This window comes from Paenibacillus monticola (assembly GCF_009664975.1).
Taxonomy (GTDB): Bacteria; Bacillota; Bacilli; order Paenibacillales; family Paenibacillaceae; genus Paenibacillus_AQ; species Paenibacillus_AQ monticola.
Genome location: NZ_WJXB01000013.1, coordinates 115,344 through 173,014 on the forward strand (window position 1 = coordinate 115,344; position 57,671 = coordinate 173,014).

At 44.6% G+C, this 57,671-nt stretch carries 39 protein-coding genes and 1 pseudogene (2 of these 40 cut by a window edge); 13 read left to right on the forward strand and 27 right to left on the reverse strand.

Features of this window, described 5'->3' with window-relative positions:
• Positions 1 to 452, forward strand: partial view of a DUF4003 family protein gene (locus GJB61_RS25395; RefSeq protein ID WP_154121825.1) — the 3' portion only. Its footprint begins 535 nt before the window's first position; only the last 452 of its 987 coding nucleotides appear in the window; its start codon lies beyond the left edge, outside the window; it ends in the stop codon at positions 450 to 452.
• 316 nt (positions 453 to 768) lie between these two features.
• Here GJB61_RS25395 and GJB61_RS25400 read toward each other — a convergent pair whose 3' ends face one another.
• From GJB61_RS25400 to GJB61_RS25410, 3 genes are all read right to left on the reverse strand, one after another.
• Positions 769 to 1,110 carry a cupin domain-containing protein gene (locus GJB61_RS25400; protein WP_154121826.1) on the reverse strand — a complete coding sequence of 114 codons (342 nt, stop codon included), beginning with the start codon at positions 1,108 to 1,110 and terminating at the stop codon, positions 769 to 771.
• A 147-nt stretch (positions 1,111 to 1,257) separates the two neighbouring features.
• Positions 1,258 to 2,496 carry a PTS ascorbate transporter subunit IIC gene (locus GJB61_RS25405; protein WP_229522446.1) on the reverse strand — a complete coding sequence of 413 codons (1,239 nt, stop codon included), beginning with the start codon at positions 2,494 to 2,496 and terminating at the stop codon, positions 1,258 to 1,260.
• A gap of 515 nt (positions 2,497 to 3,011) precedes the next feature.
• The gene (locus GJB61_RS25410; protein WP_154121828.1) at positions 3,012 to 4,034 is read right to left on the reverse strand and encodes a LacI family DNA-binding transcriptional regulator; all 1,023 of its coding nucleotides are present in this window, start codon (positions 4,032 to 4,034) and stop codon (positions 3,012 to 3,014) included.
• A 294-nt stretch (positions 4,035 to 4,328) separates the two neighbouring features.
• Here GJB61_RS25410 and sstT point away from each other — a divergent pair, with 294 nt between their 5' ends.
• The 7 genes and pseudogenes from sstT to GJB61_RS32450 form a co-directional block, all read left to right on the forward strand.
• Positions 4,329 to 5,558 (forward strand): serine/threonine transporter SstT, encoded by a 1,230-nt coding sequence (sstT, locus tag GJB61_RS25415; RefSeq protein ID WP_154121829.1) that lies wholly within the window; start codon positions 4,329 to 4,331, stop codon positions 5,556 to 5,558.
• 184 nt (positions 5,559 to 5,742) lie between these two features.
• A complete protein-coding gene (locus GJB61_RS25420; RefSeq protein ID WP_338116119.1) occupies positions 5,743 to 6,306 on the forward strand; it encodes a TetR/AcrR family transcriptional regulator in 564 nt (187 codons plus the stop codon).
• Between the two features lie 16 nt (positions 6,307 to 6,322).
• A complete protein-coding gene (locus tag GJB61_RS25425; protein WP_154121830.1) occupies positions 6,323 to 6,826 on the forward strand; it encodes a flavodoxin family protein in 504 nt (167 codons plus the stop codon).
• Positions 6,823 to 7,461: an NADPH-dependent FMN reductase family protein gene (locus GJB61_RS25430; protein ID WP_154121831.1), complete on the forward strand. Its 639-nt coding sequence runs from the start codon at positions 6,823 to 6,825 to the stop codon at positions 7,459 to 7,461. The genes GJB61_RS25425 and GJB61_RS25430 overlap by 4 nt, the downstream gene beginning before the upstream one ends.
• 214 nt (positions 7,462 to 7,675) lie before the next feature.
• Positions 7,676 to 9,451 carry an ABC transporter ATP-binding protein gene (locus GJB61_RS25435; protein ID WP_154121832.1) on the forward strand — a complete coding sequence of 592 codons (1,776 nt, stop codon included), beginning with the start codon at positions 7,676 to 7,678 and terminating at the stop codon, positions 9,449 to 9,451.
• The gene (locus GJB61_RS25440; protein WP_154121833.1) at positions 9,438 to 11,213 is read left to right on the forward strand and encodes an ABC transporter ATP-binding protein; all 1,776 of its coding nucleotides are present in this window, start codon (positions 9,438 to 9,440) and stop codon (positions 11,211 to 11,213) included. Before GJB61_RS25435 ends, GJB61_RS25440 begins: the two co-directional genes overlap by 14 nt.
• Positions 11,214 to 11,314: 101 nt before the next feature.
• Positions 11,315 to 11,433, forward strand: a pseudogene (locus GJB61_RS32450) (nitroreductase family protein); the annotation flags it as partial.
• 36 nt (positions 11,434 to 11,469) lie between these two features.
• Here the strand turns inward: GJB61_RS32450 and GJB61_RS25445 are convergent.
• The 15 genes from GJB61_RS25445 to GJB61_RS25515 form a co-directional block, all read right to left on the reverse strand.
• On the reverse strand, positions 11,470 to 14,835 hold the full coding sequence (locus tag GJB61_RS25445; RefSeq protein WP_154121834.1) for a HEAT repeat domain-containing protein: 3,366 nt from the start codon (positions 14,833 to 14,835) through the stop codon (positions 11,470 to 11,472).
• A 46-nt stretch (positions 14,836 to 14,881) separates the two neighbouring features.
• Positions 14,882 to 15,640, reverse strand: coding sequence for a peroxide stress protein YaaA (yaaA, locus tag GJB61_RS25450; protein ID WP_154121835.1), 759 nt, complete (start codon positions 15,638 to 15,640; stop codon positions 14,882 to 14,884).
• A 486-nt stretch (positions 15,641 to 16,126) separates the two neighbouring features.
• Positions 16,127 to 21,022, reverse strand: coding sequence for an S-layer homology domain-containing protein (locus GJB61_RS25455; RefSeq protein WP_195724476.1), 4,896 nt, complete (start codon positions 21,020 to 21,022; stop codon positions 16,127 to 16,129).
• Positions 21,023 to 21,305: 283 nt separating this feature from the next.
• Entirely contained in the window at positions 21,306 to 22,472 is a 1,167-nt protein-coding gene (locus tag GJB61_RS25460) for a DUF4317 domain-containing protein (protein ID WP_154121837.1), read from the reverse strand.
• Positions 22,473 to 22,684: 212 nt separating this feature from the next.
• Positions 22,685 to 23,599 (reverse strand): carbohydrate ABC transporter permease, encoded by a 915-nt coding sequence (locus tag GJB61_RS25465; RefSeq protein ID WP_154121838.1) that lies wholly within the window; start codon positions 23,597 to 23,599, stop codon positions 22,685 to 22,687.
• Positions 23,600 to 23,616: 17 nt separating this feature from the next.
• Complete coding sequence (locus tag GJB61_RS25470) at positions 23,617 to 24,555, reverse strand: ABC transporter permease (RefSeq protein WP_154121901.1); 939 nt, start codon at positions 24,553 to 24,555, stop codon at positions 23,617 to 23,619.
• A 137-nt stretch (positions 24,556 to 24,692) separates the two neighbouring features.
• Entirely contained in the window at positions 24,693 to 26,375 is a 1,683-nt protein-coding gene (locus GJB61_RS25475) for an ABC transporter substrate-binding protein (protein ID WP_154121839.1), read from the reverse strand.
• A gap of 114 nt (positions 26,376 to 26,489) precedes the next feature.
• On the reverse strand, positions 26,490 to 28,238 hold the full coding sequence (locus GJB61_RS25480; RefSeq protein ID WP_338116120.1) for a sensor histidine kinase: 1,749 nt from the start codon (positions 28,236 to 28,238) through the stop codon (positions 26,490 to 26,492).
• A 14-nt stretch (positions 28,239 to 28,252) separates the two neighbouring features.
• Positions 28,253 to 29,809 carry a response regulator transcription factor gene (locus tag GJB61_RS25485; protein ID WP_338116125.1) on the reverse strand — a complete coding sequence of 519 codons (1,557 nt, stop codon included), beginning with the start codon at positions 29,807 to 29,809 and terminating at the stop codon, positions 28,253 to 28,255.
• Positions 29,810 to 30,471: 662 nt separating this feature from the next.
• Positions 30,472 to 31,203 carry a Fic family protein gene (locus tag GJB61_RS25490; protein WP_229522447.1) on the reverse strand — a complete coding sequence of 244 codons (732 nt, stop codon included), beginning with the start codon at positions 31,201 to 31,203 and terminating at the stop codon, positions 30,472 to 30,474.
• Positions 31,204 to 31,445: 242 nt separating this feature from the next.
• Complete coding sequence (locus GJB61_RS25495; RefSeq protein ID WP_154121841.1) at positions 31,446 to 36,449, reverse strand: AAA domain-containing protein; 5,004 nt, start codon at positions 36,447 to 36,449, stop codon at positions 31,446 to 31,448.
• A gap of 330 nt (positions 36,450 to 36,779) precedes the next feature.
• The gene (locus tag GJB61_RS25500; protein WP_154121842.1) at positions 36,780 to 37,031 is read right to left on the reverse strand and encodes a hypothetical protein; all 252 of its coding nucleotides are present in this window, start codon (positions 37,029 to 37,031) and stop codon (positions 36,780 to 36,782) included.
• Positions 37,032 to 37,064: 33 nt separating this feature from the next.
• Positions 37,065 to 37,667, reverse strand: coding sequence for a class I SAM-dependent methyltransferase (locus GJB61_RS25505; protein ID WP_154121843.1), 603 nt, complete (start codon positions 37,665 to 37,667; stop codon positions 37,065 to 37,067).
• A gap of 39 nt (positions 37,668 to 37,706) precedes the next feature.
• Positions 37,707 to 38,276, reverse strand: coding sequence for an SF0329 family protein (locus GJB61_RS25510; protein ID WP_154121844.1), 570 nt, complete (start codon positions 38,274 to 38,276; stop codon positions 37,707 to 37,709).
• Between the two features lie 57 nt (positions 38,277 to 38,333).
• Positions 38,334 to 38,768, reverse strand: coding sequence for an SRPBCC family protein (locus GJB61_RS25515; protein ID WP_154121845.1), 435 nt, complete (start codon positions 38,766 to 38,768; stop codon positions 38,334 to 38,336).
• 326 nt (positions 38,769 to 39,094) lie between these two features.
• Here GJB61_RS25515 and GJB61_RS25520 point away from each other — a divergent pair, with 326 nt between their 5' ends.
• The 3 genes from GJB61_RS25520 to GJB61_RS25530 all read left to right on the forward strand — a co-directional run bounded on the left by GJB61_RS25520 (position 39,095) and on the right by GJB61_RS25530 (position 40,630).
• Positions 39,095 to 39,280, forward strand: coding sequence for a hypothetical protein (locus tag GJB61_RS25520; RefSeq protein WP_154121846.1), 186 nt, complete (start codon positions 39,095 to 39,097; stop codon positions 39,278 to 39,280).
• A gap of 269 nt (positions 39,281 to 39,549) precedes the next feature.
• On the forward strand, positions 39,550 to 39,930 hold the full coding sequence (locus GJB61_RS25525; RefSeq protein ID WP_154121847.1) for an RrF2 family transcriptional regulator: 381 nt from the start codon (positions 39,550 to 39,552) through the stop codon (positions 39,928 to 39,930).
• A gap of 97 nt (positions 39,931 to 40,027) precedes the next feature.
• The gene (locus GJB61_RS25530; protein WP_154121848.1) at positions 40,028 to 40,630 is read left to right on the forward strand and encodes a class I SAM-dependent methyltransferase; all 603 of its coding nucleotides are present in this window, start codon (positions 40,028 to 40,030) and stop codon (positions 40,628 to 40,630) included.
• 21 nt (positions 40,631 to 40,651) lie between these two features.
• On the opposite strand, the gene GJB61_RS25535 is transcribed toward GJB61_RS25530, so the two are convergent.
• The 9 genes from GJB61_RS25535 to GJB61_RS25580 form a co-directional block, all read right to left on the reverse strand.
• On the reverse strand, positions 40,652 to 41,236 hold the full coding sequence (locus tag GJB61_RS25535) for a TetR/AcrR family transcriptional regulator (protein ID WP_154121849.1): 585 nt from the start codon (positions 41,234 to 41,236) through the stop codon (positions 40,652 to 40,654).
• Positions 41,237 to 41,260: 24 nt separating this feature from the next.
• Positions 41,261 to 42,196 carry an SDR family NAD(P)-dependent oxidoreductase gene (locus tag GJB61_RS25540; RefSeq protein ID WP_154121850.1) on the reverse strand — a complete coding sequence of 312 codons (936 nt, stop codon included), beginning with the start codon at positions 42,194 to 42,196 and terminating at the stop codon, positions 41,261 to 41,263.
• 472 nt (positions 42,197 to 42,668) lie between these two features.
• Positions 42,669 to 45,242 carry an ABC transporter permease gene (locus GJB61_RS25545; protein WP_154121851.1) on the reverse strand — a complete coding sequence of 858 codons (2,574 nt, stop codon included), beginning with the start codon at positions 45,240 to 45,242 and terminating at the stop codon, positions 42,669 to 42,671.
• On the reverse strand, positions 45,239 to 45,925 hold the full coding sequence (locus tag GJB61_RS25550) for an ABC transporter ATP-binding protein (protein ID WP_154121852.1): 687 nt from the start codon (positions 45,923 to 45,925) through the stop codon (positions 45,239 to 45,241). The genes GJB61_RS25545 and GJB61_RS25550 overlap by 4 nt, the downstream gene beginning before the upstream one ends.
• 82 nt (positions 45,926 to 46,007) lie before the next feature.
• Positions 46,008 to 46,997: a sensor histidine kinase gene (locus GJB61_RS25555; RefSeq protein ID WP_154121853.1), complete on the reverse strand. Its 990-nt coding sequence runs from the start codon at positions 46,995 to 46,997 to the stop codon at positions 46,008 to 46,010.
• The gene (locus tag GJB61_RS25560; RefSeq protein WP_154121854.1) at positions 46,984 to 47,670 is read right to left on the reverse strand and encodes a response regulator transcription factor; all 687 of its coding nucleotides are present in this window, start codon (positions 47,668 to 47,670) and stop codon (positions 46,984 to 46,986) included. Before GJB61_RS25560 ends, GJB61_RS25555 begins: the two co-directional genes overlap by 14 nt.
• A gap of 351 nt (positions 47,671 to 48,021) precedes the next feature.
• A complete protein-coding gene (locus GJB61_RS25570) occupies positions 48,022 to 50,073 on the reverse strand; it encodes a serine hydrolase domain-containing protein (protein ID WP_154121856.1) in 2,052 nt (683 codons plus the stop codon).
• Between the two features lie 111 nt (positions 50,074 to 50,184).
• The gene (locus GJB61_RS25575) at positions 50,185 to 51,483 is read right to left on the reverse strand and encodes an ATP-binding protein (protein ID WP_154121857.1); all 1,299 of its coding nucleotides are present in this window, start codon (positions 51,481 to 51,483) and stop codon (positions 50,185 to 50,187) included.
• 1 nt (position 51,484) lies between these two features.
• Positions 51,485 to 52,225: a LytR/AlgR family response regulator transcription factor gene (locus GJB61_RS25580; protein ID WP_154121858.1), complete on the reverse strand. Its 741-nt coding sequence runs from the start codon at positions 52,223 to 52,225 to the stop codon at positions 51,485 to 51,487.
• Between the two features lie 706 nt (positions 52,226 to 52,931).
• Here GJB61_RS25580 and GJB61_RS25585 point away from each other — a divergent pair.
• Positions 52,932 to 53,636, forward strand: a complete 705-nt coding sequence (locus tag GJB61_RS25585; RefSeq protein WP_154121859.1) for an ABC transporter ATP-binding protein — start codon at positions 52,932 to 52,934, stop codon at positions 53,634 to 53,636.
• Positions 53,630 to 57,671, forward strand: the 5' portion of a protein-coding gene (locus GJB61_RS25590) for an FtsX-like permease family protein (RefSeq protein ID WP_154121860.1). It continues 50 nt past the right edge of the window; only the first 4,042 of its 4,092 coding nucleotides appear in the window; it begins with the start codon at positions 53,630 to 53,632; its stop codon lies beyond the right edge, outside the window. The genes GJB61_RS25585 and GJB61_RS25590 overlap by 7 nt, the downstream gene beginning before the upstream one ends.

Below are 57,671 nucleotides of genomic sequence, written 5' to 3' on the forward strand. Positions count from 1 at the left end.
CTCTGAAGCCCGAATTCCTATCCGGGAACAGCGTGCAAGCCCTGACACAGGTGCTGGTTCTTGGAAATGAAGCGTCACACGCGGCAGCCCGCGTACTTGAATTACGCGATGCCTTCCGTTCAGGGGGAATTCGGCTGGACAAAGAATATACCCTTCCTTCGCTTGGCGTACTATCATTACTCCCCTGTGACAGGGGAACTCTGGTTAGCGATGTCTCAGATACTTATGATTTTTTGCGTACCCAAAAAGGCCTCGGGAATTGGTCCATTACCACACAGGAATTACTGCTGCTGTCAGCTGCGCTGGTAGCCTTCAAATCTGTAGATGATATCAAAAGCGGCATTCTTACCGCAACGCTCTCCACCAGTATTACCAATATTGTCATTGCGCAGCAGACCGCAATTGCCGCAGCAGCCGCTGCATCGGCTGCCGCAGCTTCCACTTCGAATTAACACTTAAGCGAATATAATTTCTCTTTCTACAATTACTTCCTGACTACTAAGAACACACAGCATTCCACATGCCTTGAGTGTACAAAAAAGATGCCGCTAATAAGTTCGATCAGATCATCCCATTTAAAATCAGAACGAAACATAAAAACCCGAACCATTAAAATCTCAATGGTTCGGGTTCTGTGCTTAAAGACGGACTATAACAGTTGTATTTTCTACATACCTTTAAACCAATTTCATTTCAGCATCACTACCGCTTCCACATGCACCGTATACCTAAACGAAAGATGTCACTGCTACAACAGCAAGTGAAGGGCTACAGGAAATCTGCACGTGCTGGTGTAAAGGCATCCAGCAGGATAGCATTATCCTCCAGTGGGATGCAGCCATGGAGAACATTGGATGGAAAATGAATACTGTCGCCTTCTTTGACGATTTGTACATCTTTTGTTTCACCATCATCGATCATAAACTGAAAACTTCCCTGCATTACATAAGTAACCTGTTCATGAACATGCTTGTGCAGCGGGATTTCCCCTTCTCCAGCTTTCGCAAACATCACTTTAGCATACATAATCTGATCGCTGTGGGCCAGCACTTTACGAGTTGTATTGCTGTCGACTGTATCGAGTTGAATATCTTGGTCTTTAAAGAACATGAATAATTCCTCCTGAAAGTTTTGTCAGCATCACTTCACTGCGTTACTTCGTACAAAACTAGCTTCGTAAGCATATGCTTAATTTTAATGGAGCTTAGCTTCTTATGATCCTTAGAACATTAGTATAAGTATACTAAATCGATTTAGTTAAAACCAACGAAAAATTCCCCATAGTATAATTGAAAGCGAAGTGAAGTCCGGATCGGCGAATGTCACCCCTTCTACACCTAGGAAAGAAAAGAGTGGCAAGGTAAGGGCTGGCAACAGACAGAGCAAGAATCCATTGAAACCGCTGGAAATGATAGCACCTCTGAAGCCACCGCTGGAATTGCCGAATATAGCAGCTGCGCCCCCAGCCAAGAAGCACGCCATAATCCCTGGGACGATGACAGGCAATCCAACTAGCGGGAAGAGAAATACGCAGGCCACGCCAGTGAAGAAGCTGGTCAAGAACCCTACTAACGCGGAATTAGGAGATTTGTCGAAAAGGACCAATACATCCACCCCAGGGATTGCTCCAGGAGCGAACACTTGGGAAAACCCTTTGAAAGCGGGGACGATTTCTGTTGTGAACAGCTTTACTCCTGCTTTGGCGATATACAAACCGGCTGCAAAGATAGCTGCCTGTTCAAGGATGAAGACGATATATTGTTTACCTTCAGCCAATTCATTGACATAAGTTGGACCAGCAACCAGTCCGGATATTAGTAAAAGTACAAGCATGGTCAAGGTAGTGGCAACATTGGAATCCCGCAAAAAACTGATGCGGTCATTTATCTTAATATTTTCGGTATCATTATTGCGGTTGCCAAATACCTTTCCTAAGTATGTCCCGATAATGTAGGAAATCATCGAAGCATGGGCAATCGTATATTCATCGGACTTGATGATATTTCTACTGGCATTCCGGAGAAAATAAGGGAAAATCGCCATATAGCTTCCGATTGCCAAAGAACTGACGATGATCGTAATCCATGAACTGAACCCGAGGCCTTTCATAACGGCTGTTGCAGCAAAGCTCATGAACAGAACCAAGTGAAGGGAAAGGTATATGTATTTGAACTTAGTCACTCGGGCAAGCACAATGTTGAGGATCATCGAGAAGAGTAGAATGATCGCAGCATCCGCACCGATCTGATCAATGGTCAATGACATGATAGCTTCATTACTCGGTACAACACCTTTGAGGTTGAAAGCGTAAGAGAAAATTTGACTGAATTTGGTGAGGACGCCTCCCAAGATTCCTCCACCAACTTTGATCATGGTGAAGCCCATAAAAGAAAGGGTGGTCCCGGTAATAATTTCGGATACCTTCTTCCGCTGAAAAATGAGGCCGAGAAGCGTCACGATAGCAATAATGATGGATGGTTCCCTGATAATACTCATAAACATATCCATAATAAATTTCATCTTCTTTCTAATTTTTATTTTTTACCATATTACTAAATCGATTTAGTAAAGCTTCAAAAAAAATTTCCTTTATTGTAGAGTTAAAAAAGAAAGCACAAACTACTTTTGTGAACTAAATCACATATAAGCCTATATATTAATTATTTGAAGTCAATTCCTTCCTCCTCTCTTTATAGAGCGCTATCATTTCCAAAAAAAAGGTACACGAAGAAGTTGCAAGCGTTATCATGAATCGAATAATAGCACCATTATTTTCTTTTGGCAATAGCAATTATTTCATCTTACTTCAAGAAAAAGAAAGTAAGTTGAGTTATTTATGGCTAAGAACCACAATTAGCGGTTGACGAATTCGAGCGAACGAACAACGAGGCAAACCTACATAGCCAGACTAGTTAAAGTTATTACTTGGCGGACTGTAGCGCCGCTACTTCACTTTTGAAGGGGGTTTGGGAACAGGAAGCGAACCAGTCCAGTTCCCTATTTCTAATGATTCAGTTCAAAATCCGGACAGATTCTCTGAGGTTGATCGTAGGATTTAATCGGATGATTTCTGAGGGTGCCTCATCTTCCTGTCCTTTCCGATTGATTTTGTCCAGCAGCAGCCGGGCACTTCTTTTCCCCATTTCAAAGCTTGGTTGGGAAACCGTAGTGATAGGCGGGTTATAGAACGCCGCAAAGGATACATCATCGACTCCGATCAGGGAAAAGTCATTTGGTATGGTCAGACGGTTGTTTTTGGCATAAATCAGTACCTGCTCCAAAATCATGTCATTGGTGGCGATAATTGCGGTTGGCGGATTGTCCATATGGAATAGTTCGCCAATGAGATCTGGCATTTCATCCAGCCTACCACTTTTGATATAGTCTTCATTAACCGGCAGACCATGGTTCTCCAACGTCTTTCTATAACCGGACAGCCGCTCAATCCGTGTGGTGATCGTTTTTTTGCCTAAGGGAAAGGTGATGATCCCAATATTTTCATGGTTATGCTGGGCAAATGTCTCGACCGCCAATTCACTGGCTTTTTCATTGTTCAGCAGCACCGTATCTACGCTGATTTCATCGATTTTTCTGTCGACAAATACAAACGGATAGCCATTCTTAACAAGAGAAACATACAGTTTCTTATTCTCTTCAGTGGGGAAAATGATAAGTCCGTCCACTTGCCGCGCAATCATCGACTGAACGTAATTTTTTTCCTTGAGGGAATCATCATCGGTATTGCAGACAATGACCTGAACACCTTCCAACTGGCATTCATCTTCTATTGCACGTACGACTTCTGTTGTGAATTTCGATAAGATGGTTGAAGAAATCACCCCAACAATGAATGTCTTCTTATGTTTGAGACTGCGGGCCACCTCATTGGGAATATAATTGAGTTCCTCAATGGCTTGCTCGACTTTCCTCTTGGTGTCTAGACTCATATAGTTGTATCTTTTACTCAGAAACTGCGAAACCGTACTTTTAGACACTCCTGCACGTTCTGCAACTTCTCGCATCGTTATGACCATGGTTAGCCTCCTAAAACACCATCCGTTATGTAACAATCTCTCGCCGAAGCTCCGTCACAATACTCGAGTGAGTTCTACTGTATTATATACTTTCTTGTATAGAGAGGAAAATACAGACTGGCACGATTCATAGTTTAACATAAATTATTAAAAGTGAATAATCATGCACAAATTTCCATACAGGCATACAATCGACATTTTTCGTGATAAACTAACGCTAAATGTAAACTTGCCTCCATAAAATGTAGTGGCTAGGCTTAGTTATATTTCCATATTGAAAGCGGAGGGAAATAATTGAAAACATTAATACTCAACTGGAATCAAGTGAGCCTGGTAAAACGAATATTTGCGGGGATTATAGTGGGTATAATTCTGGCTTTATCGATTCCTAATGCAACAGGGGTCACCATTTTTGGTTCCTTGTTTGTATTATCATTAAAAGCGGTCGCGCCTGTACTGGTCTTGCTCTTAGTGATGTCAGCCATCTCCAAACATAAAAAAGGCCAGCAAACGAATATGAAGACGATTATTGGTCTGTATGGCTTAAGCACATTTTTGGCGGGGCTCATAGCCGTTATTGTAAGTTTTATATTTCCGGTAACCTTGTCACTTGTAACGGGTGTCACCGACCTGACTCCACCTGATGGGATTGTAGAAGTACTTAAGACTTTGCTATTTAAGGTTGTCGACAACCCCGTAAATGCCCTAATGAATGCTAACTATATCGGGATACTGACTTGGGCTATCTTACTTGGTGTTGCTTTAAGAAATGCCAAGGATAGTACAAAAGACTCGCTTGTTAATTTTTCAGATGCCGTTTCACAAATCGTCAAATGGGTAATCAACTTGGCACCAATAGGCATCATGGGACTTGTATTTGATTCCATTACAGCAAACGGACTTTCCTCCTTGCTCGATTACGGGAAACTACTTCTTGTTCTTATTGGATGTATGCTATTTATGGCACTGGTTGTTAATCCATTGATTGTATATCTGAATATTCGCAGAAATCCTTACCCACTTGTTTTTCTTTGCCTGAAGGAAAGTGGGATTACCGCATTCTTTACTCGTAGCTCAGCTGCAAACATTCCCATCAACATGAGATTATGTGAAAAATTGGAGCTCGACAAGGATACGTATTCAGTGTCCATTCCATTAGGAGCTACGATTAATATGGCGGGTGCAGCTATTACGATTTCTGTCTTGACGCTCGCTGCTGTTCATACGGTTGGCATTGAAGTGGACTTTGGAACGGCGCTTATTCTTAGCGTCCTATCTGCTGTATCTGCTGCGGGTGCCTCAGGCGTAGCCGGCGGGTCGCTTTTACTGATTCCTCTAGCGTGCAGTATCTTCGGCATTCCGAACGATGTTGCAATTCAGGTCGTTGGTGTAGGGTTCATAATCGGTGTTTTGCAGGACTCCTTTGAAACAGCACTGAATTCATCCTCCGACTTACTGTTCACAGCAACCGCTGAATATGCAAAAGACCGTAAAGAAGCCAAGGAATTTGTGATTAATACCTAACAAAAAAGGAAACAAAAAAAGCAGGAGCCTTTGGCTCTGCTTTTTTTTGTTTCCTTTTTTGTTCCGTTTGCCTTTGTTTCAGCTATAAATAACAAAGAAATCTTTGCTCTTCAATCTTAACACTGTAAAGATTTTATGCTACAATCTTTACAGTGTTAAGATACTGAAAGGAAGTAGGTATGAAGTGAAAGAAAAACCCTATCACCATGGAGATTTACGAAATCAGCTTATAGAAGCTGGCATTCAACTTATTAACAAAGATGGCATCAAAAGCTTTTCCTTGCGCAAGGTAGCCGCAGAATGCAGCGTCAGCCACACCGCCCCCTACAGCCATTTTAAAAATATAGATGAGTTGATTGCTGCAATGGGAGAACATGTAACAGAGCAATTTATGGATACACTGCGCTCATCCGTTCAAGGAAAGGAAGGAAGCCATGAAGCGATTTCCCTGCTTGGGCAGGCCTACATCGACTTTTTCATTGCGCATCCACAGTATTTTCAATTTCTTTTCTACCACTCCGGCATAACCATTGATCTAGACAACTATAATTCTGATAATTATCCGCCTTTTGCTTTGTTCAGGACTACAGCCTATCAAATGTTTCGCAGCATCGGTCTGCCGGATGAAGAGTACTCTCATAAATTGATAGCCCTATGGTCGATGGTACACGGTATTGCCTCACTACTTACCAATAATGGTGTCCGGTATTCGGGGAATTGGCGTGATATTTTTGCGATCAAATTATAATGAAGGAGAACGAATAATGAAAATAATTGTACATGATTTGCAGCAGCAAGAGTTTGCGGGATGGGTTGATGACCCAAATGCGGAACTAACTGTCCTATCGGACAATGACACCATCCGTCAGTGTATGGGCTGCTTCGGCTGCTGGACCAAAACGCCTGGAGTGTGCGTCATAAAGGACGGCTATCAGAATATAGGGGAGCTTCTCTCGAAGTGTGATGAACTGATTATCATCAGCAAATGTATGTATGGGAGCTACAGTCCCTTTATACTCAATGTGTTAAATAGGAGCATATCCTATATGCTTCCTTATTTCGTCACCAAAAACGGCGAAACTCATCATCGCAACCGTTATGATCATCAGTTCGCGCTATCCGTGCATTTCTATGGCCACGACATCACTGAAGCAGAAATGGGAACTGCAAGAACACTGGTCGCGGCAAATAGTATGAATTTGTATTCTATAGGGAACAAGGTGTATTTCCATAACAGCCTGCAAAACGTCAAGGAGGCCGTACTATGAAAATCGCAATGATCAACGGCAGTCCCAAGCCGGTAAAAAGCAACTCGGCCCTCATGCTCAAAACACTCGATCCGCTTATCAGCACCGGGAATGAACTAACATACTATAATATTAACAAAAGACCGCTTACCATTGAGCAATACTGCGAGTTGTGCCGCATGGATACACTGATTATTGCCTTCCCGCTATATGTTGATGGAATACCGTCACATTTGTTCAGGATGCTTGTTGCCCTTGAGGAATTCATGAGAGTGGAGCGCGAACAGGAGATTTACGTGTATACCATAATCAACAATGGTTTTTTTGAAGGCCGGCAAAATCATATTGCTCTGGAAATCATGAGAAACTGGTGCACACGATGCGGTCTTCATTTCGGGCAAGGACTCGGTCAAGGCGCCGGTGAAATGATGGGCTTTCTGGAGAAGGTCCCCCTCGGCCAAGGCCCGCTTAAGAATTTAGGCAAGGCCATGGAAAGCCTGGCCCATAATATACATTCGCGAAGCATGGATGAATCCATGCTGTTCAGCCCAAACTTCCCACGCTTTGCCTGGAGATTTTCAGCGACACACTCTTTCTGGAATGCCACCGCCAAAAAGAACGGTTTGAAGAAAAAAGATATGTTGAAGAGGCTATAAGTAACCCATAAAAAGCGGCTGACATGTTCCTTTAAACGAACCGTCAACCGCTTTTTTTTTGCGTTAAAAACTGTGACAAGTAACATGAATTCCGCCAGATTATGTAAAGTTCAACCCTATGTAACAAAAATTAAAAACACGGGACTCCACTGACCATTTAATATGGTATAATCGCGTTGTTTGTTGAGTACATAAACAGAAATCAGGTGATCAGATGTTCGAACTAAAGTGGTTATGGCAGAACCTGGAAGGAAACCGGACGCGGTACATTCTCGCGCTTTGCCTCTCAGTAGTGGGTTCTTCGCTCACGATTGTGAATCCGTACATAAGTCAGCGCATTGTCGATACATTCATAGCCGGAGATAACGCGCAGCAGAATCTGACACAAGAACGTGGGCTGTTGATCGCACTCTGCCTGGGTATGATCGGCTTTTCCCTGCTTCGTTCAGGTCTTGCTTATTTGACAATGATGCAGTATGAGCATTCCTCGCAAAATATGCTATACCGCATCCGCATTTATCTGTACAACAAAATCCAGGGACAGGATATGCATTATTACGACCATAACCGTACTGGTGACCTCATGACCAAGATGACAGGCGATCTGGACATGGTTAGGCACTCGATGGCGTGGATTATCAAGACAATCATCGAATCGGCGACGATTTTCATTGCTTCCGTCATTTACTTCTTCACCATTGATGCTGAACTGACACTGTGGCTGCTTATCCTTTCTCCCCCGATTTTTATTGTGGCCTATATCTTTGCGAAGCGCGTCCGCCCGATGTATATCGACCTTCGCGAACGACTGTCACAGCTTAACTCCACCACGCAGGAAAACATCTCTGGCAATCGTATCGTCAAGGCTTTTGCCCGCGAAGAGTACGAGATTGAGAAATTCGCCGACAAAAATGCCAACTACTCCAAAGCAAACAAAACAGCTGCACTCGTCTGGCTCGATTACTTCCCTTATCTGGAAACCTTTGCTCAGGCCTTCAACGTAATTCTGATGATTGCAGGCGGACTCTTTGTCATGAACGGCCGCATCACTTTTGGCGAATTCGCGGCCTTCTCTTCATTAATCTGGGCCGTATCCAACCCTATGCGCAATATCGGCATCATCATTAATGATATTCAACGCTTCTTCGCCAGCTTGGCCAAGATCGTGGATATCTATTATGCCCGCCCCAACATCATCAACGAGCATAAGGCCATCGGCAACCGCCGTTATGAAGGCCGCATAGAATTTGATCATGTTAGCTTCAAATACGACAGTGCGACGGTACTGGACGATGTCAGCTTCAAGGTTGAACCCGGTGAAACCGTGGCTATCATGGGTTCGACAGGATCGGGCAAGACGACAATTGTTAACCTGATCCCACGTTTATACGATGTATTCGAAGGGCATGTATTGGTAGATGGCGTGGATGTACGCCAGCTAGAGCTTGACGAACTTCGCGGAAATATCGGCGTGGCGACCCAAGACGTTCTCTTGTTCTCGGATACGATCGACGGAAACATCTCTTTTGGCGACCCCGATCTCCCGGAAGAGGATACAGTAGAATATGCTCGACTCGCTGACGCGCATGAATTCATCATGAAGATGTCCGAAGGCTATGACACCATTGTAGGGGAACGCGGAGTCGGACTGTCCGGTGGGCAGAAGCAACGTATCGCGCTGGCCCGCTCCATGGCGGTCCGCCGGCCTATCCTGATTCTTGATGACACGACCTCTGCCGTCGATCTTGAGACTGAACAGCATATCCAGAAAAGTCTGCGCGAGCTTGATTTCACCTGTACGAAGATTATCATTGCACAACGCGTATCCACTACCGCGAAAGCTGATCGTATTCTCATCATGGAGGACGGCCGCTTAATCGAGGAGGGTACTCATGCCGAGTTGCTGGCAAAACGGGGTTATTACTACGAGGTATTTATGCTGCAAACCGAGGGCATTGGAAGGCAGGTGATCGCTCATGGCAAGGAATAAATTCGATATTGATGAGAATCTGGAGTCCCCCTTTGACATCAGACATTTCCGGCGCGCGATGGTATATATCAAACAGCAGCAAAAGCCCATGATTATCGCTCTTGTGCTAAGTACCCTTTCGGCGGCGGCGGCACTGTCAGCGCCGCTCATCCTGCAGCATGTCGTCGATGTGACGATTCCTGAGAAAGCCGTCCTTTCACTCTTGGGGTGGTCTGCACTGATGCTGGTAACCATCGTGGTCAGCGTTATATTCGCTACCATCCGCTCACGCATCATGACCCGCGTCGGGCAGGATATTATTTCCGAAATTCGCATGGATCTGTTCAAACATTTGCAGGAGCTGCCGTTCAAATATTACGATGATCGCCCACAGGGCAAGATCCTCATCCGGGTCGTAAACTATGTAAACGCGGTATCGGATGTGTTATCCAACGGCATTATCAACTTTATTCTGGAAATTGTGAATTTGATCTTTATTGCCGCGTTTATGTTTGCCGTCAATGTCCGACTCTCGCTGATCATTCTTGCCGGACTCCCCGTCTTCCTCGGGATTATGCTGATCATCAAGACCCGGCAGCGGCGCGCATGGCAGGCCGTATCCAACAAAAGCTCCAATCTGAATGCCTATATGCAGGAGAGCATCAGCGGCATTGGCGTGACACAAATCTTCTCCCGCGAGCAGCGCAATGAGGGCATCTTCACTGGCCTGGCTGCCAATTTCCGCAAGGAGTGGATAACGGCTGTGCGTTACAACGCCCTTATTCCGTTTACGGTCGATAACTTGGCCACGATTGTCACGTCATTAATTTTCCTGGTTGGCCTATTGGCGCTGGACCCCAAAGATGTGACCTTCGGCGTCATTCTAGCGATGAGCAGCTACGCTGCTCGCTTCTGGCAGCCGATCCTGAATCTGTCGAACCTATACAATAACTTCATCAATGCCGTTTCCTACCTTGAGCGCATCTTCGAAACGCTGGATGAGCCGGTTACCGTCAGCGATATTCCAGGAGCAAAGGAATTACCACCCGTTCAGGGTGATGTGACCTTTGACAACGTGACCTTCGCTTATGATCCGGGGCACAACATCCTGGAGGACCTCTCCTTCGAAATCAAGGCAGGAGAAAGCATTGCCCTGGTAGGACCGACAGGCGCTGGCAAAACAACAGTCGTCAACCTAATTTCACGCTTTTACAACCTTACTGGTGGCAGGATTCTTATCGACGGCCAAGACATCTCGCAGGTTACGCTGAAATCGCTGCGCAGCCAAATGGGGATTATGCTGCAGGACAGCTTTATATTCTCCGGCACCATCCTGGACAATATCCGTTACGGTAGGCTGGATGCTACTAAGGAAGAAATCATCGCTGCCGCGAAGACGGTATGTGCGGATGAATTCATCCGCGAATTTGAGCAGGGTTACATGACGGAGGTCAACGAGCGCGGCTCGAAGCTGTCGCAGGGACAGCGCCAACTCCTTTCGTTTGCACGGACGCTGCTGGCCGACCCGCGCATTCTCATCCTGGATGAAGCCACTTCGTCGATCGATGCTAAAACCGAGCGTCTGCTTCAACAAGGCCTCAATGAACTGCTCAAAGGACGAACTTCATTCATTATCGCGCATCGGCTATCCACCGTGAAGAACTGTGACCGCATCATGTATGTGTCTGACAAAGGCATCGCGGAATGTGGTACACACGATGAGCTTATCGCGCGTCGGGGCTTCTACTATCGACTCTACACAGCACAGAAAATGGAGGCATAGAGTTCCTTTCAAGGCTTAGAAAGATTCTTGGTAACATGACGATCCCCCGATTCCGCTCTGGAATCGGGGGATTTCTATAAATAGAATTACAATCGATATAATGTAAAACATTTGATCCCGAGCGCAAAATATCCGCTGATGATTTTCGATTTATTATGGAAATTGCCCGCCCTCCCCTAGCTCGATGGGAATAGAACCTTGGAACTTTGTTGTAGTCCAAACCCTGCCTTCCTTGTTATCGATAACAAAATCGAACTTAATCTATCGCTGTCCAGATGTTTAGCGCACGCGAGCGGATCATAATATTCGTGTGATTTCTAAATAATCTCAAACGTTCTGAGCACTCCGGACTCCACAATAGAGCACTTCCAGCCACTTCAAGCAAAGAAAGCCCAATAAGCTGAGACTCGTAACCACCTTCGGACACGATCCTATCTACAATTTCTAATAGGGTTTCCGGTTGCCAATACCCTGTGCTGTCTTTTAAATTATGCGCAACCTGCTCATAAGCATCGCCTAGAAGAAATGGCTGAGGTGAAATACAATTCACAATTCTATTTAGATAATCGGCTGTTCCCTCGGCGTTATTCCAATCAATTACTGCTATATACAATTTCATCACTACTTGCTGCAAAGTCTCATCGGTAGCCAGACAATTAATCAGGTTCAGATACAAAGGGTTAAGATTCATACGTGTGTTCCGGGGCAATGACGTCAGTTTGTCTGCAAATTTCAGGAGGCGCTGCCGGTGAGGTACATCTCTCTTGGCATTGGCGTTCCACTCCTCACGGATTGGAGCACTGGCCAGTTCTGTAAACACACCAGCCACCACCTCATTGACCTTGCCGTCGCGGCAGGTTTCAGTGAGCGTGTTCATAGCAGCATTCCATCTGGTGCTGTCTTCCAGATTCGTAATAGCCTGTGCAGCGGCACTGGCAATGACTTCTTCATTGCCATTTGTCCACTGCATCATACAACTGAAAGCATGTCTGCCAACAAGCGTATCCGGATGATTGGAAATTTCGATAATTAATGCTAAATAGCGAGGTCTATAGTCTAACGGAAGTTCATTAGGCTGCTCTGACAATAAACTTTGTGCGATATCACTTTGTGAAGAAGAAGCCATGGAACTCAACATATCCCACCCGCGTTCATCTTCCAAAAACTGTCTCGCCGCATGTCCTATGGCAATGATTACATCCTTGTGTGCATTTGTTCTTCCGAACTCGTTCATCAAGAGCGGAAGGCTGTCACTGCTTTTATAAGCCCCCAGTAACCGGATAGCCTCTTTTCTGACTGTGATTTTCAGTTTGTCCCGGTTTAACAGCTCTTTCAGCATTGAAGTCAAGAGCATCGGATTCACTCTGCGGATGCATCTGGGTATTGAGTACATGGCTACACGGGCCCGGTCTCCATCCAGATACTCCAGCAGAACGGGAAGCGACTTCTCCGGTTCTTCCGTGAGTGAAAGGGCATGAAGTACAGCTTCTACTACAGTTACTTCCTTATCCTGTATAAGCTCCAGCAGCTTATCCGGACCAAGGTCAGGCATACTTGCCATAATCTTAATAACTCTCGAGCGCTCCGCAAGGCTGCGCTTGGCATCGAATGCTATTTTTTCTAATAAGGAGCTTAGAGCTTGTTGCTGACGTGGCAGCCAGCGGTTAAACCCGTCTGCAGCTGGCACAAGATTGATCGTTTTGCCTGATAGGAACCTGCCCTTAATAGCAGCACCTGCAATAAACGGATCTAACCATTCCTGACGCTTCCGGTGCAGATGCAGAAACACTTCATAGATGGTAATAAACGATTTATCCAAAGCCAGTAATTCTTTAACTCTTTCATCCCGCGTGGTGTGAGGGGCAAGCCAATGTCTAGCCGCCCGTACAGCTATAGAATCTGTTTTGGCCCTTGTGGCTTCCTTTAACAGATTTTGAAGCTTTGTGATGCCGTAACCTCTTTTGCCGAATGAATTAGCCAGGCTAATTAGCAGATTGTAGTCTTCTCTTTTGTTAGCCTGCATAACTAATGGATAGATCGTGTCGAAGATAATCTCTGCTATCCCTCGGGGGATGTTCTCCTCTAAGGATGGCAGTGACAGCTGTCCACTCTGTTTGGCTAGTTTCTGGATCGTGTTCAAGGAGAACTTGAAGAGCTCACTGTGTGGATGCTGGGCATTATGCCGCAGAATTGCAAAGGCTAATTGCTGAACGGCAAACTTTGTAGAATGCGAAGAATCTCTGGCCTCAATAACACTGTCTACAAGCAAAGTAAGTTCTTGCAAATTCTCATCCGTAAACACGGATACAGGACTATCCGAAAGCTCTATAAACACTGCACCTCGAACAGGGTCCTGGTCATTTTTGATCCGGCCCAAGAACACTAGAGTCTCATTCATTCCCTGTCTTGATAGAACTGTACTCTTAATCAGCTGCACATGTGCCATTGCGCGTTCGTCTGCACTCGATGCACGTGTGGCTTGTTCCAGCTTCTCTCTTGAATGATGAATAGAACGGCAAGCCGTAATTCTAATTGTTCGATCCCGGTCATCACTGATTTCGCGAAGACCAAGCATCCGAGTGGCTTCCTTGTCACGTAATGCATGCGGTAATACATACAGTAATCTTTCTGGAAAAATGCGTTCTTGGCGTTTATCTTCTTCATACACCGCATCAAAAATCACTTTGCGATGGGAAGGCGCAATATGATGAAGCAATTTCGCTATATGCATAGGGTGATCTGCGAGTAATTTGGCTAACCCGGTCCATTGATCTATGGATAAAAATTTTTTTCTTTTTAGAATTCCCTCCGGAATACCATGAGAGATCAGATCGCTGCGCGACTCCACTCGTATCAGCAGTTGATACACCGCAGCAGGATTTAGGCGAACCAAAATGCCAAGCTGTTCTTTTAACGCAGGATGTATGATGCCCATAGGTCCATGATTCATCGCACATTCCAGCAACAGATCTGACTTATGATTGCATAGAATCTCCATAGCTGAAGAGAATCTCCACCATACATAGCCCTTTTCTCTGAGTGGCGTGCTTTCTAAAGTCGTCTTGAAATACTCTGCAACCGTATCAAGATGCCGGCCAGCTAATTTGTTCCAGTCTCGTATGGCATAGCCGATCTCTGCAAGCCATTGACTAACCATGTCCTTAGAACATGCCGGTAGTATAATGACGGCTTCCTCCGCTCCCCACCGGGCATTCACTACAGGTAACAAACGCTCCGCCAGTTCTTGACGGTTTATATGTGAAACACTGCGCAACAATTTGCGGCGGCAATCATGGGATAAATCGGGGAGCTCACGTTCAATTTCAGCATCTGAAGCCGTTTTAGCCAAAAGCCCCGCTGCCGTATTTCGGATACTTGCCATGGGATGTCGCAGCGCTGCCACAACAACATTAGCATCTTGTGTTACATCAGCACCGACTAGGGCAAGACGCGCTTCATAGACGCCACCCTCCAGTAATGAAGATAGCAGCCCGGAATACTCGATTGAGCCCCTATGATCACGGCCTAGAATCGCTACTTTTTTTATTCGGTCCGAATATCCCAGTGAATCCAGTTCTTTAAGCAGGCTCTTCTTATCCATTGGATCTTTTTGAAAAATCATGTGCCCCCTCCTTCACCTGTTCTTATCTCATCAAGCCCATAATGTATTACTCTATTTTCCCGCGTTTTTGTATAAACACATAGGTACTCTCATCCGACAGCTCTTCAACGAAGCTGTGATCCATTCCAGCAAAGCTTCTGATATCCTCTACGCAGCTAATCTGCCGCTCGGTCATGAAGCGTACCATTTCACCTCTGGCCATCTTGACCTGTGTCCCTTTCTCAACTACCTTGCCGCCGATCTCCTGCCCGAATACAACACTAACCATTCGAACATTCCCGTCCACATATGGGGAGATGCACTTGCTGTATTCCTTGGAGGCTAGATTCAGAATGCAATCGCTCTCCGCGAATAGCTGATCCGCCAGCTTCCTGTTCCAGAATTTATAGAGAGAACCGAAGCCTGGCCCGGCCAGTTTGGCCTGCATCTCCAGTCTGTACGGAACAACCCCGTCGAAGGGCCGGACAATCCCGTAGAACCCGGACAATATCCGCAGATGCTGCTGAAGATACTCCAGTTCCTCCGTTTGAAACACACCAGGCGCCATGTACTGGTATTGAATACCCTCGTAAGCGAAGATGGCCGGTGTCAGATTGCGGGTTAATTCCATAGTCCGAATCCGCTCCACATTCAGCGCGGCGATGGCATCATTGCATTTCCATAGCGATTTGGCTTCTTCATAATTCAGTTTCTTCAATAAGGCTAGAAGAGTCTCAGACTCGCTTAGGAATTGCGGCTTCTGGCGGCAATCCAGGAAATCCGTGTCTGTCTTCATCTTCTTGGCAGGCGATATAATAATTCTCATGCTACTCCCTTTTCTTGCCCCCGTGGGGAAATTAAATGTAATGTAATCTTATCACAACTTCATAATTACAGGCTCCGAATCCCTGCTCCTACCTCTGTTCTTTCTGTAGGGTTTCCCTAATGATTTTTATATCACAGCTATAAAATAAGCTACTAACATTAAATTCTCCGGCATCCAATTTAACCCTTTAATTAAGCGTCTGAACATTTAATGGACTATACGAGATTGGCCGTGACTACTGAGAATATTTGGACTTCCAGCCGCTGTTCTGTTGGGGAATTGCTGTATTTTTTTGTACAAATGTATGCCCTCCTATACTGTACATACAGAGAGCTAAAACTAATATATTATGCGGTCAAGGTACTAGGATCATAATGATGATGACTTTAGTATCAGCGTCTGCTCAGAATATAGCACCAGCGACAGAACAAAAAAAAGCGAATTCAGCTCAATCGCTGAATTCGCTCCTCCGCAATTCCCTACAATCTAATCAATTAGCTCCGACTTCTTCAGTAGTCGTTGAATCAGGACTGCCACTTCCGCACGGGTGACGTTTGCCTTGGCCACCAGCTTATTGCCGCCGCGGCCGCTGATTAGACCAGCCTGGGCTGCGAGCGCCAGACTGCCCTTCGCCCAAGTGCCTACGCTGCCTGCATCTGTAAAGGCAGCAAGTACGCTTGATGCATCCGCTACGTTAGTCTGGCCCGCAAGGCCAGTCAGCTTCATGGCTTTGGCGATGATGTTCATCGCCTGCTCGCGTGTGATTGGGGCATTCGGCTGGAACATCCCGTCCTCAAAACCGGTGATTAGACCGTATTCGGACGCCGTTGCGACTGCTCCGACATACCAGCTATCCGCTGGCACATCCGCAAAGGCCGTCTTGCCTTCCCCAAGCTTCAGTCCCAGACCGCGTACGATGATCGCCGCGAACTCTGCCCGGGTGATATCTGCGTTCGGGCTGAATGTCTGTTCGTTCACTCCGTTAATTACCATACGTGATCCCATATCGTTCACTGCGTCTTTCGCCCAGTGATTCTCCACATCCGCAAAGGTCAGCGGATGCCAGACCACCGAATACACGCTGTTCGTCAGACTGTTAATGTCAGCGTAATATCTGCCGTCCTTTAGAACAAGTTTGGTTGGTACATGCCGAATTGTTCCATCCGGGTCCACGACGATAGCCGTCGTGATCCGGTTCGGGTCAATGCCAGCCGGAAGCGCCACGGTCCGCTCCACATAAGCATTGAACCGGCTCACTTCCACTGTGGATGTGCCGTAAGTAGCATTCACTGTGAAATCCAGTGACGGTGCAACGAGGGTGAAGCCACCGTTGCTAGCAGCACCTGTTACCACCTGGCTCATGGATGCCGAGGTCTCACCGATCGTAATCTTCAGCGTGATATCTTCCAGCTTAAGGCCATTTCCGAGGCTCTCGGCCAACGCTCCGATGTTGATTTCTTTGGCTGGCAAAGTATAGGTTCCTTTGCTTGTCTGCAGCATCAGGGTTGCCGATACATTCTCCATGTTCTTGATCATCTGGCCGTTCAACTCAGCGACGAGGATGTTCGAATCAAGCGTCACTGGAATTGTAACTACCGCCCCATTGCCTTCCGCATCCAGCTTCGCTTGGAGTTTGGCCGGATCTACAGCGATTATAGTTGTCTTCACGTCTCCAGAAGTCGTGGTGGTCGCTTTGCCGGCATTCTCTTCCTTGCCGTTAACAAGGACGATAACATCGGTAACAACGTTCGTATTCGTATTACCGGTTGGGGTTCCGTTATTTGAGTTGCCGCCAGGACTTACCGGATCGGTACCTGGTGTCACTACTGGATTAGCAACTACAACCGCCGTTGTACCGCCGTACTTGACTACCTTACCGTCAGCGTCCACCTCAGCAATTCCAATCGTGTCACCGGTGGCCGCAGAAATGATTCCATCACTGCCCACAAGCGTGTAGCCAGCAACAATGTCTCCCACATTCGGCACAACAGCACTGCCGGAACCAAAGTTCTTATAAAGGAGCTTATGGCCTACCGCTGGAGCAGGCGTAACGGTGATTTGCGTATGACCATCGTTGGCCGTGCCGCTCGGATCACTCGCGCTTACGGTCAAGCCGCTCGCCGGATCAGAGGCATTGGTTGTAAAGATCAACGTGGTTGCCGGTCCAGCTGGCACGGAGCCGCTGGCTGCTACCCGAACCTTAACGGTGTGCTCACCGCTCAAATCCGGCAGATTGGTACCGTCGTACCGTACAAATGGTCCATCATCCATAGATAATTCCATACTGGTATCCAGACCGATGACCGTATTGTTCTGATCGTCAGCTATAACATCTGGAGCTGACGGGATGGCCGCATTTGAATCATGAATGGTAATCTGAGCATCATTAGAAGCGAATGCCGTTGACGTTGCTTTTACCCGGACGTAATAGGTGTCAGGTGGAAGATAAGTTATGGTTGTATCCGCCACGTCTGTCCAAGGGCCGGCACTGCCTTTCTTATACTCCATCTGAACTGTCACATTCTGAATGGTGCCGTCATTAGCTCCGCTGTACGTCACATCCGTAACAGTTACACCGACTGGCGCTGCTAGGCGGGCCGGAATGCTGAGTGTCTGTGCTACGCTGTCTGAAGTTGTAGAGCCATCTCCCTTCTTCATGATGCTGAGCGACGCCCCCAACCAGTTGCTATCTACAATAATTGCACCACTGCTGTCCGCTATTACCGGTGTGCCGTTAATCGTATACGAGCCGTTTGGAAGCAGGTCCGTTAATTGCTCGGCCTCATAGTCAATAACGGCTGCTGGTGTTACTTCCGGCGTTGCCGCGAATGCGGATACCGTCACTTGCACTGATGGTGAGGCGAACTCTGTTAACGTCGCTTTTGTCCGCACATAGTACGCATCCGGAACAAGTCCTGTCACGGTTGTGCCCAGCACATCCGACCATGCACCCGCAGCGCCCTTCTTGTATTCCAGCGCGGTTGTCACATTCGTCAATGTACCATTGTTCGCATGGATCGACGTTTCGTCCGTCGCCGTTACACCCATCGGTGCAACTGGACGGGCCGGAATGCTGAGTGTCTGTGCCGTGCTGTCTGTGGTCGTCGAACCGTCACCCTTCTTCACGATGCTTAGCGACGTACTCAGCCAGTTGCCATCAATCGTGACTTTGCCGCTGCTGTCTGCTGTTACCGGTGTGCCGTTAATCGTATACGAGCCGTTTGGCGTCAAGTCCGTTAATTGCTCAGCCTCATAGTCAATAACAGCTGCAGGTGTTACTTCCGGCGTTGCCGCGAACGCGGATACCGTCATTTGCACCGAAGCTGAGGTGAATGCTGAACCCGTCGCTTTTGTCCGCACATAGTACGCATCCGGAACAAGTCCTGTCACGGTTGTACCCAACACATCCGACCAAGCACCCACTGCGCCTTTCTTATATTCCAGCGCAGTTGTCACATTCGTCAATGTACCATCGTTCGCACTGATTGACGTTTCAGCCGTTGCTGTCACACCAGTCGGCGCCGCCGGACGAGCCGGAATGCTGAGTGCCTGCGCTATACTGTCCGCAGTCGTCGAACCGTTCCCCTTCTTCACGATGCTCAGCGAAGTACCCAGCCAGCTGCCGTCTATCGCCAGCTTACCATCTCCTGCCGCCGATACCGGCGTACCGTTCACCGTGTACGAGCCATTCGGCGTCAGGCCCGTCAACTGCTCGGCCGCATAGTCGATGTCAGCTACTGGTGTAACTTCAGGCGTTGGAGTAAAGAGTGATACGGTTGCCGTCATCGGCGAACCGCTGATCGTGTAACCGTTTGGCGCGTTTACCGCCACCGATACAGTGCCTTCGGTTATGACAGAAGTAAGCGCGATGCTCCAATCTGTTCCAGCGCCGCTCAATGCTCCTTTTACCGCAGAACCTGTACCATTCGTAATCGTGATATCGCCTGCTGTCAGTCCGGCAATCGCGGGTTCGAAGGTCAGATCAATCTTCGTCGAAGTTGTCGTTAAAGATACGCCGTCAGCTACCGCTGATTGCAACGTAATCAGCTCTGGAGTTCCCACATCAAACCGTTTAGCGTTTATTCTGTAATGGGTGTTATCCGTATTATCTTTTTTGACAAAAACAACTCCGTCGCCAAAGGCAGGGAACAACTGGAAGGTTGGATAATATTCAACAGCGTACACCCAATTCTCCTCGTCGTAGCCCTCCAAAGCTACTGGAGCGGAATCCACCGGCTGATCCGATGTATAGACCAGAGTACCGTCATTGTCATAATAATTCAGGTAAGCATATTGAGTTCCCGACCAATCCGTACCATTGTTGTAGGCATCGGTGATCGCGTTAGTGGAAATGGGATCAGTGCTTACTGTTGCAAATCCCGGAATTGCGCCATTTTTATAGGCAGCAGATGAACCGAAGCCCAGATAGCCGTTTACCGTAAAGCTGCCCTGACTCGTTCCAGCTGGATCATACAAAGAAACCGAAGAAATCCCGTTTTTCCAGTTATATTGGCTGAACATGAAATTCCCGTTGTTCAACGCAGACAGAGACAGCTGCTGTTCATCCGTTCTGGGTCCGACGTTAATTGTTTGTAGCAGATCCCCACTGTTGCTGAATATCTTCAGATAAATGTTATCGTCAGAGGCTCCCGAATTGTAAGCAGCCATATATACGCCGTTTCCAGCAGATACATAAGACATACTCGCATTATAGTTTACCAGAAGTGTTTCGGCCGAAAGTGGTGTGCCCGTAGAAGTGAACACGCGTGTAACAGTGCTTATATTGTCGTTTCTTTGCCAGGAAAAGGCCAGATTGCCGTCAGACAGCTCCGTGATGGATACCATACGTGTGAGCGCCGGATTGCTGGCAGCACTATACGTATTAAGTCTAGTCTGTTCGACTACCTTCTGCCCCGACTGGTTGAGTACCATAAAATAAGCATTTGGAGTACTCTCGACAACTGTTCCCACTTGCGAATTATCAATACCGCTATCACTTTTATTGTAAGTAATCAGAATATTTCCGTTACTTAGCGCAAGCATGTTCATTTCAGTGCTTTTGTAATAGGTGTCCAATAAGTTATTTACGGTAACATCACTGATAAGTGTTCCCGCGCTGTCATATACCTGCAAATAATAAGTATAAATATAGGCGCTTCCGTCATAGAAGAATGTGTTCAGCAATACTGCTGTTTTGCCATCCGGAAGGCCTTGAGCGTTGGCAAGATATTTACCCGAGTTGTAATCAACCGTAGGCTGAATGGTAAAGTCCGTTGTTGCATTGAATGAAGGCGCAGCTGCATACGCTCGCAAAGAAATAATGGGCAGCAGTCCAATTACTAATATCAAAGCCAGTCCTATCTTGCCTATCTTTTTCAACATTGCTTGCCTCCTTGTCGAATGACTATTTCCAAATATTGATAGCGTTTCCATAACAACCAGCATTACAGAAGTACTATCTTCTATCCTAGTTTATCGACATTTCATGCAAGAAATTTTACATTTTAGACACGAATTATATGTAATTTTTTTATTTTAATATAACTTTTGTCACTTCTTTATTTATTTTCGATGAATACCCGGCGCTTTCGCATAAAAAATAGCCCTCTCCGTCTATCAGACAGATTGGGCTGCTTCAGCTTGAATTACTATTTTGGCTCCGCGCCTATAACGTCTCTGTACTAAGCGTAAATCCTTCAATCACCGCATCTTCATCAATCTCAATCAGGATGCAGCGTTTCCCTTGATAATTCACTTGCTTCACATACTTCAGATCCTGCGGGCTGATCGAAATTGTGGCCACCTTTGTATCGATCTTGATCGATTTTGAAGTGAATTTAGGCATCACGCTGCCCGCCTTCATCTCATAGTGCTTATCGTCAACAATCGTCTCAAACGCACGTTCCACCTTTTCCATCGTCACATTCTCTACGCCGCTCACCTTCAGCACGCGTTCCATATCCCGGTAATCGAGCTTCGGAGGTTCTTCCTCATCCTCATGGGTTACAATGACCTGATGGATCTCCTCGTACACCTGTGCGAGGATGGCTGCGTCGAGTTGTTCGCCCGTTATTTCCTTCACGATGTCCTCGAAGATCGTTCTCTCTTCGTAGGCCGTCACAGACCTTTCCGCATTCAAAACCTGTTCGATGAAATGCGGATTCGGATTATTCGCGCTCCCCGTGCAATACAGTACGCGGTTCACATCGGAGTAATTGTCCGTCACACTCGGGTAAAAAAACCCCTGCTCAGGCGTGCTTAACTTGATAATCGGATCGACCATAAAATTATACTTAAACTCTCTCTCCACATAATCGAACAAAAGCGTCTTCCGTTGCTGCTCCGTGGAATTCACGCTGCACAGAATGAACGGATGCGCGAACATCTCGTTCTTCTCACTCTCTTCGGCTTCGTCATTCCTGCCCTTGGTCGGCCGGGAGTATTGTCCGCGAACAAATGTGACTACCATATCCTTTTCATACTTGGCATCCACTAACATTTTGTCCACGAGCATCAGCATCAGGTCCTGCCATTCGTCTGGATCACCGGTCACTAGACCTTGGTGCAGCATCACCTGCGACGGCTCCTCCGCTTCCTCCAGAAATTTCAACTCGAACAGCTTCTGATCCAGTTCTCCGGTCAGCAGCTTTCGGAAATTGCCCATGTAGAGATCCTGCTTCTCTCTGTCCAGCATGGCAAACGGCTGACGTTCACAATGATAGACCTCGTTGGTTTCCTTCATAATATACACATTGAGAATATCGTACAGATTCAACAAATCGTGATCCATTTTAAATTGCTTACGTATATGTGCGGCTTCTTTCTTTATCATGGTTCGTGACACAGCTCCTAGTTGGTAAAGTAGTTTTATCAGTATAAACGATATAAAAACCCTTCGCTAGAAGGGTTTACATTGTTGGTTCTATTCTGTGTTCCTCGCAGATCCAGCCGCGGCACTCCAGACCTGGCGATCCATAACATGGCGTTCAGCATCATGTCATTATCTTTTGCAATTCGTGCCCATCTTTACCTCAAGCCTGCACCTTAGCCTTTCACACCACCGACAACCATTCCTTTGACAAAATACTTCTGCAGGAACGGATACACGATAATGATCGGCACACTGGCAACAATGGTCATTGTTGCACGTACCGAGGTCGGCGTCACGGCAGCTGCATTCCCTTTCGCATTAGCGAAGGCATCGGCTGCCGAGCTTGCGCTAGAGGTATTAGAAGTGGATAACATTTTCATCAGTTCATACTGCAAGGTGGTTAGACTTGGTGATGAAGAGTTATACAAGAATACGTCGAACCAGGAATTCCACTGATAGACTGCCACAAACAATGAGACTGTAGCAAGGGCCGGAACGGTCAACGGGAGTACAATGCGCGCGAATGTAATGAAGTCCCCGGCACCATCTATTTTTGCCGATTCCATGAGACCCTCAGGCAGTCCTTCGATAAAGGAACGGATCACAATCATATTAAATACGCCGATGATGCCCGGGATGATATAGACCCAGAAGGTGTTAAGCATGTCCAGCTCTTTGATCAGCAGGTAGCCCGGAATCAGACCGCCGCTGAAATACATAGTGAAAATAAAAGTGACGGACACAAACTTCTTCAGCTTATATTCCGGGCGGCTTACCGTATAGGCCAGCATCGCTGTACAGAATACAGAGACCACAGTCCCGACAATGGTCCGTGCTGCAGAGATAAACGTTGCATAGAAGATATTGGATTCGCTAAACACATAGTCAAAGTTTCGCAGCGTCCATTCCCGCGGCCAAATGTAAATGTCCCCACGAACGGAATCATTCGCATCATTAAACGATAAAGCGAACATATTCAAGAACGGATAGAGGGTGACAATAACCAATAGAATCATGAAGATAATATTGCATACATCAAAGATCCGGTCACTTAATGAAGAATTGCGGAATGATTTGGATTGAGCCATAACCTGTGTCCTCCTTTCTAGTACAATCTGCTTTCGCCCATACGTTTGGCGATATTATTGGCTGTGATTAAGAAGATAAAGCTGACCAGGGTTTTAAACATGCCGGCTGCGGTGGCAAGCCCAAAGTTGTTCATCTGCATCCCGTATTTCAGTACGAAGATATCCAGATTCTCCGAGAAGTCCACATTCATACCGTTGCCCAGCAGGTACTGTGCCTCGAACCCGGACTCCAGAATATGGCCCAGATTCATGATCAGAATCAGCACAATAACCGGTTTGATGCCTGGAAGCGTAATGTAGAACATTCTTTGAAGACGGGAGGCCCCGTCAATCTCGGCCGCTTCATATTGGGACGGGTCGATAGAAGTGATGGCCGCCAGATAAATGATGGTGTTCCAGCCGACATTCTTCCAGACCTCTGTTGCTCCGAGAATTCCCCAGAAGTATTTGCCGACGCCGAGCCACAGAACCGGATGATCAATGAACTGCATCTTGAGCAGCAGCACATTGATGATCCCTTCCGGTGCCAGTGCCGTTTGCACGATATTGGACGCAACGACCCAAGAGATGAAGTAAGGCAAGTAACTGATCGTCTGCACCGTGCGCTTGAAGAAAATATTACGCAGCTCATTCAGCAGCAGGGCCAGCACAATAGACGTTACAAAACCGAATACCAGGTTAATGGAGCTCATAACGAGTGTATTGCGCAGCACCCGATAAAACTGTTGCTCCTGAAACAAAAACTTGAAATTGTCCCAACCGACCCACTTCTGGTCGAAGAAATCTCTGGCTGGTTTGAATTTCTGAAAAGCAATGGTCCATCCCCAAAGCGGGAGGTATTTAAATACAAACACCCAGATTAGAAAGGGCAATGACATCAGCATTAGCATTTTCTGTTTAGACAACTCTATAAAAAAGGTTTTGAAGCGCGAAGCGCCCGCATTTGATTTTGCCATCTGCCCAGCCGTTTTCTCCACCTGTACTGTCCCCTTTCCTAACTCCATATTCTCTCTTTTTGATCAAGTGTAGAAGGGAAAAGTGAAGGCTTACTTCACTTTTCCCGGTCCATCATCCTTATGGAGAAGCTGTCAGCTTACCACTTGCCGTCAATACGATTCTTCACCTTGCCAGTCATGAATCCTTCGTAGCCTTTAGCGTCCAGTTTATTGTACTCTGCCATGTATTCATTCCAGTCCGCTTCGAATTCTCCCGGGGAAGCAAGCACCATGCGAGGATAAAACTTCTGCTGCAAATCTCCGGCTCTTTGGCTGAAGAGTTGTTCTGGAGAGCCCGGCTCTTTCTCAATGCTCCAGGCAGGGTACCATGGACGTTCCACCGGCTCAGCATACAAGTCAGAGAAGGTATCCAATTTATAGGCTTTAAGCAGGGCTTTATCGCCTTCTGTATAGTTAATTGCCGCTACTTCCGGCTGGTTGAACGGAACATGGGCGTTGCCGTCCTCATACACAGAGTTATCGCCATAGCGCGGCCACTCGTAATCGAAATAAGCGAAACCGTATTTGTGTTTGAAATCATTGTCGTTCCGGTCAGTCAGCTGTTTCTCGGTCATTACCATACGGCTGTCTGCATTCTTGGAGTAGGTAACGCCTTCCTCACCCCACTGAACCAGCTTCTGATTCTCATCTGTCAGCAGGTTATCCCAATATTTAATGATGCGTTCCGGATCTTTCGCGCTGACGGAGATGCCAAGTCCGCGGTTATTCACGAAGGACGGGGGATCTACATAAGCGTCTTTAATATTCTCTTCATACACAATAGGAAGTGCTACATAACGAAGATCGTCATTGCCAGCAGTTCTTAGGTTGGTGGTGGCATCAGGGATCTGCCATGAGTAGCTGGCAAATCCGAGTACACGGCCCGAAGTAAGCTTGGCCAGATACTGGTCTTTGTTCGCTGTGAAAGATTCCGGGTCAAACAGGCCTTTGCCGTTCATTTCATTCAATTTGGCCAGCCAGCGTTTCTCATCCTCCGTTCCCTGATACAGCTTGGCTTCATGAGTCTCCATGTCAACCATGACTCCGCCCTCGTTCGGGTAACCGGCCAGATGCATCGGCTGATTCGTGATTGTGAAGAACTCACCGGCTGTGCTGGCGAACGTTACGAAACCAATCGTGTTTTTGCCGTCAACGCTAGGGTATTTCGCTTGATATTTCTCAATCAGATCGAAATACTGATCAAGCGTTTTCACTTGCGGATAACCGAATTCCTTGAGGACGCGTCTTTGCATCCAGAATGTGCTGGTTGGGTCCGGCGGTGACAAGTATCCGTTTACATTGGCTGTGAAGGGAAGGATATAGATATTGCCGTCCTCATTCGTAATTTTGTTCATATAATCGCCGTAGACGCGTTTGATATTAGGACCGTACTTCTCAATCAGATCATTGAGCGGAATAAGTGCGCCGGCATCCAGGAACTTTGCAAGCTCCCCTACCGGAGAGATGACATCAGGATAATCGCCGCCGGCAATCATGACTCCGGACTTGGTGCTTGCATCCCCAACCACAAATTCCATCTTCCAATCGACACCCGTTTGCTCCTGAAGAATCTTGCCGATCGTGGTGTCGCTGGCCATTGTATCCCGGTTGGTACCAAAGGCGAAGTAATCAAAAGTGACCGGCTCCTTGCTGACCTCGCTGTTCTTTCCGCCGGACGCACTGTCTTTCTCCCCTGAATTGCCGTTCGAACAGCCAACAATGAGGAGTGCCGAAGCCATGACAACAGCCAAGGTAGTTTGCAACCATTTCTTTGTATGCATTTAATATCCCCTTTCTTTTCTTTGTGTTGAGAACAATTTCAGTATAAAAGAAAGCGCTTAACATTGTTACAGGGCAAACCTTAGATCGGTCTTTGAATAATTTAGAAACAAGCTTTATTTATTGTCCAGCGGCAGCGGCAGTCGCAGCAGGATGCGTGTTCCCGCTCCAGGCTCGCTCATTATGGTGAAGGTGAAAGATTCCCCAAAGTATATTCTCAGCCGTGTAATCACATTTTTCATGCCGATCGAATCGCCCATGGCAGACGCGTCCTCAAAGTAGTCCTGAAGCTCCCGGATCTTCTCTTGTTCCATCCCCACGCCATTATCCGCAATGACAAAGATGATTTGACCGTTCTCCTGTGCAATCTGAATGTTGATATATCCAATGCCGACAATATTTTCAATCCCGTGAATACTTGCGTTCTCCACAAACGGAAGAAAGGCCATCTTCGGTATTTCAATGTCCAACAGGGCCTGATCCACCTCAATATGGTAGTCGAGCTTGCTGTCAAAGCGGTATTTCTGAATCTCCAGAAAGCTCTCGATTAACTCAAGCTCCTCGCGGATGGTTACGAAGCTGCTTTTCCACAGGATCGATTTGCGGAAGATCTTCGCCATACTCTGAATCGTCCGGGCCGTTTGGGTCTCACCCTTCATCAGACTCCGCATTCGGATCGTCTCCAGCGCATTGAACAAAAAGTGAGGATTAATCTGGCTGTGAAGCGCATGAAGCTGAGCTTGCCGCTGCCGCAGCTCCAGTTCTTTCTTCTGTATTTCCACTACATAAACATCATTGATCAGGTTCTCGATCCGTTTGCTCATCCGGTTGAATTCCACCGCAAGCTCACCGACCTCATCCCGCTCCCGATGGTAGGGAATCAACTCAAAGTTTTTGCCTTTTACCGACTTCATGTGCTTCAGGATGCTCTTAATGCGTGTATGGATCGAGCGGGATATGATAAGGATTACGATTGTAGGCACAAGGAAATTAACCCCTGCAAACCAAAGGATAAATTGTCCCGATTGTTTGACATCAGACAGAAGGATCTCTTCATCCAAGACCCCGTAAATGGACCACCCGCCCAAATAACGATTGTTCTCAAAGGTCTTGGCGATCACGATGGCCTTTTTGGGCTTGGGGATTTCATCCGGGGTTAGGGTCCGTCCTGCTGTGATTAGCCCGCTAGGTTGACCACCGGAGAGACGGCCGAAGCGCGCTTGACCGGTGGGGTCCAGAATGTAGAAGTCGCCGCCGAAGCTGGATAAATCCAGAATTTGTCTGATATAGTTCATATTCAAATCAATTTTAAGCACATGCTCATACGTCTCAAACCGGCGATCGGTGAGTCTTTGAATCACGCTGATGCTCTCGGAAGTTACGAAGAGATGGGGATGTATATTACTATACTTACTGATTTGGTTATACCAATCTTCGTTCCTCATTTCATCTTCAAGTCTTATGATATGGCCCGAGGCCAGAACGGTCGGATTGTCGGTCATAATGACTGAGGAACTAATCACTTTATTCTCCTTGTCGGTACGGTTGAACAGATTCGATATGGCATTCAGCGACTCCACATAACTGTCGGTAGACACATAGGTAGTGTTCAGATGCTGGTTTAGCTGCCTGTCAATGGAAAAGAGGTAGGAGATGCCTGCCGCATCCTCAATAACCGTCCTCAATTCGGCTTGCAACAGGGTCATTGCCCGTTCTGCGTCCGAGGTCTTCTGATTCTTGATATTGGCGGTGGTTACCTGGTAGAACATCACATTGGTCAGGATAATCGGGATGAATACGCATACAATGTAGATTACAATCAGCTTGCTTCTAAGCTTCATATGATGCAGACGAAAGTTGAACACAGAAGAGAGCCTCCTTATTTATTGTCGATCATCATATTTCGATAATCGGTTGGCGTCATATTCTCCAGCTTTTCAAACTGGGTGGCAAAATAATCAGCGTTTTGGAAGCCGACCAGCTCCGCGATTTCATACATGCGCTTCTTCGTTTGCCGCAGCAGACGCTTGGCCTCCTCGATACGCAGCGTTAGCAAGTATTCATTGAAATATGCACCGTAGGTTTTGCGGAACAGCTGACCGAGATAGACCGGATTCATGTCGAAATCGGCGGCAATCCCTTTTAGATAGAGATTTTCTCTGTAATGCCCATCGATGTATTTTTTAATCTTTTCAATATTGCCTTCACTCTTGCCGCCGCGCTTTTTCGAGATATATTCAGCGGCCTCGCCGATAAAATGCTGGAAAACCTGCTTCAGTTGGTTCAGATTGCGGTATTTCAACTGCCAGTTGAGCAGCTCAGCCATCCAATGCAGGTTGTTCTCGTCCCCTTCGAGCTGCCGGATAATATTGATGATAGCAATCATGCTTCTTCGCATCGTATTCGTAACAGCCCCGGGAGCGAAATGGCGCTCCTGAAACATGGTGAACATGGCATCAACAACCGAGCTGTAGCCTTGTTGGTTATTGGCTTCCACCTCATAAATAAGCTTGCTGTGCAGTCCTTCGTCAATATCAAAATAATATAAAGGCAGCCCCAGCAGCTCGTCTGCGATGTAGATACCTTTGAAGCCGGCGGCAAAACGGTAATTCAGGCATTTCTCGGCACTGGCGCCGGATAAGACAATCTGTTTGAGAGGACTTGCCTTATGGCCTATAAACAAAGCGATGGTCGTTTCAAGCTCTCTCTCCAGCGTGTCCAGCATGTTTATGTAGTTTCCCCGCACAGTTCTACTCCGCTCATCCATCCACAATTCAGGTACGATAATCCCATATTGATTGTTCGTGCGTACATGAATGAGCAAGGTCTGTAGCTCGTGATGAAAATAACGCTGCAGTGAGGCCTTCAGTGCTGGCATATAGTCAATTTCCCCTTGGGGGAGCATGTCCTGCATTTCTGCGATGACATACGTATAGGAAGAGGAGAGCGGAATCTCCAGCGCATAGGCAATCCGCTCCATGACCTGATCATCGGGCTCCGTCTGCAGCAAGCTTTCGATGACGGTTTCGACAAGCGGCTTTTCTCTCGTGATCGATAAGAGCTGCTTTTGATTCAGCGTATGGGCAATCTTTTTCAAGGCAGCTGCAAGCTCCTGTTCATCGACCGGCTTGAGGATATACTCTGAAACATTGTAGCTTAAGGCTTGCTGGGCATACGAGAAATCAGGGTAACCGCTTAAGATAATGAACAACGGCTGGTGCTCGTGTTCCGTTTTCACCTTCCGAATCAGTTCCAGACCGTCAAGCACGGGCATACGTATATCCACAATAACCAGCTCAGGGGTTAGTTGTTCAATAAGAGTAAGCGCTTGCTCTCCGTTCTCAGCTTCGCCGCAAATTTCAAATTGCAGCGAACTTTCATTCATGATCGTGATCAAGCCTTTTCGCACAAAAATTTCGTCATCCACAATCAGCACCTTATACAATGTCCTTCCTCCTTCGAGTTATTCTGACGTTAAGCAATTTTTCCGCAACAGACGCTTCCTTGACCATAAAATTTCGACATTGAAAGAAGCTGCTGCAGAGGTTCAAAAAAAAGAAGCCAAGATGACTCCTAAGATCCGGACACTTATAATATTGGATGGAATATCAATGCCAAATACGAAGGAATGGGGTATGCTAGTGAGAGTGCGCAGGCACTTTCTAGAGTATCTCTATATGCAAAAGGAAGCAAGAAGACTATCAAATTCATTTCATTTACTAAACACGAAGATGGGACACCCAAATATGAGGAAAAATATTTTCAATGGAAAGAATGGGCAACCTAACTAAGTGGTTATCCACTGCCTTGCGGTCATCTTCCTCCAGAAGAAGATCCTCAAGGCCTATTTGCGCACTAAATCAATTTTTAGTTATTTGAGAATATGCTCTATTGTAAATCTGATAGCGATCCAACTCCAAAAAGCAAAAAGGTCGACCTCTGATGTAGAGTCGACCCCAAATTGTTGACAAGACGTTAATTCCAACCTTTTTGAGTCAACAACGTCTTATTAAAATCCTCCATGCACGTACTCAGACTTCGCGCTTATCAATAGAGTGCATAATGGTGATGAATTCACGCATGAGACTCCGGTTCATACTACTTCAAGTCCGGAAAGAAATATTCAACCTGCGCTTCGTATCGGTCTTGTGCCGACAGGCAGGTATCCAGCAAACACCCTTTTCCCGAACGGTATTCCTTAAGTCCACGGTAATAAAATAACTTGTGCTCATGGTCAATGATAAAAGGGAAGATGTCATTTTTCAGACATTCCTTGAACAGGATGATCCTGCCAACACGCCCGTTGCCATCCTGAAAAGGATGAATGCTCTCAAACTCATGATGGAAGTCTATGATATCCTCTATCGAGATATTGGACTTTTGATGATAAGCAACCAACAGCTTTTCCATAGTACTTGCCACTTTTCCCGGGGCAGTTGTTTTCATATCTCCTACCACATTGGGTCTGGTTTTGTAATCACCAACCCGGAACCATTCTTTTCTTTCATCCGAGGTATTCCTTTTTAAAATTCGGTGGAATTCCTTAATCATCTCTTCGGACAAGTTTTCCTTTGCATGGGTCAACATATAGTCAAAACAGGAGAAATGATTTACCGTTTCAATAATATCGTCAACACTTGCCGCTTCCTCCGGCTCCATGTTAATAGTATTGGTTTCAAAAATATATCGCGTCTGATCTTCAGATAAACGACTGCCTTCGATACGGTTAGAGTTAAAGGCCAGCTTAATTTGGGTCTGATGATACAGACCTCCCTTGAGCCCCATCTGCATCTCTTCCTGTAGAAGTTCCAACAATGTTTCGTTTGCCATTAGTATTTCTCCTAATCATTTCAGATGATCATGTACCAGGTATCGTCAAACGATTTTTCTCGATATTATCATTATATCATTCTCCCTAGTAATTCATTCATATCTAACTATAAAAGTGATGGAAAACAACTTCAACCTTGATTGCTAAATGCCATGAAACAGGTTTGGAAATCGAAAAGGTTCTGAAGTCCTTGTGCAATCAAAAAAAGACGACCGTGAGGTCGTCTAGTAGAATTTAGCATTCATAATATAGATATCTCCCGATATCTGCTATACCAAGCAGCTCTCCAATGAGTATCATAAGTCCCCTCTTTCAAATAGGTAAACGTTACGCCTCTTTGTCGCAAAAATGACAGATGCCTGACAAGCTTTAAGTCTTCAATCACCCAAACCATACCGTCTTGGTCTCTTAAATCTAGGAATTTGAGGCCCTGAGCTTCCAAATATACTGTCAACTCGAAGCCTGAATCTACTGAAATCTCTGGCCCTCCAGTAGTCTGTGAATCGCTCCAGTAATGCACTTCCATCCCTGCTGCCGTATCCAGCACGAGAAGCTCCTGTTCAAATATCGCTTGTCTTTCTTCTTCTGTATTCCGCATTTCTTCTGTCCAATAGTAGGTCAAATTAGGCTCCAGACTGATTTCTCTAAAGAAGAATTCTTCAGTATCTTCTTCTGCGGAGTCCTCTGGAGTTGAAGCAGCCGCAGCCGGCTCCTTATCGAGCTCCTGCCATTCCAGTCTAATCCTCGCCGCCCTATTGACTATTGCATCTTTAAGCACAGCTGGCTCGGACTCTCCTGCCATCATATCCTTCTCCTGCTGGTGCAGCTCGCGAGGAATGTTCAGTTCCTCCAACTTTCGGAACAACGGCAGTAGTGCTCTATCGGGATGTCGGAAGAATTCCCCGCCTCTGATCCGTACGAAGGTCCAACCGAGTCGCTCCAGTATGGATTGCCTGTCCAGGTCCTCTCTAAGCTTCTCCACCGGATGCCATTTGTCCCCATCGCATTCCACAGCCAGGCGTTTACCGCCTCCCTCAATAACCATATCAATCCGATAGGCGCCTACCTTCCATTGAGGCAGTACTCTATAGCCTTCCTGCAACACACGACGCATAACCTGCCGCTCGAACTCGGATTCCAACGCAGGCTCATGCTGCTTCAGAGCTTCATCCGCGGCATACGGATTCCGGACATATTCGATTAATCGTTTCCGCAGATCTCCTTCTTTAAGCTGAGTGGAGCTATCGAGCGAATGAACCAGCCATAATTGATCACGGGCTCGGCTAACGGCTACGTTATAGCGCTTTTTAGTTCGATTTCCAGGATCTGAAATTAGACGCAGAGGTACAGATTCTTCTGATGCGTCGACCATGGATAGAAAAATAATATCGCGCTCATCGCCCTGAAACTGGGCAGAGTTGCCGCAGCGTATCTTTCGCCGCTTGTATTCCGTGGCCGGTATATGCTTTTGTAGATACTGGTCAATCAGAATAGCCTGCTCTTCCCCAAGCAGGGTAATCACCCCAAAGGTGGCATCCTTATATTCTTCCTGCTCAATGGCAGAAAGTATGAGCGAAGCAACAGCCTGCGCTTCCGCCTCATTCCGTTTGTTATTCCTGCTTCCGCTCTCTACACGGTATTCAACCGTGTAAGGCTTGGTGGGCACCCCACTTGCATCTCTTAGTGGAAGAATGGAACCATTATAAGACAAGCTGTTGCTGAACTGTATAATCGGTTCTACACAGCGAAAATGTTCCCTGAGTTGCGTCATACCTGCGAAGGAGGTTTTGGCGAGATCATAAATCGAAGTGCTCCCATCATACAGGGCAGCGTTAGGGATACCTTCCAAATGGGTATCCATCAGCCTTCTCGTCTCTTCCAGCCGCTGGCCGATGGCTTCCGGACTCACCTGTTCATCGTCACCCACAACAACAATTTGGGTACCCAAATAGAGCGCCGTCAGTGCCATAATATCCGCTTGGCTAGCTTCATCCACTATAACTACATCAAAATGGTTCTCTGAAGGATTAAAGCTGTCCACCACTCTGTAAGTGGGCATAATCCAGACAGGAACAGCAGTCTGGCAGATCGGCATAAGCTTACGGGCCTCAGCAAGAAGATGAGGTGCAGATTTCCCGGTCCGCTTACCTGCTTTTTTCATTAACAGCTTCCAGCCGTGGAGAGCATTCTGCTGCTTAAGCGTAGTTTTCCCTGCCAGCGCGAGCCAAGCCTTTTTCTCGACCAGCTGCAGAGTGACCGATTTAAATTGTTTACGGATTTCCACCAGTTCTTCTTGGAGCTGCTGGGTAGAAATTGCCGCCCGTTGATCTAATTCCATATCCAATTGTTTAAGCAGCCAGATCGCTTGGGCTTCACTTGGAGCATGGAGTTCTCCATGTATTCCACTCCTGTTCCTAACCGCCTGTGCCCAGTCGGGGGCGCCTTCCTGCAACTGCTCTAGCCATTCTTGTCTCTGAATGATTAGCGTACTTTTCTCCCATAATTGCTGCAAGGCACGGTAGGATTCTCCATACAACTGCTGATCTAGCTGCACAATGCTCTCCTGCAAGCGACTTAATATCAATGAGCGGGGTTCTGCCAGAGACTGAGCGGTCTGCTCTACTTCCTGGATACGGCTGTTAACTACCCTCCATCTCTCTGCATGAACATATGAATGTATAATGTCAGGAAGCTCTTGCTCTACCAATTCCTGCAGATGAAACCACTCGGCATGCTTGCCTAATGGGAGTGGCTTAGAGTTAACCAGCTCACTCCACAGAAATCCTTCATTCTCCAGGACCTCAAGCGAAGGATTGAAGCTTGAGTGTCTCCAGTCCAACAGCCCACGGATTTCCTTCTGAATATTCTCCATATACTCTTCAGGCTGTGACCCGAATTCGGCAAGATCATAACCGCCTCGATCGGTTACCTGTCGTTTCCAGCGAGTCATGGACTTAGAACGCTGAGTTTGGTAATCAATGACTGCCAGCAGGGCATCAAGATAAGCGATATCCAGTTCAGCGATATCCGTGCCAGGCGGCGCAATAAGTTCACATACCTTCTTCCACTGCCGCTTAAGCAGCAGCTGTAGCGAATTCAGTTTACCTCCATTCTCCAGATACCGCTTTATTTCATTCAGGACAGGAGACAACGGCTGCAAATCGCTCTCGGTCAAATGTTCAAATCCATATTTGTATCTGGCTGTTCTCGCTGTGCGGTATAGCGCAAGCCACGCCTCTACTTCTTCCAGTAATTCAAGCCAATCGTTCTTTTCATGCTCCTTGATAAAGATCAGTTCAAGCTTCCAATCCTCTGGGTTGCTTATGGCCATCGTTTGACGCAATTGAATTAAGGCCGTGAATAGTTTATCCGGTTGTACATCTAGGTTAGTTGTCCAATAAGGGATATGTTTATTCTTATCCACCCTTAGCAGCTCCTGATGTTCTTGGACAAGTCCATTAAATTCTTCAGGAGTGATGAGCATTTCTGCTGTAATGGATACGAATTTGAATTCATTCTCATCTGCCGGAGTAATCTCTCCAGAGCTTAAATATAGGCTATCCAGTTCAGAAGGAGTAAGTGGAAAAGCATGTCCTGCGACAATCTTCCCAGGGATAAAGTCCATCTTTTTCTGTCCTGCGGAGATCATCTTTGCTGCTCTGGAAGGATCAAATTCAGAGCCCCAGAGTACAATCAGCCGATAGTCGCTTTCTCTGGAGATTCGAAGGTTGTTGTTAATCTCTTTGATCTGCTCCAGAATAGCTTGGCGTTTGGCTGAGAGAACGGCTATTTCCTGCTCACTCTGTTCCAAAGATATCGAGCTTAAAGTCGATGTAATGATATCAATAGAGTTCTCCAGTTGTTTCTGTCCGCTGACATCATCCAAAACGCTGACACAAAGATTTTGAAGCGGTTCAGCTACTTTATCACGTAGAACGGCCAGTGCTCTAGAGGTATGGCTGGTGACCAGCACACTTTTCCCTTCTGCCAAAAAATGACCCAGCAGATTGGCAATCGTATGCGTCTTCCCTGTGCCCGGCGGCCCCTGTACCAGAACTGAACCAAACCGCCCCAGCTTCAGGGCAATATCCAATTGTTCCGAATTGGCCTCTTTAGTAAACAGAATCTCTTCGTTCTCTCCATTAACATTTAAATTGGAATATGAAAAAGCATTTTCACCCTGGGGCGCCGCTCCTGTATCAATCCCAGTAATTCTGGCTATCGCCTGTGGAAAATCCTCTCTTTCATTCAGATCCTTAATGATTTCTTCAATCGCATGATCGAAACCAACGGCACGTTTGCGCAAAAAAATCACAGGCTCTCTCCGAATATACACAGCCTTATTCTCCTGAGTTAGTGCTGCTGCATCGCTACCATAAGGCATAAACAGCGCTTTAGCAGACAAGTAGCTGGATACCTTTTTCAGATAATTATCCGTATCCTCATATCCCAAGGGCGAACAAGGAACCTCTAGTAAATCATCGGCGCATTTCTTAAGAGATTGTGCACTAACTTCAAGCGTATCCCTGAATAAGGGACTATGAAACTCAGGCTCGTCTTCAGAAGCAATCAGCATAAACTCCGGTACATCCGGATTAAACAGCAGCTGTACTTTCTGTAATAGCACTGGATGGTGAATGGTCTCCTGCTGCAACTCCCAATGCAATATCCCATCGCCAATCATTAGTTCCACAGCATCCCGTTCACGATCAATCCATGAATAGAGCATATACAGATCCTCGAATAGCTTAATCGTTCTGCGTACAGGCCATTCGTTCTGTTTCCATGCCTCGCGTTCCTGAATCCATTCCTCCCAGATCCGCACTCTTTCTTCGTCCTGATCGAAACGTTCTTGATACGCTTCATACTCCTCTGAATCCTCTTGCTCCCGGTAGCTTTCCAGACTCTCAACTCTATCCGGCTGTGTCTGAATTTTCTCCCAATCCGGCTTCAGCCAGCGCTTCAGTAGCTCAGGTGGTTTCGGGCAGGGGGTTGGATCAGGTCTCTTAACTGTTAGTAGAACATCGGGAATCAGCTCCTCTATACGTTCAGAAGGGCTTATTCCGGCCACGAAATCACAGATTATATGGGAATGGACGGGTACATCCGAAAAGGATTGCGACCATAAATGACCAGAAATTCGCTTAATTACCGGCTGTTTCAGTTGATGCATAGCCTGCAGATAGGAAAACACTTGAATAAGCTTCTGTTTAGCGGTGCTACGCTGATCCTCGCTGGTTTCCATAAAAAGTCCTTCCTTCTTCCTTTTGCGACAAAAGTCCTGTTTTTGAACCTATTATAATATAACAGACTGTATTAAAATACCCAGTATTTTCACATTACGGATTTAGTCTTACATATAATGCAAGAAAACCCGATTCAACCGCGTGAAGTTGCGGGTGAGGTCGGGTTAGGTAGATTTATGTGATGTCAAAAGGACTCTCTTGTTAATCTCATCATTGACGTCCGAAATAGAATTATAGAGTCCTGATCCTTTCTTGTGGAATCTCAATTAATATCTTTATCCATACGCTCTGCCAGAATAAACAACCATCTTGTCTCCTAAAGCATTTGTTTAGCCGTTGTAACTGTTATTTCTAAATACTCTGGTCACAAATGAAAATTTGCCTTTCATCATATCGAATTCAGCACCAGAGTCAAAAAACCTTGCCTTTCCTTCCACCACAAAAGCTGTTCCTTTATAATCGTTATAACCTATTACATTCTTACTGCCGAATGCCATCTTTACTTTATTATTTATATTGACGTTTTCCTCTGTTCTACGCATGATACCAGCAGGAATTAAGATTCTTTCATCCTCTGTCACCAGTCAAGTCTGCTCAGAGACCTACCCCAGCAATTACTTTTGAGCATCAAGAATAAACATAGAGGCGTCTTGTCCCATGAATATTTTACTTCCACTATAAATCGTTTTAGATTGAATATCCGCGTACCCTATTTCCATCATCATGTCTGCTAGTTTTTTTTGATCAAATCCGTTATGAACCATATCTGAAACTATCTTTTCATTCTTATCAAAATCAACAATCAGTAAATGTCCGCCTTCATTCAGCACATCATACAATCTGGCTAAGAGTACCTCAACATCATCAATATGGAGTAGAACCTGAGCCATAAAAATATAGTCAGCATGTATATCCAATTGACGCTCTTGTTCAAAATCAAAGCATAAGGTCTCTACATTCTGAATATGAAGATCAGAGATTTTTTGCTGTATTTGGCTAATCATATTTGGAGAGGTATCCAGAAAAAGCATAGAGTTAAATTCACTCAACAGATCCATGCCGACCAGTCCAGTTCCACACCCAAAATCAATAGCAGACTTACTTTTAGCATCCACCAAATATTCTCGAATGGCCTCTGAGGATACCTTGGCGATGTGGATTCTTTCAGAGGTGTCATAGCTATTAGCTATCATTTCAAACTTATCCGTATTTCCCATTATGCCTACTCCATTCTACCTTATCCTCTAAAACCTCGTTTATAACGTACTAAGCCGTAGCTCATAAAAATACTGCACAATCGGATGCTTAAACTTCATCTTCTCGGTCATGTTTAACATTCGCTTTTTTCCAACTCTTCTGTCCACCAAAGCTAGAACATTTAATAAGATATCATTGCTCTCTACGCTTTCCTCTATAGAAATGGATAAAAACTTATTCGCTACAACGATAAAATCGGATTTACTTAATGAGGACTGTGCACTCAAAAGCTCTTTTGCATAGGCTGAACTTTTTCTGCTTCTTGCAATGATTTGTAGACGATCCTCCGGAACTACTCCCTTGGTATCTTTTCTAACCTCTTCGATTTCATCATGGCTGATCGGGATTTGGATATCTGGATCATTCTTAATTTCCAGCTCCGTTTGATACCATTTGACTGAGGTAGTTGTATCACTCATATTGAATACGTTCTTTTTATCTGTCGTAATATAACACTGTCCTGCCTTGTCCGGTAAATAACGGTAGCTGGTTGCACGGTATTGGACCCTTCCGAATAACGCAGGACAGAGAAAACTCTCTAGCTGTTGCTTCAATTTGCTCCAGGACATGTATCCACCTAAGTTCTATATAATAAATACCAATTGAGTCAGTCGATTCATTTTATCCTATTCTTTCTTCGTGATTTCATAATATTTTTGGAAATTGTCCAGAATTGCCTGAAAGCCTGCTTGTTGCATCTCAATGGGATTGGTGGTTTCTGCTTCAAAAGTCTCAATTACCTTAATATCCTTTTCATGACTAATAAAAGTGATCGTAACTTTTCTTCCATCTTCAATAGTGTAAGAAATATATTCATTTATTCTCACTTCATCATAAACTCCACCAAAATCAAATCCAAAACTTCCATCCTTTGCTTCCATTCTTGTGAGAAATCTCCCGCCAACCCTTAAATCATTTTCGGCATTTGGTGCATGCCAGTCATCAGAAGCAAAAGACCATTTCGTTATGTGCTGCGGTTCTGTCCAATATTCCCACACTTTTTCAACGGGTGCATGAACTGTGGTTTCTACCGTTATTGTTACTTTATTATCTGTTCCCATTTTATCCATCTCCTCACTTTAATAAGGATCACCTTCAAATTGCAACTACGGGTAGATTGAGGGGCAACTCCACCGACTTTATTATAATCTGAATAATGTCTTGCTACAAACACAGGATTCTCAAATAAAAAAGGTTCACGATGTGTTTTTTTAATCGCGCAGCATCGCATGTTATAATATTCTTATTAATGGAATAAAAGGAAAAAAACGAATAAGAAAAGTATCTAAAAAATGCTATTCTATTTGAATGGCATTAGCACATCCTTACAATCCAGTCCTTTGGACAATGAGCTATTAGGTTCTTATTTGAGAGGAAGTTAAGAAGAATGACAACCAAATTTATGAAGATTATTGGTGCGAGTGCATTATCTATTTCTCTTATTACTAATAATGATAGTAATCCACTTGTTCCTTCAGGTACTTACACAGTGACTATTTACGGTGGAACAGATGTGCCAAAAGGAACAGTTGTACTTAAAGCTTCTGGAACTCCTTCGCAGTATGCGTTATAATCCTTTCATTCTTAATTCAGAAACTCATATGATCTGGATAAGACTACCTCAGCTTCATCAATATGGAGTAGAACCTGCTGAGCCATAACAATATAGTCAGCATGTATACTTTTAGCATCAACCAAATATTCTCGAATGGCATCTGATGATACTTTTTCTATTTGGATTCTTCATTTCACCTTTATAAATATTGTTATTGACACAAGCAAAACTCATCATGTATGATTACAGACAAATACAGTCTGTATTATCTTTATGAAGGGAGTACTATGAAGTATACGAAAGCAACAAATTATGCTTTGCATATAATGGCCCATTTCGTTAAGCATGAAGGCAAAGACAATTTAAGTCTTCAGCCTTTAGCTAGTCACATGAATATATCACCTACCTACCTGTCCAAGATACTAACTCAATTAGTCAAAGCTGACCTTATTCAGTCTACACCTGGAGTAAATGGAGGTTATAGTCTTAGGAAACCTAAGACTGAAATCAGTTTTTATGACGTCATTCAAGCCATTGAAGGCAGCGGAGCCCTTTTCACTTGTGAGATGGACGAGAATCGCGCTTGTCACATAGAACAGGTTATGAGAGACGCCGAAGAGAAAATGGTGAACTCCCTTAAAGAAAAACATATTTATGACATCGTGTGAAAAATGAGTAGGAAACCTAAGCAGTTGCAACTGCTCATTTTTTTGCCATAATTATAGATAATTACAGTCTTCATTATATCTTATAGGAGGTTTTATTATGAATCACAAACATCATCACAATCAACTGGATCAAAATTTTTCAAACAAAATTGCCTTTTTAGATAGTAGACAAAGGGAGCGTCTCATCCCACCCGAAGCACTTATTAGCCAAATGCCAATTCAAAACAATCATACTTTACTCGATGTCGGGGCTGGCTCAGGTTTTTTTGCAATTCCTATGGCCGAAAATACATCTAGTAAAGTGTACGCTATGGACCCTGATAGACGTATGCTCAGCGTTATAGAAGTTAAGGCTAAGGAAAAGGGACTTACCAATATTGAACTGATTCAAGATGATATTGAAAATTCAAACATTCAAGTTAACAGTATCGATTTTGTTATGGCATCCTTAATACTCCACGAAGTGAGTTCACTAACAAAAGCACTCTCAAATATATTTGAGGCACTAAAATTAGGAGGGCACTTATTATGTCTGGAGTATGAAAAGGACGACTTGATCTTAGAAGGACCTCCCATGTCCATTCGTGTTGGCTCAGCGGAACTCGAAAAATCATTGTCATTAATTGGCTTTGATATTGTGAAGAAGACTAAAATTAATGATGCTATATATACTGTTTTAGCAGTTAAACAGCTGAAGTAAATTGAATAGTACTTATTTTCCTTATAGATGTTCACCCAACGTCCTTAAAACAATTTTGTTAAGCACTTGTTGCTTTTGATGTACATCCTGACTTTGTGAGTATAATTCAACAACTCCGTTGATACCCTGCAGCATAAATCTCGCTGTATCTCTCGGATATTCACACTTCCAAGAACCGTCTTCATTCCCTACTTCAATCAGCGAGAGTAATAATGGTTCCGTTCTCATCGACATCATCTTATTAAAATATTCCATTAACCCATGATCAGCTTTTATGCTTGAAAATAAAATACCGTATTTTTCTTTATTTTCATTATTCATAAGATTCGTAAAGATTAAGCTCACGCAATCTAACGCAGAGCCGTGATTGTTAGTTATAACCTGACTAATGGTTTCTACATTTTCTTCTGATATTACATCTATTATAGCGTACAAAAGCTCTGTCTTGGATTTGAAATAATGATAAACCAGTCCTTGTGCTACTCCTATTTCTCTGGAGATATCCGCTATCTGCGTTTTTTCGAAACCGTTTGCCATAAACAGCTTTTTAGCTGTGTCGATGATTTCCTGACGCCGTTCTTCTACTGATTTTGTTATTCTAGCCATATTTATCACTCCTAAATTTAATTATTAGTTTTCATTCTCGAATATTGTCTCACTTATACGCAATTGAGACAATTCCATGCTGGTTTTCCAAAGCTCTCTGGCATTATCTTTGCTATAGGATAGAGTGGATGATTTAGTAATTTCCCCTCTATCCACATATTTTCCTGACATTGTATCAAACGATGCTTCTGTTACAAGCGATGCTAAAGCTGCACCAGATTTTATGGAAGTACTTGGTTTCCCAACAATATGATTCATAATACGGGAGAATACTCTCAGAATACCTTGTAATAGGGCGCTTCCCTCTACACGCACAAAATTTGTATCCGACATAGCACCTGGATTAAATGCATTTACCGTGATCTTCCTATCTGTTTTTGTCTCAATTAATCTTGCCATTTCATATGAGCAATAAAGATTACACAATTTTGATGTGCCATATTGAAGTATTCCTGGTTTTGCAGCACTAATCGCTCTCGCATTTTCATACCTTACTTTAATCCGAAGAAAAGCTGGTGGCTCGTGCATATCGCTACTGACGAAAACAATACGCCCATTTTTTCCCATGCGGTTCAATAACAGATTTGTCAATAAAAAATGTCCCAAATGATTTACACCAAATATCATTTCGATCCCGTCTTTTGTATATACCTGCCCCGGTACACCACCAGCACCAATTCCAGCATTGCAAACCACTGCATATAATGGTGGCAGATCCGCCCGAGAAAAAGCTTGATAAAACATTCGTATCGATGATAACGATGCTAAATCTAAATCCATCGTTGAAATATTAAGATTGTTTGTTTCGACCTTTAATGTTTCAGCAGCCATATCAGCTTTTTTAGCATTCCTGCAAGCCAATATAATATGATAGCCTGGATCGCTCTTCGCAATATTCTTTGCACATTGATACCCTAATCCAGAGTTACCTCCTGTTATAATTACAGTCCTTTTTTCCATGTCAATACTCCTTTGCGTTTGCTTTATCTACTTGATTATAGATATGAGTATAATCCATTGAATGAATTCAGTCAATGAAAGTATGGATAATACAGGTGTGGGAAGGGATTCCAGAGGTCATGAGAAGAAAGGATTTGGGTGATGAGGCGGGGGTGGGCTGAGTAAAAGAAAGATAAAAAAAACCGAGCGAAATGTAGGAGGACATCCTGAAAATCGGTCGGCTCTGCGGAATCGTATGTATCTGGGTTTACACTGTGCTCCATTTAGCAATTTGATGGTTTTATCACGACTTTATTTGTAATATCAGGAGTTTATTTGTTGGCTACAATACTCCTCACCAACAACGCCACCGAATCCACATGACTAGAGTAAGCAATGTGAACACATTTTCTTCTCAAATCTAGGACGCCCGCCGTATGGCCACCCTTTGGCTTGCCACAAGGTCTAAAGCGCCTTTCGGGACGATTTTGAATCAAGTCATGTCATCCCGAAGCGCGTCAATGATATTTTCTCTTTTTATCTTACTAATGGCATACAGCATTGTAATGAACACGATAAAGAGCACGCTGAACACGCTGATTGCCATACTGCCCCACGGGAATACAAAATCGAAGTTGTCCGTCCTTTCTGCTGCCACAAACCCTTTGTAAATCAGCCAGGAAGAGATTCCCGCTATGGGAAGCCCGAATAGCAACGTCCTCATGCCATAAAAGACACACTCGAAATTCATCATCTTTTGGAAATCGCGTTCAGACATCCCCACCGAGCGGAGCATGGCAATCTCCCGCCTGCGCAACATGATGTTCGTGGAAATGGTGTTGAACACATTAGCAACCGCAATCAGCGAAATCATGATGACAAAAACATAGGTGAAAACATCAATAACAAATGTTAGACTGCGGTATTGTTCAACCACCGTGTACACATTTTGTAGGGTATACGCAGACGTAATTCCTGCGTCCTGAATCATCGTTTCCATTTTAGCCACCGATTGCGAAGGATTTTTTGACAGAAAGCTCACTCCTATACTCGCATGGGTATCAGGGGTTTGAAACTTCTCTTTGAGCGAATAGGGGGCCACCACCATAAACACGTATGATTTCTTCTCGGAAGATTGATTCAGGGGTTTAAGAGGATCCACCGGGTACGTATCAACAAACGTAATGTTTATGCTTTGCCCCTGTTCCCTCTTCGGCTTGTCATTTGTTTCGGGAGCGACACTGAAAGTCATGGAACGACTGGCAAACATATCAAACGCTTCCGACCCGTCTTTATTGTTAACCCGCTTTTTGGCAACGGCAATCATTTTCGCGTCCTTCCCAGTATATTCCTCTGCGGATAAGCCCAATTTTTTGATAAACCGCAGATATTCGCTGTCCTCAATAAACTGGATGTCCATTGGCAGATGAACCGTTTGGTCCGGCGAATGTGAACCCGCGTATTCCCGGTAACGGTCTGAAAAATCGCTTGTCTTAACCGTGCCTGAATACGCGAAAATCGCTTGATACGAGCTTTTGTAAACCCCGTCTGCGGTTTTTAGTTTGTCGTAAAGTGGGAACATTTCGCTGTCGTCCATGTCCTGAGTGGTAAACACGATGTCATAGTCAAAGTCCATTATCGACCGTTCTGCAAGCCGTTTCAGAGTCGTTCCAAAAGCACTTCCCGATACAAATAGCACCACGCTTAAAACAAGGGATAGCACAATGCTGCGATAGCGCTTTTTGTTTCTCTTAAAATTCTTTAGCGCAAGAGTTCCCTCCAAACCGTAAATACGCTGCGCGAGTTTTGACGTTTTCACGGCTTTCGATTCGGTTTTGACCTCGTTGGTCTGGCGAATACTCTCCATCACGGGAGTGTTTGCGGCTTTCCTGGCCGGGATATAGGCTGAAATCAAAATGGTAACCAAACTGACCGCCGCCGCTGCGACAATTGCAGGGACACACACCGACAAGGTTAAAGGCACGGTACTTGGGATAATGTTCTTGAAATTCCCGGCAACAATAGGAATTACAAGCCTGATACTGCCTATGCCGACCATAACGCCAATCGGTATGCCGATTGCGCCAATGCAAAGTCCCTCAAACAGCACCGAATTTCGCAGTTGCCTAGGCGTAGCGCCCACCGACGAAAGAATCCCGAACTGGCGTGTACGTTCGTTCAGCGAGATGTTAAACGAGTTATAAATCAGAAAAATCGAGCCTACCATTATGATGGCAACCATAATGCCGCCAACCGTGTACAAAAGCGTGTTGAACAGTTTATTGTCCGAAACGCCCATGAAGCGCAACACATTATCGTTAAGGACATAAGCTTCGGTTCCCGCTGTGCTGCTTGCATAAGCCTGGACTCCGCGCGGGTTTTTAAGCGTGACAAATATGCTGAAGCTGTCCGCTTTATCTTGAGGATCTGCTTTCGTTATCAAGGTGTATCCCGGTGCGGAATGTTCCTCGAAACCGGGTCTTTCACAGATACCGACAACCGTGTAGGTTCTCGTGGCTTTTGGCACAAGAGTTTCTTTCCCGGATATGTAAGGGGTATGTTGACCGAGATTCTTGTTGCCATTCATGCGGCTTCCAACAGCAAGTGAAAGCGTGTCGCCCACCCTGAATCTAACGCCGCCCTTTGCCGCGACGTGCCCCGGGACAAGAATCTCCCCACTGTTCTTTGGCAATCTGCCTGAAACCAGGGTTATGGGTAAGGTATTAAAAGCTTCCTCGCTGAATCCGGCGATAAAAAGATAGGGCTTTTCGGGGCTTTTCCCGCCGTCAAGCGTTGCATAGCCGATATTTTCAAACCCTACAGTATTGGCAACTCCATTGTCGTGGGCTCGCTCCTGCACGAAAGTGGAATTAACATCCAAAAACTCAACATGCCAACCACCGTATTTCACAACAGATCCGTTTACCAGAAAATTCAACAGGGAAGTGCCAAAGGTAGCGACTGCCGTAATCATGGCGGCGGACAGAACAACTCCGATAATCGTGACAATCGTTCGGGTACGGCTTTTTTTCATGCTTTGCAGGGTAACTTTGTTAAAAATATTCATAGCCGCACCATTCTCTCATCCCGCGTTACTTTGCCGTCTGATATGCCGATAATGCGGTCTGCTTGCAAGGCGATATTTTCGTCATGGGTGACGAGGAGCAGGGTCTGCCCATATTTTTTATTGCTTTCTTTCAGCAATTTGATGATTTCATGTCCATTTCGGCTGTCCAAACTGCCCGTGGGTTCATCGGCAAGCATGACCGCCGGGGCGTTCATCAAAGCACGTCCTATGGAAACGCGCTGTTGCTGACCGCCTGAAAGCTGATTGGGTAAATGCGTTTTGCGGTCTTGCAACCCAAGCATTTCGAGCAGGTCATTCAGCCGTTCCTCGTTGACCTTGCGCTTATCCATCAGGATAGGCAAGGTGATGTTTTCCAGCACATTCAGGGTGGGAATGAGGTTGTGAAACTGGTAAATCAATCCGACCTGCCGTCTGCGGAAGATGGCGAGTTTTTCATTGCTTTTGGCATATACATCCTGCCCGTCCAAATACACCTTTCCGCTTGTCGGCACGTCCACGCCGCCGATGATGTGAAGCAATGTGGATTTGCCGGAGCCTGAGGAGCCGATGATTGCAGTAAACTCCCCCTTTTCGATTGTAAGCGAAACATGGTCAAGGGCGATAACCTGGTTTTCGCCCTTGCCGTAAACCTTGCATAAATTTTCAATTTTTAAAAAATCCATTATGTAAGTCTCCTATCTCATGGTTTCCCCATATACTAGCACCTTCGACTTACATCTCTGTGACTTTCAGGTGAGAGATTAGTCACTTTGGGAAACGAATGGTAAATAACGCACCTCCCTGCGGATGATTTTTCGCAGTAATCGTCCCTCCCTGCCTTGTTATAATCATCTTGCAGAGAGCCAATCCAATCCCGTATCCTGTAGCGTTTGGGTTTTTTCCACGATAAAACCTGTCAAACAGGCAGGGTAAATCTTCTTTTTCAAAGCCCATACCGCTGTCGTGGATGGCAATCTCGGTAAACAGTGGGTTGTCCGTGCAAACAATCTCAATCTTCCCGTTATCGCCTGTGCTTTCCATGCAATTTTTGAGGATATTTTGAATTACTTCCGAAAGCCAACCTGAATCGCCCTGAATAATCATTCCTTTCGGTGCATCTATTTGCAAATCAATATCGTGCAGTTCCATTGGGATTAGGAACGGGCGAAGCGCGGCGCATATCAAGTTGTTTACATCTATCTGCTCGCTTTGGAACACCACAATGCCCGCGTCCAGGCGGGATAATTTCAACAGGGAAGTAAGCAGCCAATCCATCTGTACAAACAATTCCTCTGTTTCCCGTATCAATGCTTTCCGGTCATTTTCGTCAGGGTTATTCACTAACAATGACAGAATAATGTTCACGGATGTGAGAGGGGTGCGGAGTTGGTGGGCTATGTCGGCCAACGAATCGGCAAGATGCTCTTTATCTTTTTTCAGTGCGTCGTTTTGCTCCCGAATACGTAGTGTCATTTTTGTTATCTCGCTTTGCAGAATGGAAAGCTCGCCCTCGTCCGATTCACTAATATACAGATGGTCAGCGTTATGAAGTACAAGATCGATTTGATCTGAAATCTGCGCAATGCTTTTATATCGGGCTTTGGTGAACGCAAAAAACGCTATGCCAAAGGTGGCGGCAGAAGCAATGGCAAGGATTCCAGCCGCTGTATTGATTGCAAATCCCAGCGATACAGCGGCGGCAGCTATTAAGGCGAACAAAATGGCAAACTGCCGGAATTCTCTATTCCGAAGCATACCCGTCCCCCAATCTATATCCTGTCCCGCGAACGGTCAGAATGATTTGCGGGCTTGCTGGGTCGTTCTCTATCTTCTCCCGCAAGCGTTTGATGTACACGGTCAATGTATTATCATTGACAAACTCGCCCGCCGCGTCCCACAATTCGTCAAGTAACCTGCCCCTTGTGATAATACTTTTGGGGTTGCTAATAAACACCAGCAACAAGCGGTATTCTAATGCTGAAAGAAAAACCTCATTGCCGTTTCTTTTCACAACACCACTTGCCATATCAACATGAAGCCCGCGAATTTCAAAATCCGAGCTGGAACGCCCGCTTTTTCGCAGGGCAGTTCCAATTCGCGCAATCAATTCACGCGGACGAAAAGGCTTGGTGATATAGTCGTCCGCGCCCATGTTCAGTCCGGTAACAACACTTGCTTCATCGCCGGAAGCCGTCAGAAAGATAACGGGAACATCCCCAGTTTCTTTGATTTCCGTGCAAACCGTAAAGCCATTTCCGTCAGGCAAAGAAATATCTATCAACGCCAAGTCAAATTTATTCACGGCAAGCGCAGTAAGGGCATCACCATGCGTAGGGGCATGGATGACTGTAAATCCCTCCGAGCGGAGCAAAAGCATAAGGTTTCTGGCGATTGCCTTATCGTCCTCAACCAAAAATATCCGTTTCATTTATTTTCACCATCCTTTGCTTTACTGCTCCTATAACGTCCGGCAGAGCAATGATACACTACCATTCTGTCTGTGATTCTCCAATTTTTGCATAATACCTCCATAGCTTTATTATATTGCTTTTGACGGAAGCGGAAACAAGGATTCTCACACAAGCTGCTAAACTATCCATTCTGGGTGGGGTATCTGCTACCCAATTTTTCAATATGTTAAATCGTTAATTTTTCGATACATGTCAAAAAAGCCATCTTCCATGAAGATGGCTTTTTTCCAATGTAGTGAATGGATGCAATATCGATATTTCACTACCTTACGGGTAAGCACCAATCAGAAATTTTTCCGAATTCGGTTCTAATTTTTGCTTAGACTGATTTTGAATACTCCCCCTGTATTACCACCCAAGACGATCATTCCACCTTCTGGCAGTATTACTGAATGACTATTGCTTGCAATTGAGAAATTCACAATCACTCCCTGTTTATCATAAACAGCAAATCCTCCGCTTTTTGGAATATCAACCGTCATTTTCTTATTGGCTGATTTTCCATCAATTTTAAACCATACTGCATGACCATCCGATTGTAGAGTGGAAATCGAAGATTTCCCGCCATAGAGTGGTTTCACAACATCCTCGCTTATATAGGAAAATCCATCGATTTTTAAAAACTCCGTTTGGTTCAATTTATAAAAATTTAAATCAAATGCATCTCTCCCGTTCATAATAGGAATTTCCACTGCATTTACTGCTCTATTCTCATCAACAATTTTAGTGCCATTTGCGTATCCATGATTCAAATCAACGGATATATTCTTAATTAAGATCGAAGGTGCTAGATAAAATATAGAAGTGATCTTCTCATCCAAAGCATAATAATTTTTCCCGTTCCTATTTTTCCATGCCTTTTCAGATGTTTGATTTAGAGGATTGGCATCTAGCTTTTGGTAATCATAGGTTGCCATAACCATTTGACCTATTCCCGGAAAATTCAAATACGCGTTAACCTTTAAATATGTTTTCCCATTTGTTTGTTTGTCAAAGCTTACTGTTACACTGCCATCGCTGCTTTTAAATTTCCCATCGCCCGAATACACATATTGTTGTGATGGTATAAACCCTTCTAGCGCAGGTAAAGTAATCTCTCCATTAATAATTTCCATATTTGTTGTTGTACCCACTGAACCGTATAATCCAGAATAGACAAGCAAATCGGATGGCATTTTCACCTTTGTGGCAGGCTCAAATGTTTTAACGGGTAGGATGTCTTTAATAATTCCTTTATCTTTTAAATATTCCAATAGAACATTAGTTGCAAATATAGTATTAAAGAGTGAACTCCCTCCTGATGAGAGCACAGCTACAGAGATATTATATTCTGGTATTGCATTCACGGCAGCGTGATACATTATTGTATCCCCACCTTTGGATAATACAGTTATTCCGTAATCACTAAATGGTGCTAAGTTAACGGCGTCCCAGCCAAGACCATAATTAAAGCTGTTTGTCTCTTCTGAAACCCAAACTCCATTTTTATATTCATGACTTTGCATGGACTTTGCTGATTTTTCAGATAATATATCGGTGCGTTTACCTATTAACACCTCTGAAAATAGACTTAATTCTTCTGCTGTTGAGTATATACCTCCTGCCCCGAGGACATTGGCATTCTCAACGGGTAAAGCTTTATCAATTGTAGGAAAATAGGTTTTTGCCAGCCTTTGTCTATCAAAATTGTCGAGTGGTGTCTTAGTAGCGTTTAAATTCAGCGGGGTGCTAATATGGGTTTCAAGGAATTTCGTGTAGCTTAACCCACTTACTCGTTCAACCAATATTTCTAGCAGCTGAAACCCATCATTACAATACACGGAATATTCACCAGGGTTAGATTTCAAGCTTTCTGATTGTAATCTTACTAATAATTCATCATGGCTTTTGGTATCATGATCATCGAATAACATACTATTCCCGTAGTGAGTACCGTAAAGTCCTGACGAATGATTCATTAACATACGCGGCGTAATTTCTTTATATCTTTCATCCGACATTGTAAAGTCCTTGATATACGTTGTGAGTGGTTTATCTATATCAACTTCATTAGTATCAACCAGCATCATCGTTGCGGCAGTTACATACATCTTGCTTACTGAGCCTATACCAAACATCGTGTCTTTGGTTATCGGGGCCTTGGTTGCTTTATCATATACACCAGCGCTATCTGACAAAGCAATCGATCCATTATCGTTGATTGCATACTGCAACCCACTAACACCATAATTGGATACCATCTCCGAAGCCATACTTTGAATCCTTTCTTTTATTGCAACCTTATTATCTTGAGCAAAAACTGAGGTAATCGGTAATACAAAAAACATGGTAGCAATGAATACTGAAATTATCTTCTTCATTGTAAATCCCTCCTCTTATTGATTATTGCTAAATGAATCATACAACGAGCGAGGATTAAATATAAAAAAACACCCTGAAACGAAAAAAACAATCCCTAAACAACAGGATGTCTAGGGATTGTTCGTATGAAATGGCAGTACAACCATATTGTTAAACACTTTATATTTCGTTTCAATGGCCATATTCCCACCGTACTTGTCGCATATTCTAGCTATATTGGTTAAGCCAATACCATGATATTCCGGGTTTGTTTTTTGGCTTTGCAGATGCGTATCTTCATTCTCCATATGATTAAGGATGTGAATGAATAGCGCAGACTCATCTGAATGTATTTTGATAAGCACATACCTATCTTCAGCAATCCTCACCTTCTTAGAGGCTTCTATAGCGTTATCCAACATATTACCCAGAGCGACACATAAGTCATAACGGTCCATATTGACTTCCTGTGAATATAAGCTAAGTTTCGTATCTATTTTTATGCCATTTGCTTCTCCAATATTAAGCGTATTCGTAACAAGGGCATCGATCACCAGATTACCCGTATTGACCCTTTGATAGGCTCCTTCGACTTTATTCAACGTAACCTTAATATGCTCCATTGCCGCTGCCAATTCATTTCGTTTAATACACTCTTCAATATACAGAAAATGATGGTTCGTATCGTGAATAATTCTTTTCATTGATTTGAAGCTGTGAACTGTTTTTTCGTAGTTAGCATCTTGATAGTCCATCTGTTGTTGCAATTGAGCATTCTCATGCATGAATTGAAATTTATCAATGATATTATCAAAAATATAAACGATCAGAACATTTATGAAAAGAAATCCAATGATCGAAATGAAATAATAGATGTTCTTCTCACTGTAATAAGTTAGAACATTAAGCTGGAATATACTTATTATAGGGACAATTAAGAATAGAATGTAGTAACGATAATGTAAAGAGAAGCTTCTACGTTTTGCAATGAGCCGTATAATCTGAATAACAACAAACATGATAATGCAGCTTAGAAATACCGACTTAGTAAATGCCAATTGATCTTGCCCATTAACTGGATCAAAGTTGCTAAAGTCTACAGAGTCTAACGCATAAAAAATATAAAGCGATATAAAATTAACGATAGACATCAACACACCATAGAGTATAGAGAAAATGACCTTTGCTTTTATTTCTACTTGATAAGATTGCGCTAAAACAAATATCATAAGCAATGCTAAAATCGAGGATACAATAGCAGACATAGAAACAGCTAAATAAATAAAAACAAGTAAAACCATAATAAAGAAGTAACCGAATCTATTAGGCTTTCTAGTAGTCTTATCAAAGACCGAGTTAAAGAATAAATTGATTTGAAAGCATATAACAAGTGCAACACAGAAGACAATGGGCAAATTATATTGAATCATCTCAATTGACCTTCATGATCATAAATTTTGTATAAAAGTCTTTAACTTCTTTAATTTTAGAACGGCCTATAGGAAATTCCATGCCATTAGACATGAGTACAGCTCCACTAGCAAATTTTTTCACGTGAATTAGATTTATAATAACGGAACGATGAATTTGCAAGAAATTATAGTCTTTTAAGGCTAGAGCATAATCGGAGATAATGCCTTTGCTTTCATAGATTTGATTAGTTGTTATAAAATTTAATTTGCTTTTTATGGTGAGGCTTTTGGCTGCTTCAATACCGATGATGTCATCATATCTTAGAACCACTTCTTCATAGGCTGACTTGATGATCATAAACTTCTTATCAAGTGCTTGGAAATATTGGAACAGCTTTATCATTTTTTCCTCTAAGATAGGGGGTGCAATTGGTTTTATTAAATACTGGAATGTTATTACGTCAAAGCTTTCCACCATATATTCAGGGTAGCTTGTTAAAAAAACAATTTGTTCATCCAGATTATTTAAACTCCTTATTCTTCGCGCGGTTTGAATCCCGTTAATACCATTCATTTCAACATCCAATATTAAGATATGGAATGGAGTTTTATGATTCTCATAATGAGAAACTAGCTGCTCTCCCGAGTCGAATAACTCGAACTCAAAATCAATATTTGTCTTTATCGATAAAGTAATCAGCATATTCTTAACAAGTTTTCTCTGATTTTCCTCATCATCAACAATAGCCACTCTATACATAAATAATATACACCTCATTTTCCATTGCATCGATCATGGAACTATATTTCAGTATACATTCTTTTTAGTTCTTCATAGACAAATTCGGCTCAAACGCAAATTCCAATCCCCAAAATGCATATTTAGGAGGAAATTATACTTTGATTAATACATATTGACTGCTCCATAGTCTTCTGCGCGATCGAAACCCAACGTCCTGACTCGGACTGAGGTTCGAGGTAAATGAGCTATTTATTTTCATAACGTACTAAGCCGTAGTTCATTACTTTATTAAGTATTGGCGCCTTGATTATTAAAAACAAGACGGTTATTGCACCTATTATTTGGGGAGGAGGCCAAGAATACGGAATTAGACCCGGAACAGAAAATGTTCCGGCAATCGCAAGTCTTGCACATGCCGTTGAAATTTGTATATTGGAACAGATTTCTAGAACCAAACATTTACAAGATATACATAACTATATCTATAACGAAATCAGGAGCATTCCCGAGCTTGAAATTAATAGTCCTCGCGGTCATTTAGTGAAGCAACTACATTTAGTCATGCGGATATTCTATTACAGGAAATTCAAGACATGGTTAAACAAATTAAAGCTAACGGAAAGTATTCATACGCTCATTATTTAGTATAAGTGTTGACGGTGCGCCAGCATAACGTTACTCTAACTTAAGATAAATAACTTTATTTGGGAATGGAGGCTATTTTATGATAGATGAACTTACGGCAATTGGCGTCTGTAAATCATATAGGACAGGTGAGGTTGAAACACACGCGCTGCAGGACATTACCTTGTCCTTTCGACAGCGTGAATTCACAGCCATTGTAGGCGCCTCGGGTTCCGGCAAATCAACGCTTTTAAGCCTGCTTGGAACACTGGACAAGCCAACGGCTGGACAGGTCAAGATCGGGGGCGTTAATGTCTCAACACTAAAGGGTAACCGGCTGGCAGATTTCCGATTTTCAGCAATTGGGCTTGTATTTCAGCATTTCCACCTACTACCAACGTTAACCAGCATGGAAAATGTGATGTCGCCTTTCTATGGAAGAAGAACATCTGTAAATTATAAAGCACGTGCTGAAGAACTATTGATACAGCTTGGGCTCGCAGACAAAGCCAGGTCTCTGCCCTCCCAGCTGTCCGGCGGTGAACAGCAGCGGGTGGCCATTGCGCGGGCTCTAATCAATAAACCACAATGGCTGTTGGCAGATGAGCCTACAGGAAATCTGGACTCCCGTAATGCCGAAGCCTTCTATGAGTTGCTGCAGCAGCTAAAAACAGAGCTCGGATGCGGAATCATTGTTGTCACACATGATCTTCATCTGGCCGGGAAGGCTGACCGGACTATTGAACTCAGGGATGGACGCGTTATCCAGGAAAGAAATGTGACTACAGGCGGTGCTTTATGCTAAAGTTGCTCGGATCGTTCTGGTGGCGGAATAAAGAACGGTTCATCGTGCTCCTGATCGGAGTTTTTATTGTCAGTTCGGGTTTAAGTTTCCTTTCTGGATTAATGGAATCGAATAAAGGCACGGTGATGGAGACACTGCAGAACAAATGGCAGGTCTCTTATCATATTCTTGTGCGTCCGCCGGGGACAACTTTAACGGATGAACAGAATCAGCTAATAGAGCCAAACTTGCCAGGCGGAATTTCCGGAGGGATCAGTACACAACAATGGAATCAGATCAAGCAAATAGCCGGAGTAGAGGTAGCCGCCCCTTTGGCGGTAATTGGGTACAGCGGCTACGGCCTATCGCTGGATGGATATACCAAGGTAGAAGAACCCGGAATATACAATTCGAAGCTTAAAGTTTCCATTGATAACGGTATGCAGCTTCAAAATACAGAGGAATATAATGTTTACGGCACCTATAAATTCTCCCTTGATAAAGATATGGCACAGACATATAGAATCGCCGACTATGGAACCAATAATATCTTTGTTGATACTGTTGAGTACCAATCGTTGTTGGTAGGAATTGACCCCGTTGAAGAGAACAAGCTGGTGGGGTTAAATCAGGCACTGAAACCTCTCGATGGTGAAACTAGCCGATATTTCAGTGCAAGTGATAAAAGTACTGCAAAATATAATACTCAGTTCCAATCCAAAGAGATCAGTTTACCCATACTTGTCAGTCGTAATGTCCTACCAGAGAATGCTACATACACTTTTGAGACGACCCGGCTAGATCTTCCTTTTTCTACCCCAGAGGAAGCGAGTGCCGCTATAACCGAATTGGGTACTGCCGGAGTCAAATCATATTTGCAGAAGAGCCCGGTTGATTCCAAGCAATCGCACAGCTATAGTTCAGAGCAAGTATTTGAAGCACTCGTTGACAACCTATTTAATCAGGATATGCAATTTCAGGGGATTAGGAGTTTTCAACTCTGTACTCCTATGCAGTTTAATCCAGTCAGTAGCCCTTATATGGATAGATGGCCCGTTGCCTACCAATTACAAACCCATAATCTGCCACAAACCGCAGCAGTTAATGATCATGCTGTATCCACCTATGCGGCATTCACCGATCAGTTCCCTGAATATTACCGTCCTTTGAAGAAACTTATGGACACGCAGAGTCCAGATAGAATAGCTCAATTTCAACTGCTTCCGGAATACATTGGCATGTACGATCCAGCTAATCTGCAAGTCACCAAAGATATCGGCAATCTGTTTCCAATGGATACTTATAGTACGCCAACAGCAAAGTCTGTACTGAACAAAAACGGGCAACCGGTAAACCCCCAAGTGCATCTCTCCTCAATACATAATCCGTTGGGATTTATGACAAGTCCGCCCACAATGCTGACTACACTGGATGCAGCCGGTTTAATTATGGGGGATGCTCCCATATCCGTTATTCGTGTCAAAGTAAACGGAGTGGTTGAGATTACGGAAGCCAACCGGGCAAAGTTGGAGCGGGTAGCAGCAACAATCCGGGAAACCACTGGATTACTTGCCGATGTTACCTTTGCTTCATCACCGCAACCGGTGCTGATTCAGATCCCGCCAAGCGGTACACAGACTGACCTGGGCTGGATCGAGCAACAATGGATTAAACTTGGAACGGCATTCACCCTGGTGAGTGAAGTAAAGGTCGGTTTTTCCGGTATGCTTGTCCTCATCATGGTTGTGGCAGTAATCTATGTGGCAGTTACGAACTTGGTCTCCTTCCTAGTCCGTAAACAGCAGTTTGCTGTCCTGCTCTCCATTGGCTGGCGTTATTCACAGATTAACCGCCTGATATTTACTGAAGCGGGACTAATTGGACTGGTTGTTGCGCTTGTGACCTGGAGTATGGAATCTTATTTTATATTCATAGGCAGGCGTCAAATTGCCTTGTCAGAGTTTCTTGCAGTGGGAGGATTTGGCTTCTTAATCTATTCAATGGGTGCTATAGCACCCATAATTTTGGTACGGAGAATCTCACCTGTGGAATCACTGCGTTCAGGAGAGACATCAGTTGCTGTCCGGCGCGTAACTCCGGTCCTCCATTTATTTCAGCTCGCCTTGGCGCATTTCACCGGAAAACTCAAACGCAATTCCTTATCGGTTGTTTCTATGACTATTCCGGCGACACTATTGATGTTTCTAGTATTTGTCACTCTGCGCCTGAAAGGCACCTTTTATACATCCTGGCTGGGGCAATATGCTGCAGCGGAGATCGGTCCGATGCATTATGTAGCCATGATTATCTGTTTGATTATCTCCGTTCTGACCATTGCTGAAATCATGTGGCAAAATGTCACTGAACGCAATGCTGAAGTTGCCCTGCTGAAGGCGCTCGGCTGGCGGAAGAATATGATTCGCCGTTTAATACTCTGGGAGGGTGTGATCGCGGGGACCCTAGCAGGTGTCCTCTCCCTGATTCTAGGTACGCTGTTTATTACAGGAATTTATGGCCAATTTCCGGGTAGGGAGCTATGGGTTATCCTGCCTTTTGCCCTTGTACCTCTGATGGCAGGTCTGGCCGGTTCCATTATTCCAGCTGAGCTGGCCGCCGGTGCCGGACTCCGAAAAGGCCTGGCCGGAAGGATATCCGCGTCGAAGTTGTCCACACGGCTGCTTAAAGGCGCGTTGACAATAGCCCTACTACTGATGCTGGCTCTCTCAGCAGCTTCTGTCCAGAGGATAATGCACCCGGTAGATGATTCCAGTGCGAGTGCTGTCATACCGGAAACGGACGATACCCACCTTCCCGAACCCGTATCCGGATCTGCGAAGATAGGCGATTTATCTCAATTTATTCCGCATCCGATCGCCAATAATAACAAGGCTGCTTATGATCTTGACCTGCTGATGAATGAACAAGGCCAATTCACGGTCAAAGCGATCATCCATATTACGAATACATCGTCCGATCACTGGGACCAGCTTGTATTCTATATGATCCCCAATATCTTCACGTTGCCGGATGAGCAGTATATCTACCGTAAGGATGCCCGCTTTAAACTGAACAGTGTACAAATCAACGAGAAAAAAGCCTCTTATACGCTGAATCGGGATACCTTAGAAATTCCGCTGGAAGACGGACTTGCTCCAACTGCGGACACGAAGGTAGAGGTGAGTTATACCTTCACTCTGCCGGAAAAGGGGATCCGCTTCTCCCGAACTGGCCAAAGCTTTGATCTAGCCCAGTGGTATCCTATGCTGGCCACCTATGAGAACGGTTGGAACAAACAGCCTTATCTCCTGGCCATCGAGTCCTATCATACGGATTTCAGTGACTTCACGCTCCACTATAAGCTGCCTAGCAAATATCGCGTAATTAGCACCTCTGATCTTGATCCTGTTGAAAGTGTATCCTCTGGTGAATTAAAAGCGAAGCATGTGAAAGAATTCATGGTCAGCTTCACCAAAGACTTGAGCCCGATCCGGCAAAGCGTCGATAATATTGAAATCAAAGTCTGGGCGGGGACTGAGGACAAGCAATATATCGAAAATGCACTTAAGACGGCTGTAGGAGCGCTGCATTTTTTTAATCAGAACATTGGAGCCTATCCGCATAAGCAGCTTGATATTATTCTAGGTGATCGTTTATCGATGGAGTATCCGGGAATCGTTGCGATCTTTACACAAAAAGATATCCGCCATGTCATTGTGCATGAGATTGCCCATCAATGGTTTTATGGCGTTGTCAGCAATGATACGTTCCATGACGGCTGGTTGGATGAAGGTATGACTGAGCTTGCGACCTCATTATATTTGAAGGACTATTCTTTCGCGGAAAGTCTGTACCAACCTAACAGGCAATATTCCAACCTTCCACTCTCCGATTATCGGAACGGGGAAATCGGTTCCTCACTGTATGCTCAGCCCACCCTAAAATTTAAGGAGTTGTTTGAGCGGCAGAAGGACGACAATATCGGATTTCTACAGGTGTATTTTAAGACTTATCAATACAAGCAGGTTGATACGAAGGAATTCATAGCCTTTGTAAAGG

Excerpts from the sequence above, each read along its gene's own strand:
- GJB61_RS25435 (WP_154121832.1), top strand. The coding sequence starts at position 7,676 with ATGTTCGAACTAAAGTGGTTATGGCAGAACCTGGAAGGAAACCGGACG.
- GJB61_RS25545 (WP_154121851.1), bottom strand. The coding sequence starts at position 45,242 with ATGAATATTTTTAACAAAGTTACCCTGCAAAGCATGAAAAAAAGCCGT.
- GJB61_RS25475 (WP_154121839.1), bottom strand. The coding sequence starts at position 26,375 with ATGCATACAAAGAAATGGTTGCAAACTACCTTGGCTGTTGTCATGGCT.
- GJB61_RS25550 (WP_154121852.1), bottom strand. The coding sequence starts at position 45,925 with ATGGATTTTTTAAAAATTGAAAATTTATGCAAGGTTTACGGCAAGGGC.
- GJB61_RS25495 (WP_154121841.1), bottom strand. The coding sequence starts at position 36,449 with ATGGAAACCAGCGAGGATCAGCGTAGCACCGCTAAACAGAAGCTTATT.
- GJB61_RS25410 (WP_154121828.1), bottom strand. The coding sequence starts at position 4,034 with ATGGTCATAACGATGCGAGAAGTTGCAGAACGTGCAGGAGTGTCTAAA.
- GJB61_RS25425 (WP_154121830.1), top strand. The coding sequence starts at position 6,323 with ATGAAAATAATTGTACATGATTTGCAGCAGCAAGAGTTTGCGGGATGG.
- GJB61_RS25445 (WP_154121834.1), bottom strand. The coding sequence starts at position 14,835 with ATGATTTTTCAAAAAGATCCAATGGATAAGAAGAGCCTGCTTAAAGAA.
- GJB61_RS25560 (WP_154121854.1), bottom strand. The coding sequence starts at position 47,670 with ATGAAACGGATATTTTTGGTTGAGGACGATAAGGCAATCGCCAGAAAC.
- GJB61_RS25570 (WP_154121856.1), bottom strand. The coding sequence starts at position 50,073 with ATGAAGAAGATAATTTCAGTATTCATTGCTACCATGTTTTTTGTATTA.
- GJB61_RS25580 (WP_154121858.1), bottom strand. The coding sequence starts at position 52,225 with ATGTATAGAGTGGCTATTGTTGATGATGAGGAAAATCAGAGAAAACTT.
- GJB61_RS25400 (WP_154121826.1), bottom strand. The coding sequence starts at position 1,110 with ATGTTCTTTAAAGACCAAGATATTCAACTCGATACAGTCGACAGCAAT.
- GJB61_RS25515 (WP_154121845.1), bottom strand. The coding sequence starts at position 38,768 with ATGGGAACAGATAATAAAGTAACAATAACGGTAGAAACCACAGTTCAT.
- GJB61_RS25520 (WP_154121846.1), top strand. The coding sequence starts at position 39,095 with ATGACAACCAAATTTATGAAGATTATTGGTGCGAGTGCATTATCTATT.
- GJB61_RS25455 (WP_195724476.1), bottom strand. The coding sequence starts at position 21,022 with ATGTTGAAAAAGATAGGCAAGATAGGACTGGCTTTGATATTAGTAATT.
- GJB61_RS25430 (WP_154121831.1), top strand. The coding sequence starts at position 6,823 with ATGAAAATCGCAATGATCAACGGCAGTCCCAAGCCGGTAAAAAGCAAC.
- GJB61_RS25465 (WP_154121838.1), bottom strand. The coding sequence starts at position 23,599 with ATGGCTCAATCCAAATCATTCCGCAATTCTTCATTAAGTGACCGGATC.
- GJB61_RS25405 (WP_229522446.1), bottom strand. The coding sequence starts at position 2,496 with ATGAGTATTATCAGGGAACCATCCATCATTATTGCTATCGTGACGCTT.
- GJB61_RS25440 (WP_154121833.1), top strand. The coding sequence starts at position 9,438 with ATGGCAAGGAATAAATTCGATATTGATGAGAATCTGGAGTCCCCCTTT.
- GJB61_RS25575 (WP_154121857.1), bottom strand. The coding sequence starts at position 51,483 with ATGATTCAATATAATTTGCCCATTGTCTTCTGTGTTGCACTTGTTATA.
- yaaA (WP_154121835.1), bottom strand. The coding sequence starts at position 15,640 with ATGAGAATTATTATATCGCCTGCCAAGAAGATGAAGACAGACACGGAT.
- GJB61_RS25525 (WP_154121847.1), top strand. The coding sequence starts at position 39,550 with ATGAAGTATACGAAAGCAACAAATTATGCTTTGCATATAATGGCCCAT.
- GJB61_RS25585 (WP_154121859.1), top strand. The coding sequence starts at position 52,932 with ATGATAGATGAACTTACGGCAATTGGCGTCTGTAAATCATATAGGACA.
- GJB61_RS25555 (WP_154121853.1), bottom strand. The coding sequence starts at position 46,997 with ATGCTTCGGAATAGAGAATTCCGGCAGTTTGCCATTTTGTTCGCCTTA.
- GJB61_RS25460 (WP_154121837.1), bottom strand. The coding sequence starts at position 22,472 with ATGATAAAGAAAGAAGCCGCACATATACGTAAGCAATTTAAAATGGAT.
- GJB61_RS25470 (WP_154121901.1), bottom strand. The coding sequence starts at position 24,555 with ATGGCAAAATCAAATGCGGGCGCTTCGCGCTTCAAAACCTTTTTTATA.
- GJB61_RS25535 (WP_154121849.1), bottom strand. The coding sequence starts at position 41,236 with ATGGCTAGAATAACAAAATCAGTAGAAGAACGGCGTCAGGAAATCATC.
- GJB61_RS25530 (WP_154121848.1), top strand. The coding sequence starts at position 40,028 with ATGAATCACAAACATCATCACAATCAACTGGATCAAAATTTTTCAAAC.
- GJB61_RS25490 (WP_229522447.1), bottom strand. The coding sequence starts at position 31,203 with ATGGCAAACGAAACATTGTTGGAACTTCTACAGGAAGAGATGCAGATG.
- GJB61_RS25540 (WP_154121850.1), bottom strand. The coding sequence starts at position 42,196 with ATGGAAAAAAGGACTGTAATTATAACAGGAGGTAACTCTGGATTAGGG.
- GJB61_RS25510 (WP_154121844.1), bottom strand. The coding sequence starts at position 38,276 with ATGTCCTGGAGCAAATTGAAGCAACAGCTAGAGAGTTTTCTCTGTCCT.
- GJB61_RS25505 (WP_154121843.1), bottom strand. The coding sequence starts at position 37,667 with ATGGGAAATACGGATAAGTTTGAAATGATAGCTAATAGCTATGACACC.